Raw genomic sequence first — 55,550 nt, forward strand, 5'->3', positions numbered from 1 at the left:
AGGGCCGCGGGATTCGTGAGGCGCAAGGCCAGCCCGAGGTCTTGAAGGCTATGATGGAGGCAGGTTGGGACCAGCATAAAGGCGGGATCGCCACTGCCTTTCTCACGGCCTATTTTCCCGAGGGTCCGGCCGAAGGCGTGCGGCAAATGGTGGGACTAATGCAGGAAAGCGCCTCTCAGAAATTCATGCTCGATCACCGCGACCGGTCCAACAATGCATCAATCATCGATGTATTGAAGAATGTCGAATGCCCGACTCTGATCATTCAAGGTCGTAACGATTCAATACATCCCTTGGTGCAGGCGAAGAAACTTGCTGCAGGCATTCCCGGCTCGGAGCTGTTGGTGTTGGAAAGCGCGAACCACCTGCCTGTCCCTGGCCACCCAACATTCGATGTGTTTATCCAGGCGCTCCGGGGTTTTCTCGATGCCTGACAGATAAGGCGCGCGGCTGGAGGCAATGGCTCCTTCGTCCGCATAGTGGTCGTTCATGCCAACTGCAGCGAAAGACCGCGTTGAGCCCAATTTACTTGTCTTTTGCGTCGCGGCGAATGTCGGCTTTGACGAAGGGAAGAACCCCGCGTAGTTGGAAGAGGAAAGCCAAGAACACACTTTCTCAGAGATTTACTGGCGACTGCCGGTTTATCTCATGAAGGTGACCTAGAGTTTCGCAAAGGCACAACTTCGTGGAATTTGCCGCTTGCGGTGAATTCGGGAGGTCCTTTGCTTGCTCGAACTGTGACGTCATCTAGGCCGTTGTCGCGAAATACTTTCTTCACCGACCCGATGACGTCCTCTAGAACAAGCCCCGCCGCCGCACCCGTTGCCAGTTGCACGCGCAGCTCGAAATCGAATTCGCCAGTCTGGATCAACTGGATGCGCTGGGCTTGGTCGTGCTCAAAATCGAAAATCAGTGGCGACAGGGTCACCTCGCCTACGCGAACCAACGTCGCTTGGCGTCCTTCGACCTGCAAACTGCGAAACGGCGATCCACAGGGGCAAGCATCCTGGTCAAACCGAATACAGTCACCCAAATCATAGCGGATGAAGGGCTGAACGTCGTTAGCGAGCACGGTCAGCAGAGCGGTCGCAGACAACGTTCCGTCGGGAACGGGTTGCATTGCTTCGTCGACCGCTTCGAGGATAACCCAATCTTCATTCACGTGTTTCCTCCCGTGGCTACACTCGAACGAAAGCGCCAAGCACTCGGTGCACCCATAGGGATCGGCAATGCCGTATTTCAGCGACGGAAAGGCTCGCCCGACTCGTTCGCGGAGATCGTCGGTGAGTGTCTCGCCTCCTGTGGTAATGAACGCCGGTTCGATCCGCAGCCGCCTGGCCTCTTTTTCCTGGACTAGAATGGCCAGCATGCTGGGGTACGTCACGATCCAAGCGATGTTCCCAATCGCATTCAGTCTTTTGACAAGCTGACCAATTGGCTGTTCAGCCTCGACAAAGGTGACACCAAAGCCCTTGGCAAGCCGGGGGTTCAAACGTTGCACTAGTTTGTTGAAACCGTTTCCGGCAAAATGGCCGTTTCCGCCTGTAATCGTCACCCTGTCGCCAAGTTTTCGGACGTCTCGCACAAGCTTCCGATGATATCGTTCGAAGCGTGCCAGCATGATGCCATAGGCATATTCCACAAACGATTCAGACAAGACGATGACGGCAGGTTCGCCCGAAGTCCCGGAGGTCTGAAAAACGGCGACATTGTCGATAGGCACACCAACCTTGCGCAGGTCCCGCAGATGTTCGCGGGCCTTGTCGAGTGGAAGAGAGCGGATTGTCAGCCAGTCGTCGAACTCAGCCATGAGTTCGGGCTTATGGGTCACCGGTAAGTCGTGAAGTTCGATCTCGGCAGTTGGTGGCAGCTCTGCGTATAGCTGGCGAAACAGAGGTGAGTCACCACGCGCCTTGCCCACGAGGCGCCGCAGGTTGCGGAGTTGCTTGGCTTCTATTCGCGTACGTCCGCCCCAACTTGTCCAGAGTCCACCAATCAAATACCCTAATGCTTTATGAAGACTAAGATGCATGTTCTCTGGCATTTCTCGTTTTGTATCCCGCGTCGGAAAAGTCGTTAATTTTAAACTATAGCAAAGAACTGGGCTGCATTGGCCAATGTCAAATCTGACAGTCGCGCAGGATCATAGTCACCTGAGATACCGCGAAAGCGGACATGAGGTCACCAACACCAAACGGCAGCTCCGTCCGCAGAGCAGACGATCAGTCAAATTTGCCGAGCGTCCGCTTTGAGAAAGCGGACTTTGACTTTTGGACAATAATGCGCGCGCAAGGCGAGATCATAAGGACAAGGATTGATCTGATCGCCAAGCACTCACGTAACATTATTACTCAAGTATAAAGGGAGTGAGTAACATGACTAAGTTTTTTGTCGGTGCAACTGTCTCGATGCTGCTGACTGCGCCTGTTGCATTCGCTGGGCCAGGGCAGGGAAATACTGGAAACGGAAATAGTGATCTCGCGCAGTCGATGGCAGCAGCAGTGTCGGGTGGTGGTGCAACATTGGGCCGGGACCTTGGCGGTAAAGGCAGAGGTACAGCCTCCGTTGTAAGCGGTGGTGGAACCGGCGGCTGGGGCAATGAAGGCAGCGCTAGTGCCGTTGGTCTTGCTGACGGCCAAGTCTCCAATCGTGGTGGCGATCGCGGTCGGTAATAGGATGTGGGACCTGCGCGATTTTTATCCCGGGTCATACAAAGCTGTTGTGATAGTCTCCGCGATCGCTGGCAGACTATCACTCAACCGAATTTAATCTCTGATTAGAAGTGCCCATTTCCTGATACAGCCCAGCACTCCCACCGCTGGGTATGACGTTGATAGGACCAAATGTACTTAAAGACCGGTTCCAACTGATTTTGCTTCCATTTAAGGAACAAAAAAAATTGATTGTTTACGGAACGTGGGCCTTTTTGTTTTCACGGGTAAAATTAGGAAATTCCACTTCTGATGACCCCCTCGGTAGCGCAGGTTTTTTTCTGGCCCAGGGAACCTACGTATTTGTTTACTACCGCACACAGCCGTGTTGCCTCGTGCCCTCTAGAACTGGCAGCGCGGGTTTTTTTGGTCCAGTGGAGCAATGTGTACGTATTTTAATTACTACCAACCACGGACGACCGGCGTTTCGCCTTATCGTTTTGCCAAATGGCGGAGCGCCTACTAAGTTTATTTTTTCGGGTCTGTGGGTTTGGTTTCAGTTAGATCTGGGAGAAAAACCATGGATAGTAGTTTCAACATAAAATCGGCATGGGCTTCGGTAATGGATGAAACCAAAAACCCACTTAAGAACCAATCTTTGTCTACTGCACATTTTTTGATGCAAATGTTGGCTTGGATGTGGAGTGCGATTTTCTCGCTCATAGTTGGAAGCTACTTCGTTTTCGGCGTTACCGCAGCGGCTCACATGTTGCTCATTGGTGGGCTGTTTGTGACGTTGATAGTATTCCGAAAGGCTGAAGCGACAGACTTAGACGACTAGAAGGTTCGTGGCTCCTATAGTTGACCGGGTGGACCTACGAGTTCCGTTCCCCCAGGCGATGGATGCGCAGGCGCTTCCACAACATACGCACCCAACCACTCAGGCACTGTCGCGCTCTGATCCTGCAAACTGGGCTTGGAACAACATTCCTGCTGCTGTTTCAGCTTACAGTTCAGGTCCAAAAGCGGACCTTCCAGTCACATTGTACAACTACTATGCAAACCAGTTTCGAACAGAAAGCAAACCCTCACAAGGCCTTCGGGCGCCGCAGTGCAGCTAATGGCGGCTTCGTCCGCATAGCAGTCGTTCACGCGGAGTATGGCGAACGACTGCATGGAGCCCAAAGCCGCAATTCAAATAATTAAGTTGGTGACCGCTATAAATTCGGGCTCCAGACCGATTTTAGCCAACGTCTCGTCTCGGAATTTCTCGACGATGAGATACGCGTTCTTTGGGAGACCATGCAACTTGGCCAGATCGTGAGCGTCTTGGAATTTCAAAGTCACTAACTTCTGGCTGTGATTGAAAGTCGGAAAAAAACCAGCACCGATCTAGTTCAGATTTTTCTAGCTGAATTAAGACAGCTTCCAACTTGTACAACAGTTACCCTTTCAACTGTCCTGATGGACAAAAGGCCGATCCGAACTACCTTTGCGTCGGATCTGAGATATCGCGCTATACAGTGATTAAAGGCGAGCTTACCTCAGGGTACAAACAAGGGGACTGCTATTAGGAGCTACATAAGCGCAACAATGCATGCAAGACGCTTTTGGCTTATGCTGATTGCGCTGTCGGTAGTTTTGGCATTTATCTCAAATTCTAGAGTGATTGCTCAGGAGCAATTAGATGAATCGGCAGCGTTGAGTCTGGCTGCTCTTAACAACGAGAGCCCACGCGCCACACTCAGAAAGCTACTAACGCTGCGAACTTCCCTCGAGGAAGCCGTCGAAGTCTATCGAAATCAACGAAATCGAGCGAACGGAAAACGTGTTAGGGAATTGGTAAGCGACCTGTCTTCGTTAGTCGACCTTTCCAAAGTTCCGCCCGCAGCACAGCAAATTTCCAGTATCGAGACCGTCAGTTATCTATTGAACATTATTGCTCGAGTGCCGCTGCCGGAGTTATCGGATGTGCCTGGTGTTGACTCCTTTGACAGCAACGGTCGAGGGATCTATCGAATTCCGGGCACTCCTTTGAAAATTGTTCAAATGATGGATGGGCCGCGTGAACTCGAGTTTCTATTTAGCCCGGACACGGTGCAGGTTGCGCCTCGGATCCACAGCTCAGTAATTCATTTTCCAACAAAGCCAGAAGTCCGCATAAACGACTGGCGCAGGGAATTATTGCAGGGCACGGGACCGATGATACCTGGCTGGTTGCAGAGAAACGTCCCTTCAGCACTTACTAAAAGTATTTTAGATACACCATATTGGAAGGTATTGATCGGTCTGATTGCCATACTGTTAGTCTCATCTGCACTGATACTCTGGCATAAGGTGACACGTAATTATTCCACCAAAAGCGTGTTCTCCGATACCCTGCTGCAAATTCTATCTCCAGTCGTAGTGATAATTGCGGCCAGTTCTCTAGCTCGATTTTTTGAGAACCAATTGTTGGTAGTCGGGCGCCTATCGTCGCTTGTTAGTTTAGTTCAAACCTTTGTCACCTACGTTGCGCTAGCATACATCGTCTGGCTTTTAGTTATTGCTGCGACGCAAGGGTTCATGCAGCGTGTAAATAGCGAACAAGAAAGCATAGACAGAAACATGCTTCGACTGATCGGTCGAGTTATTGGCGCAGTCGCTGCGATCATCGTCCTCGCTTTCGGAGCTGACGCTCTCGGGCTTCCAGTACTAAGTGTCATGGCCGGTTTGGGCATCGGCGGAATCGCAGTCGCGTTGGCAGTACGTCCGACACTTGAGAACCTGATTGGTGGTTTCATTCTTTACATAGACCGGCCAATCCGCGTTGGTGATTTTTGCTCATTCGGTGATAGGAGCGGAACAGTCGAGACGATTGGTGTACGCTCGACGCAGATTCGTGCGCTAGATAGGACACTTATCACAATCCCAAATGCTCAATTTGCTGACATGGAGCTGATAAACTGGGCCGAATGTGACCAAATGATGATCGATCACGTGATCGGCTTGCGCTACGAGACTGGCGCTGACCAGCTGCGCTATGTCCTAGCTAAGATCCGCGAAATGTTCCTCGGGCACCCAAGGATCGACAACGATACGATCCGCGTGCGGTTCTACGGCTACGGTGCAAGTTCGCTAGACATCCATATCCGGATCTACGCACGCACGCGGGAATGGAATGATTTTTACGCTGTCCGTGAGGATGTGATGCTACGCATAAAGGACATCGTGGAAGATTCCGGTACAAGTTTCGCTTTTCCTTCTAGCACACTCTATCTAAGCCGCGATGCCGGGCTCGATACTGAAAAAAGCACAAAGGCCGGCGATGAAGTTGACAAGTGGCGGCGAAGTAACCGCCTGCCTTTCCCTAGCTTTTCCAGTCCGGACGAAGCTAAAATGGAGGATCGGCTCTCCTATCCACCAATTGGGTCACCCGACTATGCCGCAACGAACGAAGAACTCGCTAGTGGTGGTGAGAGGCTTTCGGCAGCTGATCCCGAAGAAGAGCCTTGTACCAACGCTTCTAGCTCTTCACAAAAGACCTGACCTGTGAGTTACATACCAACTACGCATCGTAGAAAAGTCACTAGTGCAAACGGCGAAGCGGTTTTCATTTAGTCTTACAGTATTACTGCCCAGTGCCGCGCGGTAGCGAACGGCTAATTTGTCCGCAATTCGGTCACAGCCCAAATTTTTTCGAACGTCCGCAATTGGTGTGAAGCTGCAGTTGAAAATATGCTTAGTTTTAGGTCTAGTCCCCAGAGTGCACAATCGTTGTGTCGAAAACGGACCGAGCCGCCGCCGATCTAGCCGCGAATCTGCACAATCTTGCTTTCCGCCTGGGTGACGAAATCGGCCCATTTCTGCATGAGGATGCGGCGCTTTTCGAGCAGATCTGAACGCGCATAGGCCCGCTCGACCTTGTTGCCAATAGCGTGGGCTAGTGCCGTTTCCGCGACCTCGAAGCTGGCCGTTTCATTATCCTGAATCCACATCCTGAACGACGACCGGAAGCCGTGTATCCGGCCCTCTTCATTCAGGTGCTTTAACACCTTTGCCATAGCAACGTCACTGACGCCCTTGTCGGTTTTGGGGCTGGGGAAAAGGTAACTGTTGCGGCGCAGTTCGCGGCATATCTCGACCACATTCATGGCCTCGGTCGATAAAGGTATGCGGAAATCTTTGACCTTGGCTCTTTCTCCTTTCATGCGCTCCTTGGGCACCGTCCACACATCACCGTCTATTTCATGGAACTGAGCCCCGCGAACCGGCATCCCGCGCGCAGCCGTCAGGATCGTAAAGCGCAGAGCCAGGTAAGAGGGGTGTTCCTTGTCCAGCCGCGCATAAAGATCAGGGATCTCTTGCCATGGTGTCGCGGGTAGGGGCTTTTGAACCCGCTCGACATAGCCCAGCATGTGTCGGGCCGCGTCACATATGAACGGCTCCGCATCGTAGCCCATAAGCTTTGCTTGTCTCAGGACCATGCGCGTCCGGTACATCGCCTTGTCTGCCGTTTCGTGCTTGGTGCGCCAGATCGGCTTGAGGGCGTCGTGAATATCTCGATGGTGCAGTGTGCTAATCCTGCGCTTTCCGATCTTCGGAATGATGTGGTTCTTTAATGGCGAGTACCACTGACCACGCTTGCCATCCCCGCGCAGCCGCTCCTTGCGCCCCTCGAATACCACTTTCGCCATTTCTGCGAATGTTGGATCGTTCTGGCTGTTCTCAGCTTCAAGGCGCTGGCGCTCACGTTCCGCAATAGGATCTTCCCCGCGTTCAGCGAAAGCGGCCCACTTCAATCTCTCCTTTCGAGCATCAGAAAGTGACATGTCTGGATATGAGCCCAAGCCCATATCCCGGCGTTTGCCCTTGATCTGGAACCGATAGAACCAGCGACCGCCGTTTTGCGATCTTTTCAATGACAGGCCGCCTCCGTCCTGAATCACTGAACCGGGCGCGGTATTTTTTACCTGCGCCGCCGATAGTCGGTTTATGCCTCTTGCCATAACTGCCCCACATTTTGCCCCACAATTGCGCTGCGTTGTTTTGCAACACTCTGCAACACTCTGCTACAGTCGCCGGTTGCATTTTGCAACAGGGCTTGGCTGGGTCGGACAGTTTGCGACATGTTGCAACAGCAACATGGTGCGCGCCGCCCGCTCCAGATCAGCCCCGAAAACTCTGCGTCAAATGGCCCTTGTGGACCGCTGATTTTGCCATGCGGCTTGACCCTGCCGGTCACTGCCGCCAAGAAAGCGGTCACTCAAAACCGATCAAGACACAAGGGCCAGACATGGCAAGAAGCACGACCGCCAGTCCAGCAACAACACCGGCCCCCGGTGCCAGCGAAGAGCGTAAGGGATCGAGAAAGGTTGGGGTACTGACATCTCTCTGGCCGTTCATGAAGCCGTATCGGTTGCTGATGATCGGGGCCACTCTGGCGTTGGTGCTGACCGCGAGCATGACGCTGACACTGCCGCTGGCGGTGCGTCGGGTGGTGGACAATTTCCGCATAGAAGACGGTGAGCTGCTCGATTGGTATTTTCTGGCCGCACTAGGCATCGCGGCGGTGTTGGCGGTCGGAACCGGGGTTCGTTATGCTCTGGTGACGCGGCTGGGTGAGCGTGTGGTTGCCGATATCCGCAAGGCGGTGTTTGACCGTGTGATCGGCATGAGCCCGGAATTTTATGAACGCATCATGACCGGCGAAGTTCTGAGCCGCATCACCACAGACACAACCTTGATTCAATCTGTGTTGGGGTCGTCGGTCTCGATTGCGCTGCGCAACATGCTGCTGTTTTTCGGTGGTCTGGTGCTGATGCTGCTGACCTCGGCCAAGCTGACCGGCATGGTTTTGCTGCTGATCCCGATCGTGGTCGTTCCGATCCTCGTTCTGGGCCGCCGCCTGCGCGTGATCAGCCGCGAGAATCAGGACTGGATCGCCGCTTCGTCAGGCAACGCGGGTGAGGCGCTGGGCGCCGTTCAGACCGTGCAGGCCTTTACCCACGAAGACGCCAGCCGCAAGCAGTTCGGTGACATGATCGAGACTTCGTACGTGGTTTCGCTGCGCCGAATTCAGACCCGTGCGGTGTTGACCGTCATCGTTATCTTCCTTGTGTTTTCAGGCATCGTCGGCGTGTTGTGGATGGGTGCAAATGATGTGCGGAACGGTGTCATGACCGAAGGTGTTCTGATTCAGTTCGTGATCTATTCGATTATCATGGCAGGCTCGGTGGCCGCCCTTTCGGAAATCTGGAGCGAGCTTCAGCGCGCCGCAGGCGCAACCGAACGGCTGGTTGAACTGCTGAACGCTGAAGACACCGTGATCGATCCGGCGCAGGGCCATACACTGCCACAGCCTGTACGGGGCGAAATCCGGTTCGAAGACGTGACTTTCCGCTATCCGGCGCGCCCGGACATCGTGGCGCTGGACCACCTGACGTTGCAGGTCAAACCGGGCGAAACGGTTGCTTTCGTTGGTCCGTCCGGGGCAGGCAAGACAACCGTGATCCAGATGATCCAGCGGTTCTATGACCCTGACGGAGGTTATGTCAGCCTCGGCGGGGTGAACCTGCGCGATCTGAGCCGTGCCGATTTCCGCCAGCACATGGCGCTGGTGCCTCAGGATCCGGTGATCTTTGCAGCTTCTGCGCGGGAAAACATCCGCTTTGGCCGTCTTGACGCAACCGATGCCGAGGTCGAGGCCGCCGCACGTGCCGCCGCCGCGCATGACTTCATATCGGCGCTGCCGGAAGGCTATGACAGTTTTGTCGGCGAACGCGGCGTCATGCTGTCGGGCGGGCAGAAACAGCGTATCGCGATCGCGCGCGCAATCCTGCGGGACGCGCCGGTTCTGCTGCTGGACGAGGCGACCTCGGCGCTGGATGCCGAAAGCGAACGGGCGGTGCAGGGCGCGGTGGATCAGATGCGCGTGGGGCGGACCACGCTGATCGTTGCGCACCGTCTGGCCACAGTAAAAAAGGCCGATCGCATCGTTGTGCTGGAAAGCGGCCGGATCGTGGCGCAGGGCACGCATGAGGATCTGGTGGCGCAGGATGGCCTCTATGCACGTTTGGCGCGCCTGCAATTCACGGATGGCGTCGCTGCGGAATAGCCTGACGTATGGGCAATTCCGATTTCGCCGTGGCGTAATTCTACAAATCTTCTGTATCTCTCGATAAGCCGTTGCTTGATAACGCTCGGTTTTGGCCGCATCCTTGCATGCAAAGCAAACCCGCGCGTGACGTGGGAGAGATAAGGGAGGAGCCACATGGCCTTTGTGGGATTGGAAGACAAGGCGAGAATGGAGCAGGAGATGCCGTGGGAGGACCGCGACGTTCCGGTTACCTTCCATCAGTTGCTGTCGCGTACGGCCGGGCGTTTTCCCAACCACAAGGCAATCAGCTTTCAGTTGTTGTCTGGCCCGAAGGACAAGGCGGAGACCCTGACCTGGTCAGAACTGCTGGGCAAGGTTAATCAGGCGGCCAATCTGTTCCGTTCGCTTGGCATCGGGGAAAAGGACGTGGTGGCCTATGTGCTGCCCAACTGTAACGAAACGCTGGTCACTCTGATGGGTGGGGCGGTCGCGGGTATCGTGAATCCGATCAACCCGTTGCTGGAGCCGGAGCAGATCGCGGCCATCCTGCGGGAGACAGGTGCCAAGGTTGTCGTCACGTTGAAGTCATTCCCCAAGGCGGATGTCGCGCAGAAAGTGGAAGAAGCCGTACGGCACGCGCCAAGCGTCAACACCATTCTCGAAATTGATCTGAACCGCTATCTCACGCCTCCGAAATCATGGCTGGTGCCGTTCCTGCGTCCCAAAATGGGCGACAAGGAGCACCTTGCCCATGCGGACTACAAGGATTTCGGACGGGAGCTGGCCAAACAGCCGACAACACTGACCTTTGAAGACAGCAAGGAAGACCGCGTCGCCTGTTTCTTCCATACCGGAGGGACAACCGGTATGCCAAAGGTCGCGCAGCACAAATATTCCGGTCTGATTTACAATGGCTGGCTGGGCAACACGCTGTTGTTCGATGAAAACGACGTCATCATGTGCCCGTTGCCCATGTTCCATGTCTTTGCTGTGCATGTGATCATGATGGCGGCGGTGTCCTCTGGCGCACATGTGATTTTCCCGACGCCTGCAGGGTATCGGGGCGACGGAGTGTTCGACAATTTCTGGAAACTGATCGAACGCTGGAAAGTTACCTTTATCATCACCGTTCCTACCGCGATTTCCGCCAAGATGCAGCGTCCCGTGGATGCTGATATCTCAAGCGTTAAAACCGCCTTTTCGGGTTCGGCCCCGTTGCCGGTGGAGCTGTTCCGCCGGTTCGAGGAAGCGACCGGCATTACAATTGTCGAAGGTTATGGCCTGACCGAAGCAACCTGCCTGGTGTCGTGCAATCCGGTGGATGGCGAGAAGAAGATCGGCTCGATCGGTATTCCTTTCCCATACACCGACGTCAAAATTCTGCGCGACGGGCCGGATGGCCCGACGGAATGCAACGTAGACGAGATTGGGGAAATCTGTGTTTCGAACCCCGGTGTCTACGCGGGCAATACCTATACCGAAGTGGACAAGAACGTTAACCTCTATCATTTCGGCAAGTATCTTCGGACGGGTGATCTTGGGCGATTTGACGAGGACGGGTATCTGTGGATCACAGGTCGTGCCAAGGACCTGATTATTCGCGGTGGCCACAACATCGATCCGGCCGAGATCGAAGAAGCACTGCTGGGGCACGAGGCGGTCGCCTTTGCCGGCGCGATCGGACAGCCGGACGCGCATTCGGGCGAGGTGCCGTGCGCTTTCGTGGAACTGGTCGACGGGGCCAGCGTGACCGAAGAAGAACTGTTGGAATACTGCAAGGTTCACGTTCATGAGCGTGCAGCGCAGCCCAAGCATATGACAATTCTGGACGAATTGCCAAAAACGGCGGTGGGTAAAGTCTTTAAGCCCGAACTTCGAAAACAGGCGATTACCCGAATCTACAATGGTGCGCTCGAGAAGGCGGGCGTCGACGCGCGCGTGGTTTCCGTGATCGACGACAAAAAGCGCGGGCTCGTCGCACAGCTTGACGCGAACGGCTCATCCGAGGACGATGTTTCCAAAGTGCTGGGATCGTTCACCCGGCCATGGGAATGGGCTGCCTGACCGCGGAGGGACAATGGATTATGAACGTCTGATCGATGAAGAAACCTGGGCGTTCATAAGACGAACGGCTGAAAGCTATCCCGAAGATGCCGTTGAGTTGTCGATTGACGATCAGCGCCGCGTCTATGACGCGATGTGTCGGGACTTTCGCCAACCCCGGCCGCCGGGCGTGAATACGCAGGACAGGTCCGCTAACGGTGTACCTGTCCGAGTCTATACAGCCGGAGATCCCACCCGCACCGTGGTTTATTTTCACGGCGGCGGATTTGTCGTTGGTGGCCTTGAAAGCCACGATGACGTCTGTGCCGAAATCTGCGCGCAAACCGGATACCACGTTGTCGCCGTCGACTATCGGCTTTGCCCCGAACATGTGCACCCGGCGCAGTTTCAGGACAGCTGGACTGCGGTCACCTGGGCCGCGCAGGAGTTCGGCGATCCCGTGGTACTGGCTGGCGACAGCGCCGGGGGTAATCTGGCGGCAGCGGTTGCACACTATGCGCGCGGGCGACTGGACGACGTTCTGGGGCAGGTCCTGATTTATCCGGCTCTTGGTGGGGACAACTCAAAGGGGTCCTATGTCGAACATGCGCATGCCCCGCTTTTGACGCAGGAAGAAGTGACGTTCTATGAAAAAGTCCGCTGCGGCGGTTCCGTGCCGGATCATGATCCGACTTTTGCGCCTTTGCACGATTCTGACTTTTCCGGGCTCCCACCAACCGTTGTCGTAACCGCTGATTGCGACCCCTTGCGGGATGACGGGTCAGAATATTGTGAAAGGATCATAGCCGCTGGCGGGCAGGCCTGTTGGATCAACGAACCTGGTCTGGTTCACGGCTATCTGCGCGCCCGAACATCTGTCACACGCGCAGCAGCCAGCTTTGAGCGAATTTCCGTCGCCATCGAGGCGCTGGGACAAAGTATCTGGTCGTACGACTGATCCCCTGCCTTATTTCAGAAACGCCTTAGCCTTCATTGTGTCGGCGATGGGGGCGCCCAGACGGGAAAGGATTGTCGGGGCTAGCTGTAGCTGGTCGATCACCTGATCGGCTTCAGGCCCCTTTGCGTCCCCAAAGTAATACAGCGCCGTTTCTTGTTGCAGCGGGCTGCGCCCGCCGTGGTGGCCGCGTTCGTCCTGACCGTGATCGGCAGTCACGATGACCTCGTAGCCCAGTTGCCGCCAACGTGGGATGAACGGGGCCAGCATTTCGTCCGCGACGAAACAGGCGTGATCCATCTCTTCGCAATCGTGGTAGAAGCGGTGCCCCATGCTGTCCAATGTACAGGCATGAAGCAGCCCGTAATCCAGCCCATGACGCAGACAGAGGTTGGTCAGAGTGGCATATAGGTCTACGTCAGACGGCGTCATCTGATTGGCTTTGCCGTAGCCGGTCATGGTGTGGAACCGGCCATGGTTGATCGTCTTGCTGTCCGGCTCATCATATTCGATGTCGCGGACGTAATCGAACGGGTGCCGATTGAAGAATTGCGACCAATAGCTGTGGGTCACGGCGCCGGTCACGCCACTCGCCTCACGGATCTGGCTGAAGACGTCCTTGTGGCTTAGCCGGAACACGTTTCCGTTGCCCGTGCAGCCGTGCTCTTGCGGTGTCACTCCGGTATGGATCGACGCATAGCAACTGGCCGATGTGGATGGCAGAACCGCGCGCAGTTTCCAGACCCGTGCCTCGCCATTGTCAACCCAGCCTTCAAGGTTGCCGAACAGTCTCCGGAAATTGCGCCACGGAACACCGTCCAGAATGATGAGGAGTAGTTTGCGGTCCATGTCATTGGCCTTTTGATTGAATATTTCAGGCGACCCTAGGGGATTCGCGGTCAGGGTTCTGCCCGTTCGCGCCCCCAATGGCAAAATCCCGACACCTGTCATTGAACAAGGTGCCGGGATTTCAGGTTTTCACCGAAAAGTCACGGAAAGGGCAGGGATCAGTTCCCGGCACTTTCCATCTTGCGGTGGGCGACGACCTCTTCCAGCCAGCCCAGATGCATCTCGGGGACCGAGCTGAGCAGCAGGTCGGTATAGTCGTCGAACGGCGGGCTCAGAACCTCGGATTTCGGACCGTACCGGACCACGCGGCCCTGGTACATTACGGCAATCGAATCCGAGATCGCGCGCACTGTCGCCAGATCGTGGGTGATGAACAGATAGGCCACGTCCTCGATCTTCTGCAGATCCAGCAGCAGCTTAAGGATCCCGTCTGCCACCAGCGGGTCGAGTGCCGAGGTCACCTCGTCACAGATGATCATCTTGGGCTTGGCCGCCAGCGAGCGCGCGATACACACACGCTGTTTCTGACCACCGGACAGTTCCGCCGGGTAGCGGTCGATGAACTTCTCGCCCAGTTCGATCTCATCCAGCAATTCGATGATCCGCTTGCGCTTTTCCGCTCCGCGCATGTTGAAGTAAAACTCCAACGGGCGGCCGATGATCGTACCAACCGTTTGACGGGGGTTCATCGCAACGTCGGCCATCTGATAGATCATCTGCAACTCGCGCAGGTCCTCGCGGGAACGCCCCTTTAAATCGGGCGACAGCTTGCGACCGGCGAAGGTGATCTCTCCGTCGCGCGGCGGCAGCAGGCCAGTGATCACCCGCGCAAGCGTCGATTTACCCGAACCGGATTCCCCCACGACCGCCAAGGTCTGCCCCGGATGAAGCTCGACGTTGACGTTGTGCAGCACGTCGAAATTCAGACCCTTGTAGCGCGCGGTGATGCCGTCGACGCTCAGCACCGCTTCGGGTGTGGGCTTCTTTTCTTCGTGTTCGATGGAGCGGACCGAGACCAGCGCCTTGGTGTATTCCTCTTGCGGGTTGTTGATGATCTGATCGGTATTGCCGTATTCGACAGTGTTGCCCATTCGCAAAACCATGATGTCGTCGCTCACCTGCGCAACAACAGCAAGGTCGTGCGTAATGTAGAGCGCGGCAACGCCGGTATCGGCAATGGCTTCCTTGATGGCCATCAGAACATCGATCTGCGTGGTAACGTCCAGCGCCGTGGTGGGTTCGTCGAACACCACCAGATCAGGCTCGGGACACAACGCCAGGGCTGTCATGCAGCGCTGCAACTGACCGCCCGAGACCTGGTGCGGGTAGCGTTCGCCGATATTGTCCGGGTCAGGCAGACCCAGCTTGGCAAACAGCTCCCGTGCGCGGCCTTCGGCCACTTTCCGCGAGAACTTTTTCTGTTCGACTGCGGCCTCAATCACCTGATCCATGATCTTCTTGGCCGGGTTGAACGAGGCTGCGGCGGACTGGGACACATAGGTGACCTCACCCCCCCGCAACTTGCGTATGTCGCCATGCGACGCTTTCAGAATGTCTCGTCCGTTTACCCAGACCTCACCACCGGTGATTTTCACACCGCCCCGGCCATAGGCCATCGACGCCAGTCCGATGGTGGATTTACCGGCGCCGGATTCACCGATCAGGCCCAGCACCTTGCCGGGCGCGAGGTCAAAGCTGACCCCGTGCACGATTTCGATGTCATGAGGCTTTTCGCCCGGCGGGTAGACAGTCGCGCCGATTTTGAGGTCGCGGACCTTGAGAAGGGTATCACTCATCCCCGGCCTCCTTTCAGCGATGTGGTACGGTTCAGAATCCAGTCAGCCACAAGGTTGACCGAGATGGCCAGTGTTGCGATGGCCACAGCGGGGTAGAGCGCTGCGCCAATGCCATAGACGATGCCATCCTTGTTCTCTTTCACGATGCCGCCCCAGTCCGCCAGCGGCGGCTGGACGCCAAGACCCAGGAACGAAAGGGTCGAGATGAACAGAACCATAAAGATGAAACGCAAACCGAACTCGGCCACCAAAGGCGACAGAGCGTTCGGCAGGATTTCCCGAAAGATGATCCAGCCCCGGCCTTCGCCGCGCAGCTTGGCGGCCTCGACATAGTCCATGACGTTGATGTCCACGGCGACAGAGCGTGACAGGCGATAGGGGCGCGTGGCGTCCAGCAGGCCCATCACAAGGATCAGGATCGGGACGGTTACCGGAACGATTGCCAGAATGACCAGCGCCAGGATCAGGGTGGGGATAGACATGACCAGATCAACCGTCCGGCTGAGCGCCTGATCGGCCCATCCGCCCAGAACCGCAGCCAACAGTCCCAAAGACGTGCCGGTAATGAAGCTGAGCAGTGTCGCAGCGGCGGCGATGAAGATCGTTGTCCGACCGCCATAGATCATCCGGGTCAGCAGGTCGCGTCCAATATTGTCGGTGCCCAGCAGATGCTCGGCGCTGGCGGGCTCCCAAACGTCGCCGACGACTTCAGCCATTCCGTAAGGCGCAATCAATGGGGCGGCAATGGCCACAAAGAAATACGCGCCGGTGAACATAAGGCCGATCAATGCCGAAAGAGGAATGTTCTTTATCATTTCGGATGCCTCAGTCTTGGGTTGGCAAGGATCGACACGATATCCGCAACCATGTTCAGGCCGATATAGACCGCCGCGAACACCACGCCGCAGGCCAGAACAACGGGCACGTCACGCTTGGTCACGGCGTCCACAAGATACTGCCCCATGCCGGGATAGACGAACACAACCTCGACGACGACGACACCCACAACCAGATAGGCGAGGTTCAGCATAACCACGTTAACAATCGGCGAAATCGCGTTGGGAAAAGCGTGTCGGGCAATGACTTGAAACGTGCTCAACCCCTTCAGTTCTGCTGTTTCGATATAGGCCGACTGCATCAGGTTCAGAATGGCCGCACGCGTCATGCGCATCATTTGCGCCAATACCACTAGCGTCAGAACGAAGGCCGGCAGCGCAATTGCGTTCAGCTTTTGCCCGAAGGACATGGAATCATTGATCATCGCTAGTGATGAAAACCATCCCAGCTTGACCGAAATATAGTAGATGACAACGTAGCCGATCAGGAACTCCGGGATGGAAACTGTCGTCAGGGTCACCGCGGAAATCAGTTTATCCGGCCAGCGGTTACGGTACCGGACGGCAAGCAGCCCCAGAAAGATCGCAAGCGGGACGGACACGATTGCGGCAACACACGCCAGAAACAGAGTGTTCCCAAGTCGTTTTCCAATGCTCTCGGCAATATCGAGCTTGTTGGTGAGTGACTGGCCAAGATCACCCTGAACGATACCTCCCAGCCATTCGAAATAGCGTGTCAGGGCAGGGCGGTTCAGGCCCATCTCCTCTCGCAGGTTGGCCAGGGCTTCAGGCGTTGCGGACTGCCCCAGGACGGCTTGCGCGGCGTCTCCGGGAAGGGCTTCGGTTAGGCCGAAAATCAGGGCCGAAGCGCCGAACAGCAAAAGGATTCCCAGCGCAAGGCGCTGGGAAACCAGTTTGATGATGGGGTGCATTATCCGTAGCCCGTATCAGACGAACCACATTTTGCGGGACATGTTGCCGTTCATCATCTCCTGAGTCGGGTCAGATTCCCAGCCGTCCAGCTGGTTGCTCACGCCTTCGACAAAGTCGTTGAACATCGGACAGATCAGGCCGCCTTCGTTGCGGACCATTTGACCCATCTGGCTATAGATGCCCTTGCGCTTCTCGGCGTCCAACTCCGCGCGCGCGGCGAACAGCAGATCGTCGAACGCCTGAACCTTGAACCGCGTGTCGTTCCAGTCGGCGCTGGACAGATATGCGGTCGAGTACATCTGATCCTGAACCGGACGGCCACCCCAGTACGACGCACAGAACGGCTGAACGTTCCAAACCTCGGACCAGTATCCATCGTTGGGTTCACGCTTGATTTCCAGCGGAATACCCGCCTGCGAAGCGGTTTGCTGGAACAGCGCAGCGGCGTCCACAGCACCCGGGAAGGCACCGTCGGCGACACGCAGAACGATCGGCGAGCCGTCATGGCCGGACTTCTTGTAGTGCTCAGCAGCTTTTTCAACACTGAATTCGCGCTGTTCGATGGTCTCGTCAAACAGCGGGTAGGCTGCGTTGATCGGCATGTCATTTCCGATCGAGCCATAGCCGCGCAGCACTTTGTCCACCAGTTCCTCGCGGTTGATGGCGTATTTCAGCGCGGTGCGCAGTTCGTTGTTGTCAAACGGCGCCGTGTCGCAATGCATGATGAAGACATAATGTCCGCGACCAGCAGTCGAGTGCACCGTCAGGTTCGGTGCGCGGCCCAGCAGGTCGGCAACCTTGGGTTCAACACGGTTGACCGCATGGACCTGGCCGGATTGCAGCGCAGCCGTCCGTGCGGTTGCATCGTTGATAACAACGACTTCGACGCTGTCAAAGTTGCCGAAATCGCTGTTCCAATGGTTTTCATTTTTGGTGAACAGGTGACGGACACCCGGTTCGTCCACTTCCAGCTTGTAAGGGCCGGTACCAATACCCGCACCAGGGTTGTCCATGCCGCCATCCGGCTGAATGATCAGATGGTAGTCGGCCATCAGATAGGGCAGGTCCGCATTCGGCTCGCTCAACGTGACCTGGAAGTTATCGCCATCGGCCTTCATCGACTCGATGCCTTTCATGATGCCCAGAGCACCCGACTTCGAATCTTCGTTCGAATGACGCTGCATGGTCTTCAGCACGTCTTCACTGGTCATTGTCTTGCCGTTGTGGAATTCGACACCCTGACGCAGCTTGAAAGTCCAGACCTTGGCATCTGCGCTGCCTTCAACGCTTTCGGCCAGACGCGGTTCGATCGTGCCGTCCGGCGCGACTTCGACCAGCTGGTCTCCGAATTGCTTGCCGTTCTGGAACGGAACCGAACTTGCATAGGTTGCCGGGTCAAGCGAGTTCGTGGATTCGCCGCCCTGCAGGCCGAACTTCAGATCACCGCCCTTTTTCGGGCCTGCCGCACGCGCGGCATCTGCAAACATGGTGCTGGCCATTGCCGCAGTTACACCCAATGCCGCTGCTTTCCCCATGAATTCGCGACGGGTCAGCTTGCCGGCTGTAACCTGTTTGGTCATGTGAGTGAGTTGTTCGTTCATTCAAGAATCTCCCGGTTGGTAGAGTTGCAGGCCCTTTCTGGGCTTTTTATTGACGCACGAGTCAAAGTTCGCGCATTTTAGAGCAGGCGACAAGAACTAAAATTTCAAGAAATGCCGTCCCAGCCTAAAAATGTTGTGTCTCGACGGTCGCTCATCCAGAGGGAACGCGACCAGATTACTTGTCCTTCAATACTATATCGCGATCCAGGCGTATCTCATCAGTGAAACTTTCTTCACGAAAGGTTTGATAACTGTCGATGTGCGGGCGCAAAATACGTCAGTTTTTCTGGTTTTGCGGACCGACCTCTGTCCGAAACGACCAACATCGCGCGACTTCGGGACCAGATCATTCCCGTTCACGCGCGCACCACGACAAGCAGGTCCATAACGTTCGTTCCGGTTGGACCGGTGATCAGCAATGCGCCTGCTTTGTCCAGAAAGCTCCCGCTGTCGGCCCGTTGCAATGCCTGCTCTGCGCCCTCGCCCCATGTTGATCCGTCGATGATCGCACCCGCAGCCAGTGTGGGACCATCGGTTCCATCGGTCCCGCCGACCACCAGTGTCAGCCCCTCGGTCCCGGCGATTTCCCGTGCCAGAGCCAGCGCGAGCGCCTGATTCCGCCCCCCGCGGCCGGGGTTTTGCGGCAGTACAACCGTTGGTTCACCACCAAAAATCATGGCCCCCGTCGACATGGACCGCAACCGCGGCCCCAGCGTCCGGGCAATTTCCAGATAATCGTCGTGCAGACACTCCTCGTTGGCCAGCACCGTGTATCCGGCGTCCGCCGCCAATTCGGCCGCTGCGCCCCGCGCATGTGAATTCGACGCCACGATCCGGGCCGTGGCCTGGTAGGCGTGATCATCGGGCAGTGCGCCGATGCCCGAACCGATGACGTTGAGGTCATCACCGGGCACATCGGATATGGCCAGAACGGTCACGCGCGCGCCCGAAAAACCAGTCAACAGACCGCCGCCCTTGATCCGCGACAGCTTGCGCCGTTCGGCGTTCATGGCGGCAATATCCAGCCCCTCGGACAACAGTCTTTTGTTCAACTGTTCCAGATCGGACAGAGTTTTGCCCGGCACCAGATCCTCGGCCAGCGACGAGGCGCCGCCGGACACCAGCAACAGAAGATGTGATCCGTCCGCCATGTTCTCGACGGCTTCACGCAGGGCTTTGCCGCCCGCAAGACTGCGGTGGTCTGGAACAGGGTGCGAGGCCTCGATCACCTCAACATGCGGAGGCAGGTCGCGGCCGTGATCGTCCTTGGTTACGACAAGTGTCGGCAATGCACCAAAATGCTCCAGCGCCGCCCGCGCCATGGCCGCTGCCGGTTTGCCCACGGCAAGGATGCGATCGGGCGTCGGGATATCGCTCAACGCCTGTCTAACAGACGTGTATCCATCCACCGCCGAAACGCCGGCCTGCCAGATCCGCTGTGCTTTTTCCGCTTGGGACATCAGTTTTCCACCCAGATTGTGACCGGTCCATCGTTGACCAGTTCGACGGCCATTGTCGCGCCGAATTCTCCTGTTTCGACGGCAACACCCTGAGCCGCCAGTTTGTCTGCAAACGTTTCATAAAGCTGTTTGCCCTGTTCCGGAGGCGCAGCCTCAGAAAATCCTGGTCGGGTGCCGCGCGACGTATCGGCGGCCAGAGTGAACTGACTGACCACGAGGGCCGATCCGCCGATATCCAGCAGCGACCGGTTCATCTTTCCGGCGTCGTCCTGAAAGATACGCATTTTGGCAATCTTCTGCGCCAGCTTGTCCGCCTGCTGTTCGTCGTCACCCCGCATAGCACAGACAAGGATCAGCAGACCGGTGCCGGACTGACCGATCACTGTTCCGCCGACCGATACGGATGCGCGCGTCACGCGTTGCAGAAGGGCCCGCATGTCTTCTCTCCTAGTCCATTCTTTTCAGGAACACCGGCGTCAGCCCCGCCAGTCCACGATTTCATCCACGCCTGTGCGGTTTGTTCGGAAACCGTTTGCAGGGTGGTCCCTGTCCGGGTACCCGAAAGATATCGCACACAGGATCAGGCGATCATCCGGGATCTGAAAAAACCGGTGCAGAAACGGGCTGTAAGCGGCCAGCGCCGCCTGGGGAATGGTGGCCACGCCCAGAGCCTGCGCCGCCAGCGTAAACGCCGTGACAAAACCACCGCAATCCATCGCACCGTAAGGGCCTAGCTCGGCCGGGCTGGAAATAATGGCGCAATGGGGCGCACCGAAAAGGGCAAAATTCTCGCTCATTTGCCGCGCCGACGCCGCGCGGTCGCCGCGCTCGATCCCGACCGATTCGTACAATGCCCATCCGCAGGCACGGCGGCGTTCCTGATAGGTTCCTGAATATGAGCTGGGAAAGGGCAGATCCGGGGCAGGGGTGCCGGTCGCGGCTTCATGCATCATGGCCTGCCGGAACCGCTCGGTTTCCGCGCCGCTGGTGATAACGACCTGCCAGGGCTGTGCATTACACCAACTTGGCACCCGGGATGCGCTGGTCAGGATTTTCCGGATATCACCCCGCGGTACCGGATCTGACAAAAAGGCGCGGCAGGAGTGTCGATCCTCCAGCAAGCCGTTCAATGCCGATAGCGTCACCCGATATCTCCTTCGCCCCAACGCCGCGCAGGATGGCTGCGGGTTGGGCGAAGATCAAGGGTCCGGACGACGGATTGTAAGTCTATTGCTGGCCCGTCGCCGCCAGGTAACCAACCCCGGCCGCGACCAGAAGTCCAAGCACCACAGCGATTGTGATCTTGATGGCTGACCAGGGCCGTTCCCCCTGAACCCGGCCGGTTCGCCCGTTCACTACGAATCGATAGGTCTGACCGCGGTATTTGTAGGCCGCCATCCAAACCGGCAGCAGGATATGTTTGAAGGTAACATCCCGCACATCGGTTTCGACCGCATGCACGCGCTGACGGTCGCCCCCGATGTCAAAGCGTACATCCCGTTCTATGACGCGCGCCATATGCGCCCGCGCCTCGGCATACCCGTCCTTCAACTCGACCGTGTAGGCTTCGGCCCGAAAGCCTGCCAGGTACTCGGGCTGATAAGGCTCGAGCGCGGGCAGGTCCCAGGGTTCCAGTGCATCGGTGTAACGTTTCGGCAATGAGCGAGAGGCGAGCACAAGAACATCATCAAAAAACCGCGCCACGCGGCCCGATTTGGGCGACCAGCGCACCTTTGCGACCTGTTGCTGAACCCGCTTCCCATCGCGCACGACCGTTATGGTTTCATAGTAGATCACACCCCGCTCACCGCGATATCGGGATTTGGTATCGGCATCGAACGTCCAGTAGGGCACGTAGATACCCTGCATCTTCCGCCCCTTGCGGGCGTATTCTTTCAGGCCATTCGGGGCGAACCACAGTCGGCCGAGCCAATCACCCATGGCCTTGTGGGCCGAACGTTCATTCAGCGCAAACGGCAATACCCCTTTGGGTTTGATGTGACGGTTCACGCCCGAATCCGTGACTACTGGCGTGGCGCAGAACGGGCATTCCGCCGCGTGCGTGGCGGGGTCGAATTCGACCTGTGCGGCACAGTTCGGGCAGGACAGAACTCGGGTTTCCTCAATCTCGCTGTCTGGCAGTCGATCTGCAACTGCCGCGTCAAAATCCAACTCACGCAGGCTTGCACCGCCCCACGGACCCGCACCAATCGACACCGAGTGCCCACAGTGATCGCAGGTCAACGTGCCGTCGCCGGGGTTGAACCGGTAATCAGCGCCACACTGGTTGCATGGAAAGCGATGTTCGTCTGTTTGTGTAACAGTGAGTTGCTCAGGATCGGTCATTGCCATTTCACCAGGGTTTACTGTCTCTTACAGGCGCGTGTTCAGTTGCTTTCCAAATGGTCTTAGAAATCAGATGCCGGAACGACCTGCGTTTGGTAGCTGCGTCTGGCGCCATTGCCGAACTCGACCTGAATCAGAATTGTGCCTTCGGGATTGCCGAATAGGTCAAGGCACGCGCCTGACCACTGATCAGCCGCAGCCAGACATATCCGGTTGCCTGACATCTCCGACACATAGGTGGACGTGCGAAGATCGGATAGCGCCCCAAATGACCGGTATTCAGCCCGGCCATTCTGGAATATCCGGAAACCGTCGCCTTTGGCATCGAACAAATCGACGGCAGCCCCCGGATGAGCCTTGAAAAAATTCTGCCGCGTGGCGTCCACCGCGAGCGGAGGAAGAGAGGGCGTGGCCGGTTCCCGGCCCGGTCCCGCACATCCGCTCAGCAAAGCGACGGCGATGAAGACTGGGGCAACAGACCTGCCCATCGGGTCACGCACCCGGCGGCGGCGGCGGGAGAATGGTGAAAAGTTGCGCCAGTTCCTGCACATCACCAGCCTTTTTCCAGCCGTCCTGTCCGGCCGTCCAGACATGCGTGTCGCGGGTGATTTCGCCATCCGTGGCCATGCGGCCCATTTTGGCTTTGGAAAACGGTCCACTGACCTGTCCGTCCACCGCGATGTGCCAGACATGTTCTACGGGCGGCGGGGGCGGCGGTGCCACACGCGCCGTCGGTTGCGGAGCAGCGGGGGCGGACGCACCCCAAGGGCCGCTCGGCTGACCCGCTGCCATGTTCGCCATCTGCTGCGCCATCGCCATGCCCATTCCCATGCCAAGACCCGCGCCCATACCGCCTCCCTGACCGGGGTTGCTGGCGGCGGCCGTCATTGCTTCGGCTGCGGAATACTGGGTGAACTTGCCGAGATCGCCCGCCAGCCCCATCGATGTCCGCTTGTCCAGCGCAGCCTCGACCGCCGGCGGCAGCGAGATGTTTTCGATATAGAACTCGGGCATTTCCAGCCCGTAGCCATCCAGCACCGGCGACACCTCTGCCGCGATCAGCTTGCCCAGATCGGCGGTATTGGCCGCCATGTCCAGAACCGGAATGCCCGACCCGGCGATCACCCGGCTGAACTCCTGCACGATGATGTTGCGGATCTGAAAACTGATCTCGTCCATGGTGAATTCGCCATCAGTGCCGACGATTTCGACCAGGAATTTAGCGGGGTCCTTCACGCGGATCGTGTAGGTTCCATAGGCCCTGATCCGGGTCGGGCCAAATTCGGGATCGCGTAACATGATCGGGTTCTTGGTGCCCCATTTCAGGTCATTGAACCGGGTCGTGTTGACAAAATAGATCTCGGATTTGAACGGAGACTGAAAGCCATGGTCCCAATGCTGTAGCGTCGTCAGGATCGGCATGTTGTTGGTCTCTAGCATGTAAAGGCCCGGCGTGAACACATCCGCCAGTTGCCCCTCGTGCACAAACACCGCCGCCTGTCCCTCGCGCACCGTCAGCTTGGCGCCATACTTGATCTCGTGTCCTTCGCGTTCGAACCGCCAGACCATCGTATCCCGGGTGTCATCCACCCAATGAATGACGTCAATGAATTCGCCGGTCAGAAAATCGAAAATTCCCATCTGGGTTCTCCTGTCCTTGAGGTCAGAGCGACTGACCCATCAACTCGCGTGAAATGATACGCACCACGGGCCTGGCATCTTCAACAGACACGCCAGGCTGCAGACGTGGATCGTAAAGAATAGTCAGCAATTTCTCGTCATGGCTGGTCAGAAGCGCAAACTCGTCATCGTCGTTGAAGATCGACGGTCGTGCTGTGGGGCTGTCGTTGGACAGACCCAGGCCTTGGGCGATTTCCTCGTGAATGCAGCTGCGCCGCACCAGATCAGGCAATTCGGACCGGATAAGCGTGACCGCACGTACGTATTTGTACGGTGATGTTCTTGTGGCCGAGGCCAGCACGAAACAGTCGAAGCTGGCGCGGGGATTGGCGATCAGATCCAGCGAGGCCTGACTGATATTCGGTATCAGCTGCTTCACGCGGGCGACGACGTAGGCGCTGTCGTCCTTGCCGGCAAAGAAGACGTGAAAATTGGCCTTGCGACTGACGACCGAGACAGGGTGCCCCGTCAGTTTCGCCAGACGTTCGGTGTAACCTTGGACAAGTTCCGCATCCCGCTTGCGTGTTTCGGGCAGAACCGACGGCCCGAACTCGGTCTGGATGCGCACCGGCCCCGACCAGCGACTGAGCTGCCCATCGGTCTGTCCTGAACCAATCGCCACGGCGTGATCAGGGTATTCGCTGTAAAACGCGATGGCTTCGAAATTGCGAGCCAGATCGTCGGCATCATAGGGCGTATCCGGGCCGCCACCGTCCACACGAAGCAATCCGCGGGTCAGCAGATCGCGCTCGACCCGCTGATAGAAACGCGCCAGATCCTGACTGGCCGCAGACGGGGGAACATAGGCATTGGGCTGCGGCGCCGGTTCAGCCGGGCGAGCCTCGGGAACAAGTGAGGTCGTCAGCGCTTCGTCGCAATTGGCCAGAGCCAACAGCGAAACCAGTCCCAGCAGGACCTTGAGACATTTCAACGGACGCACGCCCCGACCCGCCTCAGCCCGAGACAGCGGTTCCGGCATTGTCGCCAATGCCATCCTTTCGGGCTTTGGCCGCCGCCAGAGTGTCACGCAGTTCAGCCTCCATCTTTTTCAGCTCTTCTTCGGCGGCAGCGCGTTTGGCTTTGCCCTCATCGGCGATGGCAAGGCTTTCGTTGATCGTGCCGATCAGGTCTGCATTGGCCTTTTTGACGGCCTCAATGTCAAAGACACCGCGTTCCATTTCCTCGCGGATCATCTTGTTGGATTGGCGCAGATTGGCCGCGTTCGAGGTCAGCAATTCGTTGGTCAGGTCGTTGGCTTCGCGCACGGCCGAGGCAGCTTCGGCGCTGCGCTGGATCGTGACGGCCTGCGCAAGCTGCGTCTCCCACAGCGGGACTGTGTTGACCAAGGTCGAGTTGATCTTGGTCACCAGCGACTTGTCATTTTCCTGAACCAGACGGATCGATGGCAGCGATTGCATTGTCACCTGCCGGGTCAGCTTTAGGTCGTGAACGCGGCGTTCCAGATCATCGCGCGCGGCGCGCAGATCGCGCAGCTCCTGCGCTTCCATTACCTGTTCGCCCTCGGCGGCGGCCTGAACCTCGGCCTCTTTTTCCGGGATGTAGTGGCTGTCCAGTTCGGTCAGCTTTTCCTCGCCCGCCGCGATGTAAAGCGCCAGTTCGTCATAAAAGCCCAGCGTCTTTTCGTATAGCAAATCCAGCGACTTGATGTCCTTGAGCAGGGTGTGTTCATGCCCCAGAAGATCGTCGGTGATCTTGTCGATCTGGCCTTGCACATCTTCGAACTGCGCTGTGAATTTGGCAAAGGGCGCGGCCTTACCCAGCAATTTCTCCCACCAACTACGTTCGCGGCGTACGTCCAGTTCACTGACCGAGAACCCGCGGATCGTGGTTACGATATCGCGCAGGCTGTCGCCAGCGGGACCAACATCCTTGTTGCGTACGTCCGCAAGCATGGCCTGGCTGATCTCTTGCAACTCGGCCTGTGCCGACGAACCAAAGGACACGATCGAATTGGTATTGCCCATGTCGATCTCTTCCATCCGCTTGCGAATTTCGGCGCCGACAGGTTCATCGGCCTCTTCCAGCGGAACAATATCGGCCTTGGGCTCGGGCAGGGCCACGGCAGTCACTTCCTGCACAATCGTTTCAGCTTCAACGGCCTTTTTCTTGATCTCATCGGACATGGGGATATTCCTCGCTCAAATAATGGCCGGTCAGTCCAACCGGACGCCTTCGCGCTGCAGCCTTTCGCGCAGCACTTCAATTTCAACCGTCAGATCACTTCGGTCATCCAATAGCATCTTGCGGGTGCGCGCGGCGAAATTCTGTTCCAGATCATCCAGCAAAGATGAATAATCTGACAAGGCTTGCGCATCGCGGGTGCGCGCGTAGACATCTGCAAACTTGATCGTCGCATCGCGGGCACCCTGCAGATAAACCGTCAGGTATTTGCGGGCACCGGCCAGATCTCGCGGGTCTTCCTCGACTGTGCGGAAAAGATCGCGGGCGGTGTCCTGAAACCGTTCAACCCGGGCTTCGACAGTACGGTCCCCCGCACGTTTGATCGCTTCGGTCATTTCGGAAAGATGGGCTTCGGCGTCTTCCACTACACGTGCGACGCGATCCTGTTGAAAGGTGTCTATACCTTCCATGCCCTTGTCTTTCATCGGATCAAGGCCAAACGAGACCGAGTGCAGAACCGCCGCCGCTGCGCCAAACAGAACAGGCGCCAGCAGGCTGACCTGCGAAACCGCCTCGGCATCCAGATACTCGGTCCGGAACGAAGCAAGCGCCACACCCAACCCGGTCAGAATGCTGGCGAAAATCTTGCGTGGAAAAGCGGGGCGGCGGGCTGTGCGACGGGCGTTGTAGGCCCCTTCGGCGCGCAGGCCTTCGCGCAGCAGAAACGCAGCCGCCGTCAGCAAACCGGCAGCCACAAGACCCATGGTCATGCCGATGGCACCGTCGTTCAGAGACAGGAACACCAGGGGGATTGCCGGAATGAAAAGAACATTCGCCCGCGCGCCCGCAGGTTCGACCCGCGCACTGTCAAATTGTCCGCGCTTGGGCTGATCCGAAGGTGTCGTATCACCCTGGGGGCTGTATTTTCCGCCGTACTTTTTGGCCATGCGCCTATAGCCCTCCCAGCAGGCCGGTGCACACTCCAAACAACAGCACCAGCAGTGCCGCGTAGGCCAGTTTTTGCACTCCGCTTCCGGACATGGCACCCCCAAGGACTTCCGCGTTCACAGAAAATTTAGTGTATGCGCGGGCTTGGCGCTAGGGGGAAGGTTGTGTGACTGGCGTCACTTGCGAGTTTTCTTGCCGACCGGGGGACGTTTTCGTTGTGGGCGCGTGGTCCGTTTAGCGGTGCCATCGGGTTTTTCACCGCCATCCAGCCCCAGCTGATCCCGCATCACCCGGCGGCGCACTTCTTCGACCTCGCCGGGCTTCAGGTCGCCCAACTGGAACGGGCCATACGAGACCCGGAGCAGGCGGTTCACCGCATACCCGATATCCTCGATTGCACGGCGAATCTCGCGGTTCTTGCCTTCGCGCAGGCCGATCGTCAGCCAGGCGTTCGCCCCTTGTTGGCGGTCCAGGGAAACGGTCATCGGCTGAAACCGTTCCCCGTCGATCACCAGCCCTTTGCGCAGCGGCTCGAATTCTTCATCCTTCGGCCGTCCGTTCACCCGGACGCGGTATTTGCGCAGCCAGCCGGTCGAAGGCAGCTCCAGCTTGCGCTTGATGCCACCGTCATTGGTCAGCAGCAGCAACCCCTCGGAATTGAGGTCAAGCCGCCCGACGCTCATGACCCGGGGCATGTCCTCGGGCAGTTTGTCAAAAATCGTCGCGCGGCCCTTTTCGTCGCGTGTGGTTGTCACCAGCCCAGAAGGTTTGTGATACAGCCAAAGGCGCGAGGGTTCGGGTTCGGACACCGGCTTGCCATCGACCACAATTCTGTCTTTCGAGGTGACATTCAGCGCCGGGCTGTCGATCACCTTGCCATTCACGGCCACGCGACCTGCTTCGATCATGCGTTCAGCCTCGCGGCGCGAGGCGACGCCCGCGCGGGCAAGGACCTTGGCGATCCGGTCGCCGGGAGGAGGGGTGTTGCTCATGGACCCGGCCATAACCTATCCTGCCCGCTTGCGAAAGGCAGGTTTCTGATGCAGTCAGAGATATGGAATTCAGATCGCATATGAGCGCGGCGTTGGAACAGGCCAGATTGGCAGGCGAACGCGGAGAGGTTCCGGTCGGTGCGGTTATCATCGCGCCCGACGGTCGGATTGTTGCGACCGCAGGCAACCGGACGCGCGAGTTGAATGATCCGACCGCCCATGCCGAGATTCTGGCCCTACGCGCTGCCTGCGCCGATGCTGGGTCCGAGCGACTACCGGATCATGATCTTTATGTCACGCTGGAGCCGTGCGCGATGTGCGCTGCCGCTTTGGCCGCCGCGCGCATCCGGCGTGTTTATTACGGGGCTGCCGATCCGAAATCGGGCGGTGTGGCTCATGGCGCACGGGTCTTTACCCACCCGCAGACGCATCACAAGCCGGTTGTTTATGATGGTATCGCAGCCAAAGAATGCGAAACCCTGCTGCTTGAGTTCTTTGCCGATAAGCGGGCCGGCAAGTGACCTTATCCTGACGTGGTTTGAAAGGGTCTAGGTCCAGTCCAAACGGTAGACTGTCTGGTGCCCGCCGAACCCTTTGAGCTGAACTGGTTTTGGGGCACTGAACTTCAATCCGTCGGTGTTGCCCACCAGCAGCCTTGTCACGTCAGTCACGTGGATTTCGTATGGCCCGCTGACATTCGTAACCCGCGCCGCCTTGTTGACGACGGACCCAAAGAAATCTTCGTCTTTGTGGATGACGTCGCCGGTGTGAATTCCGATCCGAAGGCCAAGCGCCGTGTCGACTGTGGCCGACCTGTTTTCCCGTTGGAAATTGACGGCCGCCTGAACCGCGTCATGGACGGACGAAAAAATCGACATGGTGCCGTCGCCGAGCGATTTGACCAGACGCCCCTGATGCGCATGGATCACTTTCTCTGCCAGATCAAAGTGATGCGATATGACTTTGATCCACTCCTGATCGCCCAGTCGCCCTGTGATTTCGGATGATCCGGCAATGTCTGTGAACATGACCGAGGCGGTGCCCTCGCTCTGTTCCTGCGTGAACTCGCGCCGTGCCGCTTCGATCAGCGCATTCAGGGCCTCATGTTCGATCCCGATCTTTTCCATGTTAGAGGTCGGATTGGAGACATGCATTTGCACTATTTTCCAGACGCCGTTTTCCAGATGGAGAAAAAAGGTAATTCGGTGCAACGCGGCTTTGCCGTTCGTGGCAAAGGTCATCGTCGCTTCACAATGTGCCCAACCGGCGTTTCCGCACTCGAAGGCTTCCAGCGAATGTTCCTGCCAGGCATAGTCGGGAATTTCTTTCGTATGATCGGCGAAACCCTGTCGGAACACCTGCCCGGACCAGGATTCTTCATCCGCCGATCCCTGATAACGCAGGTGTTCCGAAGTTGAGAGCATGTTCTCCAAAACCGCGCGGTCCCTGTCTTGCACGGCCTTGTTCCATCGCCGCACAACCGCGATCAATTCCGGTGAAGGAGAAACCTCGCCGCTCACATCGGACCTATAGTTTAATCGCCTGCATCACTTCAGGCTCGATCACATCGACGCCGGGCAGGCCGTCTTTCAGATCCTGCGCAGATTGCTCAAGGATCGGGAAGGTTTTGTAGTGGCAGGGTATCACGGTCCGAAAATTGAAATAGCGCTTGGACGCATAAGCCGCGCCTTTCATGTCCATGGTGAAATGGCCGCCCGCGGACAGAATGCCGATATCCGGTTTGTAATAGTCGCCCATCCAGTCCATGTCGGCCATGATATCGGTGTCACCAGAGACATACAGTGTTTTGCCCTCGGTGACGATCATGAATCCGACCTCGGTGCCGCCGGTGCGCAGCCCCTCCGGCGTCGAAAAGGTTGAACTGTGCGACGCAGGTACCATCGAAACCTTGACGCCGTTCAGGTCGACCGTGCCGCCTTTGTTGAACCCGACCGTTTCAATGCCTTCAGTTTCGCCCCAAAAACCCATCAGGTCGTATTGGCCGACAACCGGCACGCCCAGGCGCTTCGCCAAGGGAAGGATATCGACCACATGGTCGAAATGGGTATGTGTCAGCATAATATGCGTGGCCCCTTCGATCGCCGCGTCATGCTGAGTTTCGGGCAGGACGGGGTTACCGCTCAGCCAGGGATCGATCAGCAAGACCTGACCGCTGGTTTCGATGCGGAAACTGCCGTGACCCAACCAGATGATATTCATGAAAATCCTCCCATTCAGACTGTTGGCCTCAGCCTAGCATCGGCTATGTAAAAATCCATGGACTGGATGCAGGAAATCGATGGCTATTGCGAACGACTGTCGCCCGCCTATTGGGCTGAACCGGTCAATGCGCTGACCAATGCCGCCTTCCTGGTTGCAGCATGGGTAATGTGGCGCCGGGTGCGAGGGCAGGGTTTGCCCTTGGCGATGGTGCTGGTCGCAGTGCTCGCCCTGATCGGAGTGGGCAGTTTTCTGTTTCACACTCATGCACAGGTTTGGGCGGCTATTGCCGACACAACGCCCATCCTTCTGTTCATTCTGATCTACATCTATGCGGTAAACCGCGACATCTGGCGGATGTCTCCGGGATGGGCGCTGGCCGGCACCGCGCTGTTCATCCCTTATGCGGCTGCGACAATCCCGCTGTTTCGGTTTGTGCCGGGTCTTGGCGGGTCCGCTGCCTACGCGCCGGTCCCGTTGCTGATCCTGATCTATGCTGCATTGTTGCGGTCAAAAAAACCTGTTCTGGCGCGCGGCATGGCCGCCGGGGCAGTACTGCTGATCCTGTCCATCACGTTCCGCGCCCTTGATCCGGCCCTGTGTGCCCAATTCCCGATGGGCACACACTTTATGTGGCATCTGTTGAACGCAACGATGCTGGGTTGGATGATCGAAGTCTACAGAAAGGACCTGGCCGAAAATCAGGTCTGATCGGCGCGAAAAGCATCGGCCAGATGATCGGGCAGGTCGAATTCCCGCAACACCCGCGCGCGCCCTTCGCCAGACATCTTTCGGGCCGTTTTCTCGACGATACTTTGAATCTTCTCGGCCGAATGTTTTGCAGCAAAGGGCTGGAAGTACCATTTGAGAAAGACGAAACAGATCACGTCTTCCAGGGCCTGAACTTCGGCATCGCGTTTGATGCCTTGCTTGCGCAGCATCCGGCCCGCGGCATCGATCTGATCGGTGCCGTAGCCTTCCTTTTTCATCAGGCCCATGACGACTTCGGCATGGTGAACGCCCTGCGCCTTGCGCCAAGCCAGATAACCGGTCCGCCCTTCGGGGTATTCGCTGCGCGCCAGTTTCCAGCGTTCCACGTGCTGACCGCGTGCCGCAATCTGCAGCGCGTCAGAGGCGTCGGGGAACAGCCGCGCAAGCTCCTCGCTCATCCGCTTGCCATAAAGCAGGGCCTCCGGCTCTCCGCCATCCTGGTTGGGGTCTTGTATGTTGACTGCGTCGATCGCGTCCAGGACGGCTTGTTTTTGTGCGCTCATGTATGGCTCCATAGTCTGGCAAGTCTTCGCCTGCCGGATCTCCCGGCGGGTCCTTTCGCCCTATGGTAGCGGCTTGTCGCAGGGTCCGCAGCATGCAATTGCAGCAACGCCGGATCAGTCGCGTCATATCTGATCCGGCGCTTCCTTCTATTTAGTTTCCGCGAATTGTGGTGTCCTTGGTGACCGGCTGGGTAACCGGTTCGGGGAAGGTCAGGGTGCGGGTCAACGGGTTGAAATCAAAGCCCGAAGCCATTGCTGGTGCAATGGCGGCAGTTGCGGACAAAACGAAGGCGGTGATGAAGGTTTTCATGATCTTTCTCCGGGTTTTGTGCTGTTGCACATGTTAGAAAGTGAACAGCGCAGTTCAGTTTTTCAAGCTGCAAAGTGAACCGTACAGTTCACTTTTTTGCATATGAGATATTCAGAATTGAATGGGGTGCTTCGGACCTGCCATGATCACCTTCGATCATCCGCCGAGTCTGTTGGTCTTGCGACCGGTGCGGCAGACGGGTAAATGCCCCCTAACGCATATGAGGTTTTCCGATGTCGATTGACCAAAGCACCGCCGCCAAGGTGGCCAAACTGGCCCGGATCAAGGTCGAGGACGACGCGCTGCCGGCGCTGGCGTCCGAGTTCAACACCATTCTTGGGTTCATCGAGCAACTCAACGAAGTGGATGTCGAAGGGGTCGAGCCGATGGTCTCGGTCGAGCCGATGCGCCTGAAACGTCGCGAGGATGTGGTCACTGACGGAAACCAGCAGGACAAGGTTCTGGCCAATGCCCCCGACGCCCGCGAAGGCTTTTTCGCAGTCCCCAAAGTGGTGGAGTAAGACATGAGCGATCTGAACAAACTGGGCCTGTCCGAAGCCCGAGACGCGCTGCGCAAGGGTGACGTGACCTCAGTCGAGCTGACCGAAGCCTGCCTGAAAGCAATCGATCAAGCAGATGCTTTGAAGGCTTTTGTCCACAAGACGCCCGAGATTGCACTGGCGCGCGCCAAGGCGGCTGATGAGCGGATCAAGGGCGGCGACGCACCGTCGATGTGTGGCTTGCCAATCGGCATCAAGGATCTGTTCTGCACCAAGGGCGTGCCCTCGCAGGCGGCCTCGAAGATTCTGGAAGGTTTCAAGCCGGAATACGAATCCACCGTTTCGCAGCAACTGGCCGATGCGGGCGCGGTTATGCTGGGCAAGCTGAACATGGACGAGTTCGCCATGGGCAGCAGTAACGAAACCTCTGTATATGGCAACGCGGTCAGCCCCTGGCGCCGTGGCAATGACGACGCGCAACTGACACCAGGCGGTTCATCCGGTGGGTCGGCTTCGGCCGTGTCCGCCGACCTGTGTCTGGCGGCGACCGGCACCGATACCGGCGGTTCGATCCGTCAGCCTGCCGCCTTCACCGGCATCACCGGCATCAAGCCGACCTATGGTCGTTGCTCGCGCTGGGGCATCGTCGCCTTTGCCTCTTCGCTGGATCAGGCCGGTCCGATGACCAAGAACGTGCGCGATGCGGCCATCATGCTCGAGGCGATGTGCGGCCACGACCCCAAGGACTCGACCAGTGCCGAACTGGCGGTGCCGAATTTCGAGGCGATGCTGACCGGGGACATCAAGGGCAAAAAAATCGGTATCCCGAAAGAATACCGCATGGACGGTATGCCTGCTGAGATTGAAAAGCTCTGGGCCGAAGGGGCCGAGATGCTGAAAGCAGCGGGTGCCGAGATTGTCGATATTTCGCTGCCCCACACCAAATACGCGCTGCCAACGTATTACGTGATCGCCCCGGCCGAGGCGTCCTCGAACCTCGCGCGTTATGATGGTGTGCGTTATGGCCGCCGCGCGCAACTGGCGCAGGGTGACGGCATCACCGAGATGTACGAAAAGACCCGCGCCGAGGGTTTCGGGCATGAGGTGCAGCGCCGTGTCATGATTGGCACATATGTGCTGTCAGCCGGTTTCTATGACGCCTACTACAACCGCGCCCGCCGCGTTCGGACCCTGATCAAGAAAGATTTCGAGAACGCGTTTGCCGCCGGAGTCGATGCGATTCTGACACCGGCGACACCGTCGGCCGCCTTTGGTCTGGGCGAGATGACCGAAGCCGACCCTGTTCAAATGTATTTGAACGATGTCTTCACTGTGACGGTGAACCTGGCCGGTCTGCCCGGTATTTCGGTGCCTGCGGGCCTCGATTCACAAGGTCTGCCCCTTGGCCTGCAACTGATCGGCCGCCCATGGGACGAAGGCGATCTGCTCAACACCGCCTACGCGCTGGAAAACGCGGCCGGTTTCGTGGCCAAGCCGGGGAAATGGTGGTAAGCCTCTGGCAACCAGAGCAGCAGACACGGAGCAGTCACATGCGCTTTTTGCTTCTGATCCCCGCCATCGGCGTGGTGGCGGCTTGCACCGACGTGGCACCAGTGGCCAACACGGGATTCAACACGCCTGATTACCAGGCGCAACGCGAGGCTGAACTGGCCGGGCAGGGTCTGGGCGGTAATCCGTTGCTTCGCCCGGTGGACGTGTCCGCACAACCGCTTGGCGCTCCGGGTGCGGTGACACCCGTGGCGACCGGGGCCAATGCGGACATCGCTTCTCAGACAGCCGCCGCCTTGGCCAGCACTTCTCCGCAGGGCGCATCCACTCCGGTCCCGGTGTCCAATGCACAGGGAATTTCCGACGAACAGGATTTTGCGGCCGTATCCAACCGCCGCAGCATCGAATCCGACGCCGCCCTGATCGAACAGAACCGCCAGACTTACGAGGTCGTCGCACCAACCGCCGTACCGCAGCGGGGGTCGGACGGACAGCCCAACATCGTTCAATATGCTCTGAACACGTCGAACCCCGTGGGGACCCAGCTCTACAGCCGTGCCGGGTTCAATCTGCAGGCCAAGGCGCAACGCAACTGCGCGAAATACCCTTCCCCGGATCAGGCACAGATCGATTTTCTGTCAAATGGCGGCCCGCAGCGGGATCGTCAGGGGCTTGACCCGGACGGTGACGGCTATGCTTGCAACTGGGACCCAAGCCCGTTCCGCAGTGCCGTCAGCAACTGATCCCCTGACGCCGATCTGGCACCCGTCGCCAAATTTCGGACCGCGCCGCGACAGGTTGAAGCCGTCTTTGGTTGTACTCCACTACACGGCGATGGACAGCGCACAGGCGGCCTTGGAACGTCTGTGCGATCCGCAGGCCGAAGTCTCCGCACATTACCTGATCGGAAATGATGGCACCCTCTGGCAAATGGTGCCCGAGGAAGACCGCGCATGGCATGCCGGGGCAGGGGAGTGGCTCGGTCAAAGCGATATCAACTCGCGCTCGATCGGGGTCGAGCTGGACAATACAGGCTTTCATCCCTTTTCGCACCTTCAGATGAATGTGCTGGAACACCTGTTACCCCAAATCATGACGCGCTGGTCGATCCCGCCGCAAGGCGTGATCGGGCATTCCGACATGGCACCGGGCCGCAAATCAGACCCCGGCCCCCGCTTTGACTGGCCTCGGCTTGAACGTCAGGGGCTTGCGGCGCGGCGAGGGCAGGGAAGCGGCCCTCCGAACGCGTTGAAACAAGAGTTCCGCACCAAGGCCCGCCTGGCAGGCTATACCGCTGACACGGATGACGAAACACTCCTCACCGCCGTTCGGCTCAGATACCGCCCCTGGGCCAAAGGTCCACTCACACCCGCTGACCTTGCGCCGATCAGCTGAGCAACCCTCAAACAAATCCGGGCTTCATCTGGCCAAAAATATCCCGGGGTTGAATTGGCCGCAGGCCAAGAAGGGGCTGGCCCCTTCGCACCCTGACCACTCTTGACGCCACCGCCCCCAAGGCATACCCAACGCCAGCGCGGAGGGCCGGATGGCCGCTGGGGTGCAAGCCCGAGAGGAAAGTCCGGACTCCACAAGGCAACGGTGCCGGGTAACGCCCGGGCGGGGCAACCCGACGGAAAGCGCCACAGAAAACAAACCGCCTTGCTTGCAGGGTAAGGATGAAACGGTGGGGTAAGAGCCCACCGCGCCGCTGGCAACAGCGGCGGCACGGCAAGCCCCACCGGGAGCAATGCCAAATAGGGTCCCCGCGCGGGCCGGTCGGCGCAAGCCGATACCGCCGCTAAGTGCGTCTTGGCCGATAGGGACCGGGTTGGCAGCTTGAGCCGCGCAGCAATGTGCGGCCTAGAGGAATGGTCATCGAAGGGGGCAACCCCGGAACAAGATCCGGCTTACAGGCCCTCCGCGCGTATCCTCCTATCCTCCGGGTGGTGTGTAGGCACCGGTCAGGGCCGCCGCTTTTTCCGTGATGGCAACAAAATCCTCTGCCGTCCACGCGCGGACCGTCTCTATCTTGTCGACGGCGCCCGATGCGCCGACGGCCATTCCGACCGCAACTGCGTCCGTGCCGTCAGGTGCCTCACTGATCACAACCACATCGTTCGATCCGGTGGTCATATAGAATGCCAGCAGCTTGCCGCCCACCTTGTCAAGCAGGGCTTTGACCGGCGCGGTGCGGTCCGATGGCTTTTGCAGCATTCCTTTGATGCCGGATTGGGAATAGGTGGCGTAAGTTATGAATAAAGGCATTTTCTCCTCCTGGGATCAATGTGACGGAACCCTGAATTCGGCCGGTTCCCTGGCCGTTTGAGAGCCTAGGTGCCGGAAGATATCGCGCTTGCCAGCACCCAGGCACCTGTTGCAATCAAACCGATGCCCGTCGCCGGGATCAGCCAGCGGGCATGGGGCAGAAGTTTTTCCAGCGCAACGTAGATTGCGATGGCGACAATCCAGTAGAGGTTCATGATGCCGCCGACGAACAGCAAGAGCATCAGGGCCCAGCAGCAGCCCAGACAAAATGTCCCGTGAATGACGCCCATGCTGAACGCACCCGATGCGCCGGGCCGATTGTGTTCGGCAAGAAACCGGGCGGGGCTTTGGCAATGTCGCAGACAAGCGGATTTGAGCGATGAAAGCTGATAGAGGCCAGCCGCAATCAGGACACAGCCTGCAAATGCCTTTGACCGGACGGTCATCATGGGGCCATCAGACAGGCCGACATGCTCAAGACCCCATTGCGCCAGTGTCGCAAGCAGGCTGAAGCCCCCCCAGGCGATCAGGTATCCAGCGAGGAACAGCAAGCTGAGGCGGGCCGCATTGGCCTTGTCAGCGCCGACACGTTTGAGGGCCAGAAACAACAGGACAACAGGGGCCGCGCTGGGGGTCATCATGGCGATCATCATGACCCACCACATCAAAAAGATGAGCAGCGCGTAGGGCAGGCTCCAGGGCCGGTCTACCGGCATCTGCATGGGCTCGCCGATTGGCCGGGCCATCCTTGTCATTTCGACGGCAGACATGTTCATGCCGATCCCGGCAATCGTGTACCATGAGGCCCCGAGAACGATCACCAAGACACTGACCAGAACGATCAGCCTATCCTGCCTCAGCAACCGCTCAGCGACCGCCACGGGCGGTGCGTCAGAGTTTCGTGTCATGCGACGCCCCTGTTAAGCGCCCAAAACACCGTGACCGGAAATGTTGAGATGCGCCAAGTGCGCGTGGGTGGCATCAAATGTCAGGCTTATGGCACCCCCCGATGTCCTCGTCGTACCTGCGGCGGATTCCGCGTGGCGGTACTCGAACCCGTTCGGCAACTGGATGGATGCGCGGTGCGGCGCTCCGGATACGATATGCGGGATCGGGTTGACCTCAACGTCGAAGATACCGTGGACCTTCGCGAACCCCTTGCGTTCCTCGCGATCCCAGTCCAGTTCGATCGGAAGGTACAGAGTTTCGTGTTTCTGCGGGGCCATGGCGCTGTAGACGTACCACATGGTGGCCATTTCATCGGTGTCCTCGCCGGTCATGATCGCTTGCAGGGCCGCCCGCTGATCGGGACTGGCGCTTTCGTCGATGATAAGCTGCATCTGACCGCCGCCTTCGTGGATCGGTCCGGGCCAGTAATAGACGCCGGCAGCGCGCAAGCCCGCCAGATCGGTATCGCCATATTTGCCAGCTTCAATGTCAAAGACGACAACCGCTTCGCAGTTCCCATGTGTCGGAAGTACGCTGAACTGGCAAGGACAACCGAAATTGCAGTTACAATTGGCCAGCTCTTCCCCCTGAATAGTCCATTCTGTCATGATAGCCCCCCAGAAAAACATGCCTTAAAACTCTGCTGACAGAGGTTTCGCCTGCTTTCGGTGCCTCAAGCGTTAAGCGCTTAGATGGCTTCTTGGGTCTTTGAACTGGCGGCACGGTATCACGAATTCGTGATCCGGGCAATTGAAGCTCCGCATGTGCGGGAAAGCGCCAATTTAATGATGGAAATGCACAAGCGCGAACATGGTTTTTCGTTTTCGTATAGTCTTGTGTCTGCTGAGTTTTCAGTCCGCAACAGTCCAGCCGTTGTCCGACGAATTTCGAAGGCAGGGTTCAAGGACGTCTGAGTAGGTGCGGTAAGGAGTAATTTTTGAATCGGGAGGACGATTATGAGTTTCATGAAAGCACTTGCCTCGGTGGCCGTAGGGTTTGCTGCCGCGAAAGGACTGGAGAAATACAAGCAGATGGGTGGTATGGCCGGCCTGCAGGATGCAATGCAGGGTGCGGGGGGCGGATTTGGCATGGACCAGCTTGGCAAGATGGCCGAGCAGTTCGGCATGCCCGGCGGGGCCGCCGGACTTCAGGAGATGATCGGCAAGCTGGGTATGGTCAACCCGGCAGGTGCCGCTGGGCTGGGCGGTCTGATGAACGCCATGCAAGGCGCGGCAAGGTCGGGCAGCCAGCAAACGGCGGACATGATGGATACCGTGTTCCGGGGAACACCCGGTGGCGCCGTCATGGAGGAGCAGGCCAAGCTGATGCTGCGGGCGATGATTCAGGCGGCCAAGGCGGATGGTGAACTGGACACCCATGAGAAAGAAACAATTCTGGGAGAGTTGGGCGACGACATCAGCGATGAGGAGCGGGCCTTCGTTCAAGAACAACTGAACGCGCCGATTGATGTCATGGGCTTGGCGGCCGCTGCGGGCGGACCTTTGAAAACACAGATATACGCCACGTCTCTGGCTGCGATTCGTCTGGATAACGCGCGTGAGGCGTCATACCTGCGTCAGCTGGCAACCGCATTGGGGCTGTCGGATGCGGAATGTAATCAGATTCATACCTATATGGGGGCACCGACACTTCCTGCATAAGGCCATCCCACCTTCTGCTGCCTCGATGCGCGCGATAGCCCTTGACATGGGCTGTGCAGCGCGTAAAAGCGCACGCTCATAGGAATTCAACCGAAAGGCCCCTGCCTTTTCGGACGCAGGAGATAACCATGGCGAAGCCGACGACAATCAAGATCCGTCTGAACTCGACCGCGGGCACGGGCCACTTCTACGTGACCAAGAAAAACGCTCGCACCATGACCGAGAAGATGACCATTCGTAAATACGACCCGGTCGCTCGCAAGCATGTCGAGTACAAGGAAGGCAAGATCAAGTAATTTGCCTGTCCATCCGGACACAGTTAAAGGGTTCTGCGAAGCAGGACCCTTTTTTTGTTTTTCAACGTTTCACAAGCGCGTTTGTGCTTTCCTATGCACGTCCATGGCCGTTGCAGCAGAGCATCAGCATATGGCCCAATCGCATCGCCGGCGTCTTGCTTTTCGTGGCGACCTGCCGCTACGGTTGAGCAAACCGCCACAAAACGTTGAGCGCCATGAAAAAAATCTTGTTATCTTCGACCCTCGTTCTGAGCCTGTCGGCCTGTGAGGACCCGTTCAACCGCCAGGGCGTTGGTTTTACCGGCATTGATGGTGAACCGCGCACGGTCTCGGAAGTCGAAGGCGCAGTTGCATTTGCACCGCCAGCGACCAATGTACCTGCGGAACTTGCGAAAATTCCGACCGTTTCGGTCGTCTCGGATGAGACTGAATTGTCAAAAATCGCCGGTGTGGCGATTGCCAATGGCGGGCAATCCGATGTCAGCGCGGTTCAATTGTCTACCCAGGGCAACAACCTGTACCTGAGCACTGTCAGCGTAAACGGCACGCTTTTCGGGGTTCTGCGCACCGCCAGCAACGGTGGAAAAGTGGACAGTTCCACCGGAGCGGCGTTTGGCGCCAACACGGAACGGTTCACCGGGTGCCTGCCAGCTGGCGAAGTTTACCGGAAAGGGTCTGACAGTCGCAGCTCCGGTTTTGCGGTGCCGCTGAACTGTAGCTGATACTCGGACTGACAACGAATTTGATTGGGCCCCACCTTTTCGGTGGGGCTTTCTCATCAAGGGATCGGATCGCGCCATTCCATCATGGTCAGTGAAGGGTTCAGCCCGGAATTAGCCATAAGGGCTTGGGACGGGGCGTTGAAACTGGCGACCGAGGCCGTGAGAACGCTTCCGCCCACCTGCCTCAGCCGCGATTTGACGGTTTCCAGCAGCGCGGTGCCGATGCCACGGCGGCGCGCGGCCCTGTCGACGCTGATCTGGTGGAGAACAGCGCGGGTATCAACCGGGTGAAAGGGTGACGCGGGACGCTGGGAAATCTCGAAAATGGCGTAACCCAGCAGCTTGTCGCTTTCGAAAAAGCCGACAGCGAACAGGTTGGGTTGCATGAGCCGGGATTGCAGGTAGTCGGCCAGCTCGGCATCCGCCGGCAGCGCTGCGTATCTTTCAGGCTGATGTTCCAGATGCAGGTCATGAACCTGGTGCAGCAGGGGTAAAATCAGATGGGCCTGATCTGGCCGGATATCCTGGATCGTCATTGGTTTTCTTTCCGCAAAAGAAAAGGGCGGGTCTTTCGGACCCGCCCTTTCGTATTGGATTGTGCGCCGCGTTATTCGCGGTTGCCAAACAGCTGGAGCAGGAACATGAACATGTTGATGAAGTCCAGATACAGGCTCAGCGCGCCCATGATGGCGGCTTTGCCCAGCCATTCCTGATCACCCGAGTGGGCCATTTGCAGGTATGTGGCCTTGATGTTCTGCGTGTCATACGCGGTCAGACCGGCAAAGATCAGAACGCCGATGACCGAAATGGCGAAAGCCATGGCAGACGAGGCGATGAAGATGTTGACGATCGACGCCACGATCAGGCCGATCACGCCCATGATCAGGAACGTACCCATCGCCGAAAGGTCTTTTTTGGTGGTGTAACCATACAGCGACAGGCCCGCGAAGGCGATCGCGGTGATCAGGAACACCTGAATGATCGACTGGCCGGTGAAGACCAGGAAGATCCAGCTGATCGATACACCCATGACAGCGGCAAACAGGTAGAACACCGTCTGTGCGCCGGCTGCGGACAGGCGATTGATCCCGGCGCTGAAGCCAAAGATGAAGGCCAGCGGAGCGAACATGATCACCCATTTAAGCGGCGAAGCGAACAGTGCGTATCCGAGCGACGTCAGATACTTGGTCTCGCTCAGCTGAGCTGCCGCGGCAGACGGATCAGTTGTGGTCGCAAGGCCGGCGATGGCCCATGCAGCCAGGAAAGTGATCAGCATGCCCACGGACATGGTGCCGTAGACTTTGTTCATGTGGGCCCGCAGGCCCTCGTCAATCTGGGCGGCGCGCGCACCGGTCGCCGTCCGGATCGTGTCAAATTGTGCCATTAAGGGTCTCCCTTTGCGATTCTGGTTCAGCCCGCAGTTGCAGACCGATTTCCCTGCAAATATCGGAGAGTGAGGCACATGTTTCAAGAGTTTTGCGCCCAAAACCTGCTAAAACACTCGACAAATCTGACGGCATTGTTTCAGTTGCCGCCAGATCGCAATGCTTGGCCGGTCAATACAGGCGTTTGTGCCAGTTTTCGGGAGCATCCCAGAACGGGCGGGCTGCTTCGCGACTGGCCTCGGTGTGTGTCACGCCGATGTCCTTCAGTGCGTTGCCATCCAGCTTGGCAAGGTCACGACGCTGCCGGGCAAGGCCAAGAAGATCCCGCAATTTGAAGCCTTTCGATGGCTGTTTGCATACGTGCTCGTGTGATGTTGCAATTTGGGTCATAACGGTTGTCCTTTCCTTGCTATGTGATGATTAATGCAGTTTGCATCAACTTCCTTGATTTATATGTATCACTGTGGCACATTTTAAAAATGAATGTTTTTGACGTGAACCATCAGGATTCGTGAAATGAGAAATTTGGACATCACCACTTTGCGGTCCTTCGTTGCCGTGGCCGATCAGGGCGGCGTCACACGCGCCGCCGGTTTTCTGCACCTGACGCAATCTGCGGTTTCGATGCAGCTCAAGCGGTTGGAGGAGCTTCTGGGCCTTGAGCTACTGGATCGCAGCGGCAGAACCATCGCGTTGACGGCGTCGGGCGAACAATTGCTGGCCTACGCGCGCCGCATGATCGCCCTGAACGACGAAGTGATCTCGAAACTCACCGATCAGGCTTTCGAAGGCGAAGTCGTGCTGGGCGTGCCGCATGACATTGTTTATCCGGCCATCCCGCGCGTGCTACAGCGTTTCAACGCAGATTTTCCGCGAGTCCGCGTCCAACTGGTTTCGTCCTATTCGCTGCAACTCAAGGACATGTACAAGCGCGGCGAATGTGATCTGATACTGACGACCGAGGCCTCGGCGGCCGAAGGTGCGGAAACCGTGGCCGAGTTGCCGTTGCGCTGGATTGGAGCTTCTGGCGGGTCGGCGTGGCGCAAGCGCCCATTGCCTTTGGCGCTTGGTCGGCGCTGTTTGTTCCGGCCTCAGGTCATTGCGGCGCTGGACGCGGCGGGTATCCCTTGGGAATTGTCTGTCGAAACAGAAAACGACCGTACAATCGAAGCGACCGTCAGCGCCGATCTTGCCGTTCACGCAATGCTGGATGGAACGGAGGCCGCGCATCTGCAGCAGATCGACTCGGGTGGGGCATTGCCAGAGCTGCCTGCCCACATGATCAACCTTTACGGAGGAGATCCCGGTCGCGGCGCGGTGATCGAGGAGCTGGCGTCGCTGGTTCGTCAGAATTTCCGCATGGTGGGCGGCACCCCTTTGAAGGCGGTGGTCGGGTGACAGGCCTCAGATCGTGATGACGAGCTTGCCGGTTGATTTCCGTTCTTTCAGCAAACGCATGCCCTGTTCCACGTCCTTCAGTGGAAGGGTGTGGCTGATATGCGGTTTGATCCGGCCTTCGGTGCGCCAACGGAACAGCGTGTCAAAGCTGTCGCGCACGATCTGCGGCCTGAATTTCAGATACCCACCGATATAAAGCCCGATTACGGTCAGGTTCTTGACCAGAAGATGGTTGGCCGGAATTTGCGGAACCTCTCCACTGGCAAAGCCGATCGGTAGCAATCGGCCTTCGGGGTTCGTGGCACGAAAGGCGGCTTTGAACACGTCGCCGCCAATCGCATCATAAACCACGTCCGCCCCACCCAATTCCCTGACGCGGGCGCGGAGGTCTTCGGAGGCATCCACGAGATGATCCGCACCTGCCGCGCGGGCCACCGCAAGCTTTTCAGAACCACGGGCCTGCGCAATCACTGTCGCGCCCATCAGTTTGCCGATTTCGACGGCAGTCAGGCCGACGCCGCCCGCCGCGCCGGTGACCAAAAGGGTTTCGCCGGGTTGCAGGCGCGCACGATGATCCAGCGCGATATGGCTGGTGCCGTACGCAATCTGAATGGCGGCGGCGTCCTCGAAGTTGATCTGATCGGGGAGGAGAATCGCCCTTTCGGCATCGAATACGCCAAACTCGGCCAGTCCGCCCTGACCTGAATAGACCGCAACACGGTCCCCGGGCTTCAGATGAGAGACATTGTTTCCAATTTCATCAACAATACCCGCGATCTCCATGCCCAACGTAAACGGAGTATCCGGGGTGTCCTGATAGGTGCCTTTCTGCATAAGCAGATCCGCAAAATTCAATCCGCACGCTTTAATAGCGACCCGAACTTGATCCCGCCCCGGCTTTGGGACGTCGATGTTGCAAAGCCGGGCTGTTGATTCTTCGGATTGAAGGCGAAAGGCCAGCATCGTCGCGCTCCTTGTTTTTCGCATAGGTCAGCGATGCGGGGGGAATGTCAATCAATTACCAGAGGGCGCGTGAATGATGTATAGTAGGGCTTCGTGGATTGTGTCTGTTCGGGAAACAGAACGCTCAAAACCGGCGGTTGTACAACCACAAACCATTATACGATGTTACTGATTCAACCTTCTTGAAAAAAAAGACAAAAGAGGTGATATTGAAATCTGGTGCTGTTTCGGGGGGAGCACATTCCTGAATTAGGGAATAGTTAACAGCGGCTCGCTAGGTTGGCGAACACGTTTGTTTTTTTGCGTAACCCCCGGCAGTTGTGTGTGTAGTAGAGGAGAATACCAATGACTCATCACGTCGATGTCCATGTGGGCAAACGCGTAAGGCATCGCCGCTGGCTGATTGGCATGACCCAGCAGCAGCTGGCCGAGCAGGTTGGTATCAAGTTTCAGCAAATCCAGAAATACGAAACCGGGGCCAACCGGATCAGCGCTTCGCGCCTTTGGGACATCGCCGAAGCATTGGATGTGCCGGTCAGCTTTTTCTTTGAGGGTCTGGAAGAAACCCAGAAAGAAGATGCCGGGAAGAAATCGGTGCCTGCCGATCTGATGGGAGATAAGGAAGCTTTGGATCTGGTTCGCTCGTACTACGCGATCCCGGAAAACCAGCGCCGGCGTCTGTTCGAACTGGCGCGTGTTCTCAGTGACGTCGCCTGATCAGCAGGCTTGACTTCGGAACGCGCTGACCGCACGGGTTGCGCATGTATCAAAGTTCAGCAACCGATCTGGAAATCGCCGGGGAAATGGCCGATGCGGCGCGCGCGGCCATACTTCCTTACTTCCGGCAGTCCGATCTTGAAACGTCCAACAAACTGGCTGATGGGTTTGACCCCGTAACCGTCGCTGACCGCGAGGCGGAAAAGGCGATGCGGGCCGTTCTGGCGCGGCGCTGCCCGCAGGATGGTATTTTCGGCGAGGAATTCGGCCATGCCGACGGCACCAGCGGGCGGACCTGGGTTCTTGATCCGATCGATGGTACGCGAGGGTTCATCAGCGGTACCCCGACATGGGGCGTTTTGATTGCTTTGAGCACGCAGGACGGGCCGATCCTGGGTGTGATTGACCAGCCTTATATTGGTGAGCGGTTCGTGGGGTCCGCACACGCGGCACAGGTCACAGGCCCGACAGGCACCCGACAGCTCAGGACCCGGTCTACGCAATCGCTGGATCAGGCGATGGTGTTCACAACCTTTCCCGAAGTTGGAACGCCTGAAGATCGGGCCGGGTTTGAGGCGGTGTCTCAGCAAGCCAGACTGACCCGTTATGGAATGGACTGTTACGCCTACGCCCTTCTGGCGGCAGGGCAGGTTGATCTGGTGATCGAGGCCGGACTGAACGCTTATGACATTCAGGCGCCGATCGCCGTCATTCAGGCGGCGGGTGGTATCGTGACAGATTGGCAGGGCAGACCGGCCCACAATGGAGGCCGCGCACTGGCGGCTGCCAACCCGGACATCCACGCCTCTGCGCTAGAGATTCTTCGCAATTTCTGAAACCTGTTGATGGCACCCGCAGCCGCCGGTACAGTGCCGATGGCTGGTTCTTGTGTCCGTTTTCCGCCAGCCCATGCACTTCTTGCACGAGACGGACTGATGCAGGAGGGCACAAATTGACTGATACTCTAATAAAGAATGCCGATTTCATTCTGACGATGAATGACGATCGGCAGGAACTGAATGGCGCGGACATCCTGATCCGGGACGGCGTTATTGCTGAATTGGGGCAGGGGCTTACCACAACCGGTGACGTGCACGACGCTATGGGCTGCGTCGTGACCCCCGGCCTGGTGAATACGCACCACCACCTTTACCAAACTCTGACCCGGGCGGTTCCCGGAGGTCAGGATGCGCTGTTGTTTGGCTGGCTGCAAACACTCTACCCGATCTGGTCCCGCTTTGGCCCGGAAGAGATGTTCGTCTCTGCTCAGATCGGATTGGCCGAACTGGCGCTTTCGGGATGCACGCTCAGTTCCGATCATCTGTATCTTTATCCCAATGGCGCGCGGCTGGACGATACCATCGCCGCCGCCGCCGAACTGGGCCTGCGCTTTCATCCGACACGCGGTGCGATGAGTATCGGTGAGAGCGATGGTGGTCTGCCGCCGGACATGTTGGTCGAGGCAGAGCAGGATATTCTGTCTGACATGATCCGCGTTGTGGACAAATTCCACGATCCATCCGAAGGGTCGATGTGCCGCGTCGGTCTGGCCCCGTGCTCACCATTCTCGGTCAGTCGTGAACTTATGCGCGACACGGCGGTGCTGGCACGGGACAAGCGCGTGATGCTGCACACGCATCTGGCCGAAAATGACGAAGACATTGCATATTCCCAGTCACAATTCGGATGCCGTCCGGGCCAATATGCGCAGGAGTTGGGGTGGACCGGTTCGGACGTCTGGCACGCCCATTGCGTCAAGCTGGACAGTGCCGAGATCGATCTGTTTGCCCGAACCCGCACCGGTGTTGCGCATTGCCCGTGTTCAAACTGCCGGTTGGGGTCAGGCATAGCGCCGGTCCGCGCAATGCGCGACGCGGGCGTTCCGGTTGCGTTGGGCGTTGACGGGTCGGCCAGCAATGACGGCGGCAATCTGGTGGCCGAGGCTCGGCAGGCGATGCTGTTGCAGCGGGTCGCGAATGGCGCGGATGCCATGTCGGCCCGCGAAGCGCTCGAGATAGCAACCCGTGGCGGTGCAGACGTGCTCAATCGCCCCGATTGCGGGCGGCTTATGCCGGGCAAACGCGCCGATATCGCGATCTGGGATGTATCCGGCATAGAAAGCGCGGGAAGCTGGGATCCGGCCGCCTTGCTGCTTGCGGGTCCGTTTCGGGTCAAACATCTGTTCGTCGAAGGCAGACAAATCGTGCGAGATGGGCACATAACCACGCTGGACATGCCCCGCGTGATCGAACGCCAGAATGAACTTGCGCGGGCGCTTGCCAGATAAGCGTCGATCTCGTCGTCTGTTCAGAAATTCCGTTGCCGGAGGAATGCGCCGTCAGGCGTATTCCTTCAAACCGTGACTGGTTTGCCGGCAATCCGGACCTCGGCAATGGCCCGGTCATCCCCCATCATGATGGTTGGGAAAACGGCTTCCCACAGGTCTTCTGCGCAGGCTTCGCGCTGGGCAATGGCCGGGGTCGAGGCCAGGTCGAGAACCACCAGATCCGCCTCCATCCCCGGGGCGATATTGCCGATGCAATTGTCCATTCGCAGCGACCGGGCCGATCCGACGGTGGCCAGCCACAACAATTGTGCCGCATGCAACGGCGATCCGCGCAACTGGCCGATCTCGTAAGCTGCGGCCATTGTCCGCAACATCGAGAAACTCGATCCTCCGCCGGTATCCGTCGCCAGCCCGACCCGGTGACCGTCTTTCATCAGCCCGGCCATGTCGAACAGGCCCGAGCCTATGAACGTGTTCGAGGTCGGGCAGTGAATCAGGGCCGCATCCAGTTCGCGCAACCGGTCGCGTTCCCGTGGCTCAAGATGAATGGCGTGACCATACAGGCCATGGCTGGCCAGCAGGCCGAACTTTTCGTAGGTGTCCAGGTAGTCGCGCGCGTCGGGAAACAGCGACCGGACCCATTCGATCTCATCTGTCTGTTCGCTCAGGTGCGTCTGCATCAGGCAATGTGGGTGCTCGGCCCACAATGCCCCCATGGCTTCAAGCTGTTCCGGGGTCGAAGTTGGTGAAAAACGGGGCGTAATGGCATAGGACAGCCGGTCGATGCCGTGCCATTTCTCCAGCAGTGCTTCGGACTGATCATAGGCCGTCTGTGCCGTGTCGCGCAGACCCTCGGGTGCATTGCGATCCATACAGGTCTTGCCGGCCACGACCCGCTGTCCACGCTGCTGCGCCGCAGTGAAAAAGGCGTCGACGCTTTCCGGGTGGATGGTGCAGAAACTGCACATCGTTGTTGTCCCATGCGCAGCCGTCAGGTCCAGATACCGGTTGGCGATCTCGCTGGCATAGGTGATTTCACCAAACTTCATCTCTTCGGGGAATGTATAGGAGTTTAGCCAATCGATCAGCCGCTTGCCCCAGCTGGCAATCATGGCTGTCTGCGGATAGTGCACATGCGCGTCAACGAACCCTGCCATGATCAGGTGCTGTCCGTGATCGACGATTGCGGCATCCGGATGCGCTTCTGTCAGGCTCCGGGTGTCACCAACGGCCGCGATATGGCCTTCATCGATGACGACCGCCTCACTGATGGTGACGGCATCTTTCGGTTCACCTTCGAAAGGTGAGCCCGAAAAGCTCAGGACACGTCCCTTCAACAGTGTTTTTTGCGCCATTTCCGCTTTCCTCCGCCCGGCTGAGACCGCGAAACACCATAAGCGCGCGGAAGATGCCGGTAAATTGGCGCATTGTCATTGTTTTCCGGTAGCTGCTTCTTCTAATTAGGGGCAAATGGAAATTCGCGGGGGCAGCATATGACAACAGGCTTTGATGAACCCGTAACCGAGTCCGCCGAGGACGAAGATGTCTACGCGCTGGACCGCAGGACTGTGGCAGCCATCCTTTACGCTGTCGATTTAGAAGATCGCGACAAACTCGTCGAATTGATGGAGCCGCTGCACGCGGCTGACATCGCCGACCTTCTGGAGCAGATCAATCCGTTCGATCGTGCCCGGCTGATCCGGCTGTATGACAAGGAGTTCGACGGCGACATTCTTTCCGAACTGGATGAAGTGGTTCGGGAAGAAGTGATTGGCGTTTTGCGCCCGGATGTTCTGGCCGATGCTGTCCGCGATATGGAAAGCGACGATGTCGTCGACCTGCTGGAAGACCTTGAGGAACCTCAGCAGGAAGCCATCCTGGGCGCGTTGGAGCGTGCCGAGCGGATCGCTGCCCTGCAGGCGCTGTCTTACCCGGAAAATTCCGCCGGTCGCCTCATGCAGCGCGAAGTGGTCATGGCGCCCGAGCATTGGACGGTGGGTCAGGCCATTGATTTCATGCGCGCCAATGACGACCTGCCCGAGCAATTCTATCACGTCATTCTTATCGATCCCCGCCTGAAACCGGTGGCCCAGGTCGCCCTGGGAAAACTGATGGCAACCCGGCGCGAAGTTCCGCTGCGCGACATCGCAGAAGAGGAATTCTATACCATCCCCGTCGATCAGGACGAAGAGGATGTGGCCTATGCCTTCAACCAGTACCACCTGATCTCGGCTCCGGTCATGGATGACGATGGGCGGTTGGTGGGTGTAATCACCATCGACGATGCGATGGTTGTTCTGGACGAAGAACACGAGGAAGACATCCTGCGTCTGGCCGGGGTTAGCGACGAAAGCTCGCTGTCCGACAGCGTGGCTGCGACCAGCAGGCGCCGACTGCCGTGGCTGGCGGTGAACCTGTGTACCGCCATCTGTGCCTCGCTGGTGATTTCGCAGTTCGAAGCGGCCATCGACCAACTGGTAGCTCTGGCGATTCTGATGCCGATCGTTGCATCGATGGGCGGCAATGCGGGCACTCAGTCGCTGACGGTTGCCGTGCGTGCATTGGCAACACGCGACCTGACGGGTTCGAACGTTAGGCGCGTGATCCGGCGGGAGTTGCTGGTTGGGATGCTCAACGGTCTGTGTTTTGCGGTCGTTCTCGGCACGGTTGGCATGTTGTGGTTCGATTCGCCGCTATTGGGTGTCGTGATCGGGTCCGCGCTGGTCGTGAACATGATCATCGCGGGCTTTGCAGGTACGGTAGTACCGGTCTTGCTGGACCGTATTGGTGTTGACCCGGCGCTGGCATCTGGAACCTTTGTGACGACAACCACGGATGTCATGGGGTTCTTCATCTTTCTGGGGCTTGCCAGCGTGGTGCTATTGTGACCAAAACGACCGATCTGACAGAAATCAAGGCCGCCGCCCGAAAGGCCGCTTTCGCCCGCCGCAAGGCGGCGTTTGACACGCGCGTGCCCGGCGCGGCAGGGCGGTTGTCCGAGGTGCTGGCCGGGTATCGCGGGGTGCCGCTGTCGGGTTACATGCCGATCCGCACCGAGATCGACCCGCTTGCGGCAATGGCCGAGGCGTCGGCCTACGGGCCAGTCGGCGTTCCGGTGATTCAGGCCGCGGGGCAACCACTGAGGTTTTCCCGTTGGACCCCCGATGGTGTTTTGAAAGATGGGCCGTTTGGCGCCAAAGTGCCCGAGGTCGACGATTACTTCGACCCCGAGATCCTGATCGTGCCATTGGTTGCCTTTGACGCGCAGGGCGGCAGGCTGGGCTATGGCGGCGGGTTCTATGATCGCACGCTGGAGGGGCTGCGCGCCAAACGCCCGACGTTGGCCATCGGGTTTGCATTTGATGCACAGCAGGCCGAGGGGTTGCCTCTGGAACCGACAGATCAGCCGCTGGATATGGTGATCACTGAAAGCCGCGTTCTGACCTTTTCCGATTGAACGTCAGGCCGGGTTGTTTTCGCGGAAATATTCCCAAGCGTCGACTTCGCGCCCGTCTTCCAGAATGCAGACGCCGGACTGGCCGTCAGCACCGTCCCGGATCTCATACCGTGCGCCGCTTTCCACGCAAAAGGTCGCGGCCGGGTTGGCCAGCTGAGTGGAAGACTCGCCGGAAGAAGGCTGATCACATGCTGCCAGTGGAGCCAGACCAAACATCGCCACAAAGATGCGGAACATATAAATTCTCCTGTGTTGGGTGTATTGACGGATTATGCAGACAGTTTAACCGCTTGTGCTTGCCTGATGCCACACTTAGGACGGTTTGAATGAGGATACTTTTTCTGGGTGACGTCATGGGCCGCGCGGGACGCGCGGCCATACAACAGCATCTGCCGCGTCTGCGCGACGAATGGCGGCTGGATTTCGTTGTGGTCAACGGTGAAAACGCCTCGAACGGGATGGGGCTTACGGGTGATCACGCAAAGCTGTTGCTGGATGCGGGGGCCGATTGCCTGACACTGGGCGATCATGCGTTCGACCAGAAAGACATGCTGCAATTCATCGAGAAAGAATCACGCATCGTGCGACCGGTGAATTTCGCCAAGGGTGCGCCCGGTCGGGGGCATCGTCTGTTCAACGCGCCGGGTGGGCGCAAGGTGCTGGTTGTGCAGGTTTTGGGGCAGGTGTTCATGAAGCGGCCCTTTGACGATCCGTTCTCGGCCATTGAGCCGATCCTCAAGTCGCATCCGCGTGGCGGGCAGGCGCAGGCCATCATTGTCGACATGCATTGCGAGGCAACGTCCGAAAAAATGGCCATGGGTCACTATTGCGACAGGCGTGCCAGCCTTGTGGTCGGCACGCACACTCACGTGCCGACGGCAGATGCGCAGATATTGCCGGGCGGCACGGCTTATCTGACGGATGCCGGGATGTGCGGAGACTACGATTCGGTCATCGGCATGGACAAGCAGGAGCCGATGAGGCGGTTTATCACCGGAATGCCCAAGGCCCGGTTCACACCTGCGAATGGCGAAGCCACGCTAAGCGGAGTTTTTGTCGAAACCGATGATCGCGACGGTCAGGCCAAGTCGATTCACATGGTGCGGGTGGGCGGCCGGCTGCAACAAGCAGGCCCGCCGGGTGCATGACAGGCTTGCTCAACCCCGAGCAATGCGTGAAACTGCATGTCAGGCGCTCAGGCCGGGTTAGGGTTCGGACAGAATACCACGAATGCAATTCCTTCAATTGACAGACACCGGCAGCGCGATACTGGCGCTTGCGATTGTCGCGGGCATGTTCGTCATGTTCCTGCGCGAAATCTATCCGACCGAGGTCGTTGCCATCGGTGGGGTCGCACTGATGCTGGTAACCGGCATTCTGCCCTACCAAAGCGCGCTTGCGGTCTTGTCCAACCCGGCCCCGTGGACCATCGCCGCGATGTTTATCATCATGGGCGCTCTGGTCCGGACCGGGGCGTTGGACGCCTTTACATCGACGGCGCAGAAACAGGCGCAGGTCAATCCACGAATAGCAATTGGCCTGCTGATGGGGTTCGTCATTCTGGCCTCGGCCGTCGTGTCCAACACACCGGTGGTTGTTGTGATGATCCCGGTGTTCGTACAGATCGCACGAACGCTGAACATGCCCGCTTCGAAGTTGCTGATTCCGCTGAGCTATGCTGCCATTCTGGGCGGAACCTTGACGCTGATCGGCACCTCGACCAATCTTTTGGTCGACGGCGTTGCCCGGGCGCAGGGAATGACCCCCTTTACCATCTTCGAAGTGACCCCGTTGGGGATCGCTCTGGTGATTTACGGCATGGTCTACCTGCGCTTCATCGCGCCGCGCCTGCTGCCTGCACGCGACAGTATGGCCACGATGCTCAGCGACCGTTCGAAGATGAAGTTCTTCACCGAAGCGGTGGTGCCGCCTGACAGCAACCTGATCGACCGCGAAGTGATGGGCGTGCAACTGTTCAAACGCCCCGGAGTGCGCCTGATCGACGTGATCCGGGGGGACGAGTCGCTGCGGCGAAATCTGAAGGACGTGAACCTGAAAGTCGGGGATCGCGTTGTTCTGCGGACCGAGATGACCGAGCTGCTCAGCCTTCAGCGCAACAAGGAACTCAAGCGGGTCGATCAGGTTTCCGCTGTCGAAACCAAGACGGTCGAGGTTCTGATCACACCGGGCTGCCGGATGGTTGGCCGAACCCTTGGCGCGCTGCGCCTGCGCCGCCGGTATGGCGTTTACGTGCTGGCCGTGCACCGCCGGAACCAGAATATCGGACGTCAGCTGGATGATCTGATCGTGCGCGTGGGCGACACCCTGCTGCTGGAGGGCGCGCCCGCGGACATTCAGAGATTGGCGGCGGATATGGATATGGTCGATGTTTCCCAACCTTCGGCGCGGGCGTTCCGGCGCAGTCACGCGCCAATTGCCATCGGCGCTCTGGTGGGCATCGTCGCTCTGGCTGCCCTTGGTGTGGCACCGATATTGCTGTTGTCGATCCTTGCGGTTGCCGTCGTTCTGATCACCCGATGCATCGACGCGGATGAGGCGTTTTCCTTTATCGAAGGCCGGCTGCTGGCCCTCATCTTTTCGATGCTGGCAATCGGAGCGGCCCTGGACAAATCCGGCGCCGTATCCCTGATTGTCGAGGCGATCGCGCCGGGCTTGAGTGCCCTTCCGCCGTTCCTGATTATATGGGCAGTCTATCTGCTGACATCCGTTCTGACCGAGCTGGTCTCGAACAATGCGGTGGCAGTTGTGGTGACGCCTATCGCTATCGGACTTGCACAAGCGGTCGGCATCGATCCGCGCCCGTTGGTGGTGGCGGTCATGGTGGCGGCGTCCGCGTCTTTTGCGACCCCGATCGGGTATCAGACCAATATGATGGTCTATGGCCCCGGCGGGTATCGGTTTACCGACTTCCTGAAGGTCGGCGTTCCGCTGAACCTGACTGTTGGTTTGCTGGCCTCGCTTCTGATCCCGCTGATCTGGCCATTGTAACACCGGCGTGGAACCGCCGAATTTGGCGGGTTGCTCTTGTAAATGCCGATCCGGGCACAATCTTTTCTGCTTAGAGTATCAAAGCAAGGACAGAACAATGCCATTTCCCAGGATCGGGCAGGCCATCGTCGCCTGCGCAGTATTTTTGACCCTGCTTGGCAGTCAGAGTTCCGCCGGAACTTTGACCGGAACCGCCACATATCGCGAACGGATAGCGGTTCCGCCCGATGCGACCCTCTATGTGCAATTGCAGGATGTTTCGCGTGCGGATGCCCCGGCGCTTACGCTCGCCTCTCAGCGTTTTGCCCTTGATGGCGTACCGGCGACATATGAACTGGCTTACGATGACGCGCTGATCCGTGATGAAATGCGCTATGTCGTCCGGGGATCGATTTTTCTGGGCGACAAGTTGTTGTTCACCACCGATACCGCATATCCAGTGTTGACCGGAGACGCTGGTAACACCGCAGACCTTTTGCTGGTGCAGGCCCGCCCACAGGGCGCGGAAGCTTTGCAAGGGTCGACCTGGGTGGCGATGGGTCTGAACGGTGCGGTTCTGGAAACGGACAAATTCCCCGAAATAACATTTGCTGAAGATGGCAGTTTTTCTGGCAGCGGCGGATGCAATCGCTTTTCCGGTCAGGCAGAGATAGCCGGCACCGATATCGCTTTTCCTGACAACATGGCGGCCACACTGCGGGCTTGCCCACCGCCACAGGATGAGGTCGAGCGGGAGTTCTTCCAGGCACTACAGGACGTGACCACCTTTGCGTTCAAAGGCGACACGCTGAATTTTCTGAACAGTGCCGGCGAACCGGTCGTGCAGCTAAACCGCGCAAAATAGATCCTCAGGCCACGGCCCGGGACCGTCCTGCGTTGCGGCCTGAGAAAATGCAACCACCCAGAAACGTGCCTTCCAGCGCGTTGTATCCGTGATAGCCGCCGCCGCCAAATCCCGCGACCTCGCCGGCGGCGAAAAGGCCGGGCACGGTCTGCCCGTCTGCGCCGATCATCTGGCTGTCCAGATTGGTTTGCAGACCGCCCAGCGTCTTGCGTGTCAGAACATGCAGTTTGACGGCGATCAGTGGCCCGTTTGAAGGATCAAGGAACTTGTGCGGCTTGGCCGTGCGGATCAGCCGGTCGCCGCGATAGTTGCGCGCCGCCAGGATCGCCATCATCTGTGCATCCTTCGAGAACGGGTTGTCGACCTGCGAATCCCGCGCTTCGATCTGGGCGCGCAAGTGAGCTTCGTCAATCAGGTCATCGCCCAGATGGTTCATGCCCCGCACCAGTTCGGTCAGGGTGTTGGCAACGACGAAATCCTCGCCCTTTTCCTTGAACGCCTCGACCGGCCCGGTGGCTTTTGAGCCGGATAGGACACGTTGACGGATCACCTCTTTCCAACTGCCCGAGGTGAAGTCCGGGTTCTGCTCGGACCCCGAAAGGGCAAATTCCTTCTTGATCACTTTCTGGGTCAGGACAAACCAGCTGTATTCGTATCCCGTTTTCAGGATTTCACGCAGCGTGCCCAAAGTGTCGAAACCCGGCAGGCAGGGCGGTTCCATCCGGTTGCCCTTGGCATCGAACCACATTGAGCTGGGGCCGGGCAGAATGCGGATTCCGTGGGCTGGCCAGATCGGATCCCAGTTCCGCACGCCCTCGGTGTAGTGCCACATCCGGTCGCCGTTGATGACATGCCCGCCCGCCTTTTCGCTGATCGGGATCATCCGGCCATCGACGTGATAGGGAACGCCCGCGACCATGTCCTGCGGCGGAGCGCCCAGACGCTCGCGCGGCCAGCTTTTGCGCACCATTTCGAAGTTGCCGCCAATGCCGCCGGACGTGACGATGATTGACGGCGCATAGAACTCGAACTCGCCAACCTCGTCGCGGTTGGTCTTGCCACCGCGCTGGGCGTCGTCGTCGGCCAGAACCTCGCCCGAAACGCCTTTCGCCGCGCCGTTCTGCATGATGATGTGGCTGACCTGATGGCGGAATTCCAACCGGATCAACCCGGCGCTGACATGTTCGTTCACCCGGCGGATGAAGTGTTCCAGCACGCCCGGTCCGGTGCCCCATGTAATGTGAAAGCGCGGGACCGAATTTCCATGTCCATCCGCGAAAGATCCGCCACGTTCGGCCCAGCCCACCACAGGAAACCAGCGCAGGCCCATCTGATGCAACCACGGGCGCATCTCGCCAGCGGCAAACTCGACATAGGCTTCGGCCCATTTGCGGGGCCAGAGGTCATCGTCACGGTCAAACTGCGCACTGCCCATCCAATCGCGCAGGGCAAGATCCTGACAGTCGCGGATGCCC

General features: G+C 58.3%; 56 protein-coding genes and 1 other RNA gene (1 of these 57 running past the window's edge). 26 read left to right on the top strand and 31 right to left on the bottom strand.

Translation table 11 applies throughout. The annotated features are described in order from the left end of the window. Nucleotides 1–434 (top strand): alpha/beta fold hydrolase (locus AC2FIR_RS00005; protein ID WP_496761770.1); only part of this gene is annotated, 434 nt, incomplete at its 5' end. Nucleotides 435–646: 212 nt separating this feature from the next. Here AC2FIR_RS00005 and AC2FIR_RS00010 read toward each other — a convergent pair. After that, entirely contained in the window at nt 647–2,044 is a 1,398-nt protein-coding gene (locus tag AC2FIR_RS00010) for a phenylacetate--CoA ligase family protein (protein WP_496761773.1), read from the bottom strand. Between the two features lie 331 nt (nt 2,045–2,375). Between AC2FIR_RS00010 and AC2FIR_RS00015 the strand changes: the two genes are divergently transcribed. The 3 genes from AC2FIR_RS00015 (at nt 2,376) to AC2FIR_RS00025 (ending at nt 6,179) form a co-directional block, all read left to right on the top strand. Further along, entirely contained in the window at nt 2,376–2,672 is a 297-nt protein-coding gene (locus AC2FIR_RS00015; protein ID WP_170615118.1) for a hypothetical protein, read from the top strand. Between the two features lie 559 nt (nt 2,673–3,231). Continuing rightward, nucleotides 3,232–3,492, top strand: a complete 261-nt coding sequence (locus tag AC2FIR_RS00020; protein ID WP_170615119.1) for a hypothetical protein — start codon at nt 3,232–3,234, stop codon at nt 3,490–3,492. A 776-nt stretch (nt 3,493–4,268) separates the two neighbouring features. Continuing rightward, entirely contained in the window at nt 4,269–6,179 is a 1,911-nt protein-coding gene (locus tag AC2FIR_RS00025) for a mechanosensitive ion channel family protein (protein ID WP_496761775.1), read from the top strand. Between the two features lie 260 nt (nt 6,180–6,439). On the opposite strand, the gene AC2FIR_RS00030 is transcribed toward AC2FIR_RS00025, so the two are convergent. Beyond that, entirely contained in the window at nt 6,440–7,639 is a 1,200-nt protein-coding gene (locus AC2FIR_RS00030; RefSeq protein ID WP_496761777.1) for a tyrosine-type recombinase/integrase, read from the bottom strand. A gap of 287 nt (nt 7,640–7,926) precedes the next feature. On the opposite strand from AC2FIR_RS00030, the gene AC2FIR_RS00035 reads away from it, so the two are divergent. From AC2FIR_RS00035 to AC2FIR_RS00045, 3 genes are all read left to right on the top strand, one after another. After that, a complete protein-coding gene (locus tag AC2FIR_RS00035) occupies nt 7,927–9,747 on the top strand; it encodes an ABC transporter transmembrane domain-containing protein (protein WP_496745575.1) in 1,821 nt (606 codons plus the stop codon). A gap of 156 nt (nt 9,748–9,903) precedes the next feature. Next, on the top strand, nt 9,904–11,793 hold the full coding sequence (locus AC2FIR_RS00040; RefSeq protein ID WP_496745574.1) for an acyl-CoA synthetase: 1,890 nt from the start codon (nt 9,904–9,906) through the stop codon (nt 11,791–11,793). A gap of 13 nt (nt 11,794–11,806) precedes the next feature. Further along, entirely contained in the window at nt 11,807–12,730 is a 924-nt protein-coding gene (locus AC2FIR_RS00045; RefSeq protein ID WP_496745572.1) for an alpha/beta hydrolase, read from the top strand. A 9-nt stretch (nt 12,731–12,739) separates the two neighbouring features. On the opposite strand, the gene AC2FIR_RS00050 is transcribed toward AC2FIR_RS00045, so the two are convergent. From AC2FIR_RS00050 to AC2FIR_RS00120, 15 genes are all read right to left on the bottom strand, one after another. After that, on the bottom strand, nt 12,740–13,576 hold the full coding sequence (locus tag AC2FIR_RS00050) for an alkaline phosphatase family protein (protein ID WP_496745570.1): 837 nt from the start codon (nt 13,574–13,576) through the stop codon (nt 12,740–12,742). Nucleotides 13,577–13,734: 158 nt separating this feature from the next. Continuing rightward, nucleotides 13,735–15,372: an ABC transporter ATP-binding protein gene (locus tag AC2FIR_RS00055; RefSeq protein WP_170609822.1), complete on the bottom strand. Its 1,638-nt coding sequence runs from the start codon at nt 15,370–15,372 to the stop codon at nt 13,735–13,737. Next, on the bottom strand, nt 15,369–16,184 hold the full coding sequence (locus tag AC2FIR_RS00060; protein ID WP_170610901.1) for an ABC transporter permease: 816 nt from the start codon (nt 16,182–16,184) through the stop codon (nt 15,369–15,371). Before AC2FIR_RS00060 ends, AC2FIR_RS00055 begins: the two co-directional genes overlap by 4 nt. Next, nucleotides 16,184–17,140 carry an ABC transporter permease gene (locus AC2FIR_RS00065; protein ID WP_170609824.1) on the bottom strand — a complete coding sequence of 319 codons (957 nt, stop codon included), beginning with the start codon at nt 17,138–17,140 and terminating at the stop codon, nt 16,184–16,186. The genes AC2FIR_RS00060 and AC2FIR_RS00065 overlap by 1 nt, the downstream gene beginning before the upstream one ends. Nucleotides 17,141–17,155: 15 nt before the next feature. Next, nucleotides 17,156–18,742 (bottom strand): ABC transporter substrate-binding protein, encoded by a 1,587-nt coding sequence (locus AC2FIR_RS00070; protein WP_170609826.1) that lies wholly within the window; start codon nt 18,740–18,742, stop codon nt 17,156–17,158. 356 nt (nt 18,743–19,098) lie between these two features. Further along, nucleotides 19,099–20,202, bottom strand: a complete 1,104-nt coding sequence (locus tag AC2FIR_RS00075; protein WP_496745568.1) for a glycerate kinase type-2 family protein — start codon at nt 20,200–20,202, stop codon at nt 19,099–19,101. Continuing rightward, complete coding sequence (gene dtd / locus AC2FIR_RS00080; RefSeq protein WP_170682042.1) at nt 20,202–20,639, bottom strand: D-aminoacyl-tRNA deacylase; 438 nt, start codon at nt 20,637–20,639, stop codon at nt 20,202–20,204. The genes AC2FIR_RS00075 and dtd overlap by 1 nt, the downstream gene beginning before the upstream one ends. Nucleotides 20,640–20,678: 39 nt before the next feature. After that, on the bottom strand, nt 20,679–21,347 hold the full coding sequence (locus AC2FIR_RS00085; protein ID WP_496745566.1) for a nitroreductase: 669 nt from the start codon (nt 21,345–21,347) through the stop codon (nt 20,679–20,681). Between the two features lie 82 nt (nt 21,348–21,429). Then, the gene (locus AC2FIR_RS00090) at nt 21,430–22,554 is read right to left on the bottom strand and encodes a TFIIB-type zinc finger domain-containing protein (RefSeq protein WP_496745564.1); all 1,125 of its coding nucleotides are present in this window, start codon (nt 22,552–22,554) and stop codon (nt 21,430–21,432) included. A 56-nt stretch (nt 22,555–22,610) separates the two neighbouring features. Next, nucleotides 22,611–23,036 carry a hypothetical protein gene (locus tag AC2FIR_RS00095; RefSeq protein ID WP_496745562.1) on the bottom strand — a complete coding sequence of 142 codons (426 nt, stop codon included), beginning with the start codon at nt 23,034–23,036 and terminating at the stop codon, nt 22,611–22,613. A gap of 4 nt (nt 23,037–23,040) precedes the next feature. Next, a complete protein-coding gene (locus tag AC2FIR_RS00100) occupies nt 23,041–24,189 on the bottom strand; it encodes an SPFH domain-containing protein (RefSeq protein ID WP_496745561.1) in 1,149 nt (382 codons plus the stop codon). 22 nt (nt 24,190–24,211) lie between these two features. Further along, nucleotides 24,212–25,207, bottom strand: a complete 996-nt coding sequence (locus tag AC2FIR_RS00105; RefSeq protein ID WP_496745559.1) for a DUF2927 domain-containing protein — start codon at nt 25,205–25,207, stop codon at nt 24,212–24,214. Then, nucleotides 25,182–26,372, bottom strand: coding sequence for a toxic anion resistance protein (locus AC2FIR_RS00110; protein ID WP_480911336.1), 1,191 nt, complete (start codon nt 26,370–26,372; stop codon nt 25,182–25,184). The genes AC2FIR_RS00105 and AC2FIR_RS00110 overlap by 26 nt, the downstream gene beginning before the upstream one ends. A 30-nt stretch (nt 26,373–26,402) precedes the next feature. Further along, the gene (locus tag AC2FIR_RS00115) at nt 26,403–27,317 is read right to left on the bottom strand and encodes a 5-bromo-4-chloroindolyl phosphate hydrolysis family protein (protein ID WP_170609844.1); all 915 of its coding nucleotides are present in this window, start codon (nt 27,315–27,317) and stop codon (nt 26,403–26,405) included. A 177-nt stretch (nt 27,318–27,494) separates the two neighbouring features. Then, complete coding sequence (locus AC2FIR_RS00120) at nt 27,495–28,310, bottom strand: pseudouridine synthase (protein WP_496745556.1); 816 nt, start codon at nt 28,308–28,310, stop codon at nt 27,495–27,497. Between the two features lie 62 nt (nt 28,311–28,372). On the opposite strand from AC2FIR_RS00120, the gene AC2FIR_RS00125 reads away from it, so the two are divergent. Continuing rightward, entirely contained in the window at nt 28,373–28,831 is a 459-nt protein-coding gene (locus AC2FIR_RS00125) for a nucleoside deaminase (protein ID WP_496745554.1), read from the top strand. A gap of 27 nt (nt 28,832–28,858) precedes the next feature. Here AC2FIR_RS00125 and AC2FIR_RS00130 read toward each other — a convergent pair whose 3' ends face one another. Continuing rightward, on the bottom strand, nt 28,859–29,830 hold the full coding sequence (locus tag AC2FIR_RS00130; RefSeq protein ID WP_496761780.1) for an adenylate/guanylate cyclase domain-containing protein: 972 nt from the start codon (nt 29,828–29,830) through the stop codon (nt 28,859–28,861). A gap of 7 nt (nt 29,831–29,837) precedes the next feature. Next, nucleotides 29,838–30,530 carry a metal-dependent hydrolase gene (locus tag AC2FIR_RS00135; RefSeq protein WP_496745550.1) on the bottom strand — a complete coding sequence of 231 codons (693 nt, stop codon included), beginning with the start codon at nt 30,528–30,530 and terminating at the stop codon, nt 29,838–29,840. A gap of 57 nt (nt 30,531–30,587) precedes the next feature. Between AC2FIR_RS00135 and AC2FIR_RS00140 the strand changes: the two genes are divergently transcribed. Further along, a complete protein-coding gene (locus AC2FIR_RS00140; protein ID WP_496745548.1) occupies nt 30,588–31,241 on the top strand; it encodes a ceramidase domain-containing protein in 654 nt (217 codons plus the stop codon). Here the strand turns inward: AC2FIR_RS00140 and AC2FIR_RS00145 are convergent. Continuing rightward, a complete protein-coding gene (locus tag AC2FIR_RS00145; RefSeq protein ID WP_170609856.1) occupies nt 31,232–31,804 on the bottom strand; it encodes a DUF4202 domain-containing protein in 573 nt (190 codons plus the stop codon). The two genes, AC2FIR_RS00140 and AC2FIR_RS00145, sit on opposite strands and share 10 nt — an antisense overlap. Nucleotides 31,805–31,955: 151 nt before the next feature. Then, a complete protein-coding gene (locus AC2FIR_RS00150; RefSeq protein ID WP_480811898.1) occupies nt 31,956–32,114 on the bottom strand; it encodes a hypothetical protein in 159 nt (52 codons plus the stop codon). Nucleotides 32,115–32,347: 233 nt separating this feature from the next. Here AC2FIR_RS00150 and gatC point away from each other — a divergent pair, with 233 nt between their 5' ends. The 5 genes from gatC (at nt 32,348) to rnpB (ending at nt 36,049) form a co-directional block, all read left to right on the top strand. Continuing rightward, nucleotides 32,348–32,635, top strand: a complete 288-nt coding sequence (gatC, locus tag AC2FIR_RS00155) for an Asp-tRNA(Asn)/Glu-tRNA(Gln) amidotransferase subunit GatC (RefSeq protein WP_170325838.1) — start codon at nt 32,348–32,350, stop codon at nt 32,633–32,635. A gap of 3 nt (nt 32,636–32,638) precedes the next feature. Beyond that, nucleotides 32,639–34,126 carry an Asp-tRNA(Asn)/Glu-tRNA(Gln) amidotransferase subunit GatA gene (gene gatA / locus AC2FIR_RS00160; RefSeq protein ID WP_496745545.1) on the top strand — a complete coding sequence of 496 codons (1,488 nt, stop codon included), beginning with the start codon at nt 32,639–32,641 and terminating at the stop codon, nt 34,124–34,126. A gap of 38 nt (nt 34,127–34,164) precedes the next feature. Next, nucleotides 34,165–34,866, top strand: coding sequence for a hypothetical protein (locus AC2FIR_RS00165; RefSeq protein WP_480911322.1), 702 nt, complete (start codon nt 34,165–34,167; stop codon nt 34,864–34,866). Beyond that, the gene (locus AC2FIR_RS00170) at nt 34,817–35,518 is read left to right on the top strand and encodes an N-acetylmuramoyl-L-alanine amidase (RefSeq protein WP_496745543.1); all 702 of its coding nucleotides are present in this window, start codon (nt 34,817–34,819) and stop codon (nt 35,516–35,518) included. The genes AC2FIR_RS00165 and AC2FIR_RS00170 overlap by 50 nt, the downstream gene beginning before the upstream one ends. A gap of 139 nt (nt 35,519–35,657) precedes the next feature. Next, nucleotides 35,658–36,049: RNase P RNA component class A (gene rnpB / locus AC2FIR_RS00175), an RNA gene on the top strand. A gap of 6 nt (nt 36,050–36,055) precedes the next feature. On the opposite strand, the gene AC2FIR_RS00180 is transcribed toward rnpB, so the two are convergent. The 3 genes from AC2FIR_RS00180 to AC2FIR_RS00190 all read right to left on the bottom strand — a co-directional run bounded on the left by AC2FIR_RS00180 (nt 36,056) and on the right by AC2FIR_RS00190 (nt 37,944). Beyond that, on the bottom strand, nt 36,056–36,388 hold the full coding sequence (locus AC2FIR_RS00180) for a GYD domain-containing protein (RefSeq protein WP_170609866.1): 333 nt from the start codon (nt 36,386–36,388) through the stop codon (nt 36,056–36,058). Between the two features lie 65 nt (nt 36,389–36,453). Further along, nucleotides 36,454–37,296 (bottom strand): DUF2182 domain-containing protein, encoded by an 843-nt coding sequence (locus tag AC2FIR_RS00185; RefSeq protein ID WP_496745541.1) that lies wholly within the window; start codon nt 37,294–37,296, stop codon nt 36,454–36,456. 12 nt (nt 37,297–37,308) lie between these two features. Further along, the gene (locus AC2FIR_RS00190; protein ID WP_170609870.1) at nt 37,309–37,944 is read right to left on the bottom strand and encodes a DUF1326 domain-containing protein; all 636 of its coding nucleotides are present in this window, start codon (nt 37,942–37,944) and stop codon (nt 37,309–37,311) included. A 348-nt stretch (nt 37,945–38,292) separates the two neighbouring features. Here AC2FIR_RS00190 and AC2FIR_RS00195 point away from each other — a divergent pair, with 348 nt between their 5' ends. From AC2FIR_RS00195 to AC2FIR_RS00205, 3 genes are all read left to right on the top strand, one after another. After that, nucleotides 38,293–38,997, top strand: coding sequence for a DUF533 domain-containing protein (locus AC2FIR_RS00195; protein ID WP_321252040.1), 705 nt, complete (start codon nt 38,293–38,295; stop codon nt 38,995–38,997). A 128-nt stretch (nt 38,998–39,125) separates the two neighbouring features. Further along, nucleotides 39,126–39,293 (top strand): 50S ribosomal protein L33, encoded by a 168-nt coding sequence (gene rpmG, locus AC2FIR_RS00200; RefSeq protein WP_010441901.1) that lies wholly within the window; start codon nt 39,126–39,128, stop codon nt 39,291–39,293. Between the two features lie 215 nt (nt 39,294–39,508). Further along, nucleotides 39,509–40,015 (top strand): hypothetical protein, encoded by a 507-nt coding sequence (locus AC2FIR_RS00205; protein ID WP_170609874.1) that lies wholly within the window; start codon nt 39,509–39,511, stop codon nt 40,013–40,015. A 56-nt stretch (nt 40,016–40,071) separates the two neighbouring features. Here the strand turns inward: AC2FIR_RS00205 and AC2FIR_RS00210 are convergent, their stop codons facing one another. The 3 genes from AC2FIR_RS00210 to AC2FIR_RS00220 all read right to left on the bottom strand — a co-directional run bounded on the left by AC2FIR_RS00210 (nt 40,072) and on the right by AC2FIR_RS00220 (nt 41,790). Then, nucleotides 40,072–40,551, bottom strand: coding sequence for a GNAT family N-acetyltransferase (locus tag AC2FIR_RS00210; RefSeq protein WP_496743601.1), 480 nt, complete (start codon nt 40,549–40,551; stop codon nt 40,072–40,074). A 71-nt stretch (nt 40,552–40,622) separates the two neighbouring features. Beyond that, nucleotides 40,623–41,399: a Bax inhibitor-1/YccA family protein gene (locus tag AC2FIR_RS00215; protein ID WP_170609877.1), complete on the bottom strand. Its 777-nt coding sequence runs from the start codon at nt 41,397–41,399 to the stop codon at nt 40,623–40,625. A 172-nt stretch (nt 41,400–41,571) separates the two neighbouring features. Next, nucleotides 41,572–41,790, bottom strand: coding sequence for a DUF1127 domain-containing protein (locus AC2FIR_RS00220; protein ID WP_496743602.1), 219 nt, complete (start codon nt 41,788–41,790; stop codon nt 41,572–41,574). Between the two features lie 126 nt (nt 41,791–41,916). Between AC2FIR_RS00220 and AC2FIR_RS00225 the strand changes: the two genes are divergently transcribed. After that, entirely contained in the window at nt 41,917–42,798 is an 882-nt protein-coding gene (locus tag AC2FIR_RS00225; protein ID WP_170609881.1) for a LysR family transcriptional regulator, read from the top strand. A 6-nt stretch (nt 42,799–42,804) separates the two neighbouring features. Here the strand turns inward: AC2FIR_RS00225 and AC2FIR_RS00230 are convergent, their stop codons facing one another. After that, nucleotides 42,805–43,761: an NADPH:quinone oxidoreductase family protein gene (locus AC2FIR_RS00230; RefSeq protein WP_496761782.1), complete on the bottom strand. Its 957-nt coding sequence runs from the start codon at nt 43,759–43,761 to the stop codon at nt 42,805–42,807. A gap of 345 nt (nt 43,762–44,106) precedes the next feature. Between AC2FIR_RS00230 and AC2FIR_RS00235 the strand changes: the two genes are divergently transcribed. The 3 genes from AC2FIR_RS00235 to AC2FIR_RS00245 all read left to right on the top strand — a co-directional run bounded on the left by AC2FIR_RS00235 (nt 44,107) and on the right by AC2FIR_RS00245 (nt 46,765). Further along, the gene (locus AC2FIR_RS00235) at nt 44,107–44,478 is read left to right on the top strand and encodes a helix-turn-helix domain-containing protein (RefSeq protein WP_170609884.1); all 372 of its coding nucleotides are present in this window, start codon (nt 44,107–44,109) and stop codon (nt 44,476–44,478) included. 44 nt (nt 44,479–44,522) lie between these two features. Beyond that, nucleotides 44,523–45,314, top strand: coding sequence for a histidinol-phosphatase (gene hisN, locus AC2FIR_RS00240; protein ID WP_170609886.1), 792 nt, complete (start codon nt 44,523–44,525; stop codon nt 45,312–45,314). A gap of 116 nt (nt 45,315–45,430) precedes the next feature. Then, the gene (locus tag AC2FIR_RS00245) at nt 45,431–46,765 is read left to right on the top strand and encodes an 8-oxoguanine deaminase (protein ID WP_480911308.1); all 1,335 of its coding nucleotides are present in this window, start codon (nt 45,431–45,433) and stop codon (nt 46,763–46,765) included. 65 nt (nt 46,766–46,830) lie between these two features. Here the strand turns inward: AC2FIR_RS00245 and guaD are convergent, their stop codons facing one another. Next, complete coding sequence (gene guaD, locus AC2FIR_RS00250) at nt 46,831–48,120, bottom strand: guanine deaminase (protein WP_496743604.1); 1,290 nt, start codon at nt 48,118–48,120, stop codon at nt 46,831–46,833. 138 nt (nt 48,121–48,258) lie between these two features. On the opposite strand from guaD, the gene mgtE reads away from it, so the two are divergent. Further along, a complete protein-coding gene (gene mgtE, locus AC2FIR_RS00255; RefSeq protein WP_496743605.1) occupies nt 48,259–49,653 on the top strand; it encodes a magnesium transporter in 1,395 nt (464 codons plus the stop codon). Continuing rightward, the gene (locus AC2FIR_RS00260; RefSeq protein WP_496761788.1) at nt 49,650–50,222 is read left to right on the top strand and encodes a 5-formyltetrahydrofolate cyclo-ligase; all 573 of its coding nucleotides are present in this window, start codon (nt 49,650–49,652) and stop codon (nt 50,220–50,222) included. Before mgtE ends, AC2FIR_RS00260 begins: the two co-directional genes overlap by 4 nt. A 3-nt stretch (nt 50,223–50,225) precedes the next feature. Here AC2FIR_RS00260 and AC2FIR_RS00265 read toward each other — a convergent pair whose 3' ends face one another. Beyond that, a complete protein-coding gene (locus AC2FIR_RS00265; RefSeq protein ID WP_170682013.1) occupies nt 50,226–50,459 on the bottom strand; it encodes a putative hemolysin in 234 nt (77 codons plus the stop codon). An 89-nt stretch (nt 50,460–50,548) separates the two neighbouring features. Between AC2FIR_RS00265 and AC2FIR_RS00270 the strand changes: the two genes are divergently transcribed. From AC2FIR_RS00270 to AC2FIR_RS00280, 3 genes are all read left to right on the top strand, one after another. Next, on the top strand, nt 50,549–51,370 hold the full coding sequence (locus AC2FIR_RS00270; RefSeq protein WP_321252074.1) for a TIGR00282 family metallophosphoesterase: 822 nt from the start codon (nt 50,549–50,551) through the stop codon (nt 51,368–51,370). 82 nt (nt 51,371–51,452) lie between these two features. Then, a complete protein-coding gene (locus tag AC2FIR_RS00275) occupies nt 51,453–53,231 on the top strand; it encodes an SLC13 family permease (protein ID WP_170805291.1) in 1,779 nt (592 codons plus the stop codon). 97 nt (nt 53,232–53,328) lie between these two features. Then, entirely contained in the window at nt 53,329–54,075 is a 747-nt protein-coding gene (locus AC2FIR_RS00280) for a YbaY family lipoprotein (protein ID WP_496743607.1), read from the top strand. Between the two features lie 4 nt (nt 54,076–54,079). Here the strand turns inward: AC2FIR_RS00280 and AC2FIR_RS00285 are convergent, their stop codons facing one another. Next, a protein-coding gene (locus AC2FIR_RS00285; protein ID WP_496743608.1) for an FAD-binding dehydrogenase crosses the window boundary here: on the bottom strand, nt 54,080–55,550 show its 3' portion. 191 nt of this gene lie beyond the right edge of the window; the window shows 1,471 of its 1,662 coding nt (coding positions 192–1,662); its start codon lies beyond the right edge, outside the window — the gene reads right to left on this strand; the stop codon is at nt 54,080–54,082.

This window comes from Ruegeria sp. CDSB136 (assembly GCF_059610965.1).

Bases quoted from the DNA above. Each gene is read 5' to 3' on its own strand.
- AC2FIR_RS00010 (WP_496761773.1), bottom strand. From the start codon at position 2,044: ATGCCAGAGAACATGCATCTTAGTCTTCATAAAGCATTAGGGTATTTG.
- AC2FIR_RS00115 (WP_170609844.1), bottom strand. From the start codon at position 27,317: ATGGCCAAAAAGTACGGCGGAAAATACAGCCCCCAGGGTGATACGACA.
- AC2FIR_RS00025 (WP_496761775.1), top strand. From the start codon at position 4,269: ATGCTGATTGCGCTGTCGGTAGTTTTGGCATTTATCTCAAATTCTAGA.
- hisN (WP_170609886.1), top strand. From the start codon at position 44,523: ATGTATCAAAGTTCAGCAACCGATCTGGAAATCGCCGGGGAAATGGCC.
- AC2FIR_RS00220 (WP_496743602.1), bottom strand. From the start codon at position 41,790: ATGACCCAAATTGCAACATCACACGAGCACGTATGCAAACAGCCATCG.
- AC2FIR_RS00140 (WP_496745548.1), top strand. From the start codon at position 30,588: ATGGACTGGATGCAGGAAATCGATGGCTATTGCGAACGACTGTCGCCC.
- AC2FIR_RS00205 (WP_170609874.1), top strand. From the start codon at position 39,509: ATGAAAAAAATCTTGTTATCTTCGACCCTCGTTCTGAGCCTGTCGGCC.
- AC2FIR_RS00280 (WP_496743607.1), top strand. From the start codon at position 53,329: ATGCCATTTCCCAGGATCGGGCAGGCCATCGTCGCCTGCGCAGTATTT.
- AC2FIR_RS00190 (WP_170609870.1), bottom strand. From the start codon at position 37,944: ATGACAGAATGGACTATTCAGGGGGAAGAGCTGGCCAATTGTAACTGC.
- gatC (WP_170325838.1), top strand. From the start codon at position 32,348: ATGTCGATTGACCAAAGCACCGCCGCCAAGGTGGCCAAACTGGCCCGG.
- AC2FIR_RS00210 (WP_496743601.1), bottom strand. From the start codon at position 40,551: ATGACGATCCAGGATATCCGGCCAGATCAGGCCCATCTGATTTTACCC.
- AC2FIR_RS00275 (WP_170805291.1), top strand. From the start codon at position 51,453: ATGCAATTCCTTCAATTGACAGACACCGGCAGCGCGATACTGGCGCTT.
- AC2FIR_RS00225 (WP_170609881.1), top strand. From the start codon at position 41,917: ATGAGAAATTTGGACATCACCACTTTGCGGTCCTTCGTTGCCGTGGCC.
- AC2FIR_RS00185 (WP_496745541.1), bottom strand. From the start codon at position 37,296: ATGACACGAAACTCTGACGCACCGCCCGTGGCGGTCGCTGAGCGGTTG.
- AC2FIR_RS00090 (WP_496745564.1), bottom strand. From the start codon at position 22,554: ATGGCAATGACCGATCCTGAGCAACTCACTGTTACACAAACAGACGAA.
- AC2FIR_RS00270 (WP_321252074.1), top strand. From the start codon at position 50,549: ATGAGGATACTTTTTCTGGGTGACGTCATGGGCCGCGCGGGACGCGCG.
- AC2FIR_RS00105 (WP_496745559.1), bottom strand. From the start codon at position 25,207: ATGCCGGAACCGCTGTCTCGGGCTGAGGCGGGTCGGGGCGTGCGTCCG.
- AC2FIR_RS00015 (WP_170615118.1), top strand. From the start codon at position 2,376: ATGACTAAGTTTTTTGTCGGTGCAACTGTCTCGATGCTGCTGACTGCG.
- AC2FIR_RS00040 (WP_496745574.1), top strand. From the start codon at position 9,904: ATGGCCTTTGTGGGATTGGAAGACAAGGCGAGAATGGAGCAGGAGATG.
- AC2FIR_RS00215 (WP_170609877.1), bottom strand. From the start codon at position 41,399: ATGGCACAATTTGACACGATCCGGACGGCGACCGGTGCGCGCGCCGCC.
- AC2FIR_RS00195 (WP_321252040.1), top strand. From the start codon at position 38,293: ATGAGTTTCATGAAAGCACTTGCCTCGGTGGCCGTAGGGTTTGCTGCC.
- guaD (WP_496743604.1), bottom strand. From the start codon at position 48,120: ATGGCGCAAAAAACACTGTTGAAGGGACGTGTCCTGAGCTTTTCGGGC.
- AC2FIR_RS00120 (WP_496745556.1), bottom strand. From the start codon at position 28,310: ATGAGCAACACCCCTCCTCCCGGCGACCGGATCGCCAAGGTCCTTGCC.
- AC2FIR_RS00045 (WP_496745572.1), top strand. From the start codon at position 11,807: ATGGATTATGAACGTCTGATCGATGAAGAAACCTGGGCGTTCATAAGA.
- AC2FIR_RS00145 (WP_170609856.1), bottom strand. From the start codon at position 31,804: ATGAGCGCACAAAAACAAGCCGTCCTGGACGCGATCGACGCAGTCAAC.
- AC2FIR_RS00070 (WP_170609826.1), bottom strand. From the start codon at position 18,742: ATGAACGAACAACTCACTCACATGACCAAACAGGTTACAGCCGGCAAG.
- AC2FIR_RS00100 (WP_496745561.1), bottom strand. From the start codon at position 24,189: ATGGGAATTTTCGATTTTCTGACCGGCGAATTCATTGACGTCATTCAT.
- AC2FIR_RS00135 (WP_496745550.1), bottom strand. From the start codon at position 30,530: ATGAATATCATCTGGTTGGGTCACGGCAGTTTCCGCATCGAAACCAGC.
- AC2FIR_RS00110 (WP_480911336.1), bottom strand. From the start codon at position 26,372: ATGTCCGATGAGATCAAGAAAAAGGCCGTTGAAGCTGAAACGATTGTG.
- AC2FIR_RS00055 (WP_170609822.1), bottom strand. From the start codon at position 15,372: ATGAGTGATACCCTTCTCAAGGTCCGCGACCTCAAAATCGGCGCGACT.
- AC2FIR_RS00170 (WP_496745543.1), top strand. From the start codon at position 34,817: ATGCTTGCAACTGGGACCCAAGCCCGTTCCGCAGTGCCGTCAGCAACT.
- AC2FIR_RS00235 (WP_170609884.1), top strand. From the start codon at position 44,107: ATGACTCATCACGTCGATGTCCATGTGGGCAAACGCGTAAGGCATCGC.
- AC2FIR_RS00030 (WP_496761777.1), bottom strand. From the start codon at position 7,639: ATGGCAAGAGGCATAAACCGACTATCGGCGGCGCAGGTAAAAAATACC.
- AC2FIR_RS00180 (WP_170609866.1), bottom strand. From the start codon at position 36,388: ATGCCTTTATTCATAACTTACGCCACCTATTCCCAATCCGGCATCAAA.
- AC2FIR_RS00095 (WP_496745562.1), bottom strand. From the start codon at position 23,036: ATGGGCAGGTCTGTTGCCCCAGTCTTCATCGCCGTCGCTTTGCTGAGC.
- AC2FIR_RS00125 (WP_496745554.1), top strand. From the start codon at position 28,373: ATGGAATTCAGATCGCATATGAGCGCGGCGTTGGAACAGGCCAGATTG.
- gatA (WP_496745545.1), top strand. From the start codon at position 32,639: ATGAGCGATCTGAACAAACTGGGCCTGTCCGAAGCCCGAGACGCGCTG.
- AC2FIR_RS00150 (WP_480811898.1), bottom strand. From the start codon at position 32,114: ATGAAAACCTTCATCACCGCCTTCGTTTTGTCCGCAACTGCCGCCATT.
- AC2FIR_RS00050 (WP_496745570.1), bottom strand. From the start codon at position 13,576: ATGGACCGCAAACTACTCCTCATCATTCTGGACGGTGTTCCGTGGCGC.
- AC2FIR_RS00265 (WP_170682013.1), bottom strand. From the start codon at position 50,459: ATGTTCCGCATCTTTGTGGCGATGTTTGGTCTGGCTCCACTGGCAGCA.
- AC2FIR_RS00065 (WP_170609824.1), bottom strand. From the start codon at position 17,140: ATGCACCCCATCATCAAACTGGTTTCCCAGCGCCTTGCGCTGGGAATC.
- mgtE (WP_496743605.1), top strand. From the start codon at position 48,259: ATGACAACAGGCTTTGATGAACCCGTAACCGAGTCCGCCGAGGACGAA.
- AC2FIR_RS00035 (WP_496745575.1), top strand. From the start codon at position 7,927: ATGGCAAGAAGCACGACCGCCAGTCCAGCAACAACACCGGCCCCCGGT.
- AC2FIR_RS00165 (WP_480911322.1), top strand. From the start codon at position 34,165: ATGCGCTTTTTGCTTCTGATCCCCGCCATCGGCGTGGTGGCGGCTTGC.
- dtd (WP_170682042.1), bottom strand. From the start codon at position 20,639: ATGCGGGCCCTTCTGCAACGCGTGACGCGCGCATCCGTATCGGTCGGC.
- rpmG (WP_010441901.1), top strand. From the start codon at position 39,126: ATGGCGAAGCCGACGACAATCAAGATCCGTCTGAACTCGACCGCGGGC.
- AC2FIR_RS00075 (WP_496745568.1), bottom strand. From the start codon at position 20,202: ATGTCCCAAGCGGAAAAAGCACAGCGGATCTGGCAGGCCGGCGTTTCG.
- AC2FIR_RS00020 (WP_170615119.1), top strand. From the start codon at position 3,232: ATGGATAGTAGTTTCAACATAAAATCGGCATGGGCTTCGGTAATGGAT.
- AC2FIR_RS00230 (WP_496761782.1), bottom strand. From the start codon at position 43,761: ATGCTGGCCTTTCGCCTTCAATCCGAAGAATCAACAGCCCGGCTTTGC.